The organism is Pseudomonas sp. S3E12 (genome assembly GCF_001702295.1).
GTDB lineage: Bacteria > Pseudomonadota > Gammaproteobacteria > Pseudomonadales > Pseudomonadaceae > Aquipseudomonas > Aquipseudomonas marginalis.
Genome location: NZ_MBDT01000030.1, coordinates 57672 through 113471, shown reverse-complemented (window position 1 = coordinate 113471; position 55800 = coordinate 57672). Strand labels below are relative to the sequence as shown.

The following is a 55800-nucleotide window of genomic DNA, read 5'->3' as shown; positions in this document are numbered from 1 at the left end:
CGCTCAAAGGTCGTATCAGCCATGGGTTCGGCACGGTGATGGACATCACGCCGACCATTCTCGACCTGGCCGGCGTGCGCCATCCGGGCAAACAATGGCGTGGCAAGCCGGTGTCGCCGCTGCGGGGCAAGTCGTGGCTGGGCTTCCTCTCCGGCGAGACCGCCCAGGTGCACGACGACAACACCGTAACCGGCTGGGAACTGTTCGGCCGCCGCGCGATTCGCCAGGGCCAGTGGAAAGCCGTGTACATTCCCGGCCCCGTGGGCCCGGCGACCTGGCAGCTGTATGACCTGGGCCAGGACCCTGGCGAAATCCACGACCTGGCCTTGAGTCATCCGGACAAACTCGCCACGTTGATCGGCCACTGGCAACAGTACGTCGACGAAACCGGCGTGGTGCTCAGCGCGTCGCCGTTTCAGCCGGATTGAGCCGGGCCTGGGGCGACGAGATGGGCTCAAGCCGATTGGCCCGCGCAAACGTGCCGAAATCATTGAAACGCACGCCCATCTCGGCCATGACCTTATGCGCCACCTTGGCCGTCATCTGGCGGATGTAGAACGGCTCCTTCACCACAAAATGGTGAATCCCGTGGGTGCTGCCGAAGTTGAAGCAGAACGCCTGCAACGGCCACAGCCACCACGGGTTCAGCACTTGGGTTTGCTGGATCACATTGCCCGGTTCCACATCGCCGTAGTAGTGCATGTTGGAGCTGACAAAGTGCAGGCAAAAGGTGCGCAACACATTGGGGCCGATGATCACCACGGCGGCGATGTCGATCACCTGCATCATCTGCAAGGTGCCGGTGGACCAGTCGATCGGCGTGCCCAGCAGGCTGGCGATGCCGTTGGCGGCATGGAAGCCGAGGAAGAGGTACCACGCGCCCCAATGCAGCAGCGCCAGGGGCGCGTAGACCAGCAGCGAGCGCTTGAGGATCTTGAGTTTGTGGCCCCAGGTCTTGGCGCGCAGCATGCGGATAAACGCCGACATCACGTTATCGCCCACCATCAGCAACCGCGCCAGGCCCCAGGGCTCGCCGTTGGTGATCGCGCGCTCCTCCATATCGGTCTCGGTGCCGGAGACCTTGTGGTGATTGAGGTGCAGGTGGCGACGGATCCACGGGTTGATGGTGCTCGGCCGCGCCAGCCACACCAGGCCCATCATCAGGTTGTGGGGCACGCGCTGTTTGCGAAAGTACATGCTGTGGATCAGGTCGTGTTCCAGCTCGTGGGTCAGTGAGGCGAGGAACGCATTGAGCAGCAGGCAGGCCCACCAGGCCATGTGTCCGCTGATATAGAGCGCCGCCGAGCCGATCATGCCGAGCAAGGCAAAGGCGAGGATGCCCGCGCCCAGGGCGTCCTGATGCTGCAGCCACGGGTGCCGGCGACGCAAGCGCACGCCTTCGGCGAGCACCACCTCACGGATATGCGCCGAACGCTGTTGCGCGTTCATCTGCTGGGGACTTGCAGAAGTACCGTCCATGCTCCCATCCTCTTATTCATTGATGGTTACATCCTGCACCAGGGCTTCTTGCAGGACGCTAGCCCCACACGCCAACCTGTTGACCGCAAGCGCCAATCGCCATGACCGAACCGACTTCCCTCGCCAGCTGGACCCGCGCCCTGCGTAAGCAGCTCGATGCCCTGGGCCTCGACAGCGCCGCGCTGTGCGCCCAGGCCGGGCTCGATCCGCAGCAGATGGACGACCCCAACGCGCGTTACCCGCTGTCGGCCACCACGCGCTTGTGGGCACTGGCGGTGGAGGCCAGCGGCGATCCGGCCATCGGGTTGCGGGTGTCGCGGTTTGTCAGCCCGACCACCTTTCATGCGCTGGGTTATGCGTTGGTGGCGAGCGGCAGCCTGCGCGAGGTGTTCGAGCGCATCGTGCGTTATCACCAGGTGGTCAGCGATGCCCTGACCCTCGAACTCAGCGGCGATGGCGAGCGCTACCGCTTTCGCCTGCTGCAACCGCCAGGCAGGCCGGCGCCGGCGCTGGAGGCCATCGATGCGTTTGCCGCGATCTATGTGCGCACGTGCCGCAACCGCCTGGGCCGCGACTATGCGCCGCTGGCGGTTTACCTGCGACGCCCGCAACCCGCCGACCCCAAGCCCTGGCACACGGTGTTCCGCGCACCGGTGTTTTTCGGCGCCGAGGAAGACCGCCTCGAATTCGCCGCCAGCGATTTCGACAGCCACCTGGACGACGCCAACCCGGAACTGGCCGAACATAACGAAACCGTGCTCAAACGCACCCTGGCGCAACTGCAACCGCTGACCTGGGAACGCAAGGTGCGCGCGGCCATCGAGGCACAACTGCCCGATGGCGAGCCGAGTGCCGAGCGGATTGCCCAGGCACTGCACTTGAGTTTGCGCAGTTTGCAGCGGCATCTGGCGGATGAGGGGTGTCGGTTTGATGCGTTGCTCAATGAGTGCCGGGAGAATCTGGCGTTGTTGCACCTGCGGGATCCGCAGTGCTCATTGGCGGAGATCAGTCATCTGCTCGGGTTTGCGGATACCAGCAGCTTTAATCGCGCGTTCAAGCGCTGGACGGGGATGACGCCGGGGCAGTTTCGGGATGGGTTGCGGTAGGGGGATGTGTGGTGACGGTGATGGCCTCATCGGGAGCAAGCCCCCTCCCACATTTGAAATGCGTTCTCCTGTGGGAGGGGGCTTGCTCCCGATGGCAATCTTTCAGGCACTACAGTAGTGACGGGATCAATCAGCGACCCCGATCGCGCCGCAACAGTTTCCTGACCCGCATCACCAGCCCCTTGGCCTCAAACGGCTTGAGCAGGTAATCATCCTCATGCAACTCCAGACCGCGCAGGCGATCTTCAATCCCGCCCGGCGTGGTCAGGAACAACACCGGCGTCTCACCCTTCTGCCGGATCGCCTGCTGCAGCTTCCAGGCATTCAGGCCAGGCAACATCACATCGAGGATCACCAGGTCGTATTCGGCGCTTTCGACAAAGCGCTGCGCCGCCATGCCATTGGCCGCGACTTCCACGGTGTAGCCGGCCTCGTTCAAGCCCCGGGCCATCCGCTGTGCCTCTTCGGATTCATGTTCCACTAACAGCACACGCATAACACACCTCGATTAATCAGGTTTGCAGGCTAACACCCTCAGGTGTGCGCCGCCTCTCGTAGCCGCTGTGCATCGAGGATTTCGATCTCGCCGTAGCCCAGGCGCACGATGCCTTGGGCTTGCAGGTCCTTGAGCAAGGCATTGGTGGTCTGGCGCGACAGGCTCAACATCGCCGCCAGGTCTTCCTGGGGCAGTTGCAGCACGCGTTTTGAAGGCGCCATGTCGCCGTAGCCCTCAACGATCATCAACAGCCGGTGGGCCAGGCGCACCGAAGCGGGCATCAGGCTGAGCTGTTCGAGGCCGATAAAACTCAGGCGCAGCTTCTGGCTCATCAGCAGCGCCAGGTCGCGCCAGTAGCAAGGGGATTCATCGAGGATCTTCAGCAGCGCCTGCTGCGGCACCTGCACCAGCGTGCACGCCCCCGTGGCGCAGGCGTCGTGGGTGCGCGGCAAGCCGTCGAACAGGCAGATCTCGCCGAACCAGTAGGGCGCCCCCACCAGGCTCAACAGCGCTTCCTTGCCATGCTCATTCACCGCACTGACACGCAGGGTGCCCTCGAGCACCGCATACAAGCCGCAGGGCGGGTCGCCGCGCTTGAACAGGTACTGTCCCGCCGTCAGCTGCCGCAGCCGCGCATGGGCCAGCAGACTATGCTGGAAAGGTACGGGCAGGTGACTGAACCAGTGACCGACGGCCAACCGGGCGTGCCATTGCGTCGCATCCATGAGAACTCCGAAGATTGTCGCCCAACTGACAGTTAGTCCCAGGCTGACAGGGCATGATCAAACATCCTACAGGAGGAACAACAATGAAAAGCCTCGTCGATCATCTCAGTCAATACGCCGCCTACCACCGCGATCCACGCAATATCGCCAGCCACTTCATTGGCATCCCGCTGATTGTGGTCGCCGTGGCTGTGCTGTTGTCACGCCCCGAATGGGCCGTGGGTGGGCTGTGGATTTCACCCGCCGTGATGGTCGCGCTGTTTTCCGCGTGGTTTTACCTGCGGCTTGAACTGGCCCTGGGCGTGCTGATGACGGTGTTGATGGGCTTGTCGGTATGGGCCGGGCATGCGTTGGCGGCGCTGAGCACGATGGTGTGGCTCAGCAGCGGGGTGGGAATGTTTGTGGTGGGCTGGGTGATTCAGTTTGTCGGGCATTACTACGAAGGCAGGAAGCCGGCGTTTGTGGATGATGTGTCGGGGCTGATTGTGGGGCCGTTGTTTGTGGTGGCGGAGGTGGCGTTTTTGCTGGGGCTGCGCAAGGGTTTGAAGCAGCAGATCGAAGAGCGCTCGGGACCGGTGGTTCGCCGCGATCTGAAGCCGAGACAGGTCTGAATGTGGGAGGGGGCTTGCTCCCGATGGCGGTGTTTCAGTCAGCTTATCTGCTGCTGACCCACTGCTATCGGGGGCAAGCCCCCTCCCACATTTGGTCCCAGTTTCAGAGTTGGAATTGCGGTGAACTCAGGCTTTTTGCCAGACCTTGGGTTTGAAGAACAGGGTCTCGCCACGGGCCAGGCCGGTCAGGCTGTCGTGGTCCTTCACCACTTCGGCTTCGATCAGCTCGCTCTGGCCTTCGACCTTCAAGGTCACCCGCGTGGTCGCGCCCAATGGACGAATATCACGCACTTCGGCCGCGTGATGATCTTCCAGTTCGTGGCGCGACAGCGACACTTCATGGGGGCGGAACAGCACGTGCTTGTCTTCACCAAGGTGCAGGCGGTTGGAGTCGCCGAGGAAGTGGTAGACGAAATCGCTGGCCGGGTTTTCGTAGACGTCGCCCGGTGAGCCGATCTGCTCGATCACGCCTTTGTTCATCACCACGATGCGGTCGGCGACTTCCATGGCCTCTTCCTGGTCGTGGGTCACGAACACCGAGGTCAGGTTGATGTCTTCGTGCAGGCGCGCCAGCCAGCGGCGCAGTTCCTTACGCACCTTGGCGTCAAGGGCGCCGAAGGGTTCATCCAGCAGCAGCACTTTCGGCTCGACCGCCAACGCGCGGGCCAGGGCGATACGCTGGCGCTGGCCACCGGAGAGTTGTTCCGGGTAACGGTCGGCCAGCCAGTCCAGCTGCACCATGTTCAGCAGTTCGTGAACCTTGGCCGCAATCTGGCTTTCGTTCGGGCGCTGGTTCTTCGGCTTCATGCGCAGGCCGAAGGCGACGTTGTCGAACACGGTCATGTGGCGGAACAGCGCGTAGTGCTGGAACACAAAACCGACGTTGCGATCACGCACGTCGTGGCCGGAGACGTCTTCACCGTGGAACACGATGCTGCCGTCGTCCGGGGTTTCCAGGCCGGCGATGATGCGCAGCAAGGTGGTCTTGCCGCAGCCGGAAGGCCCAAGCAAGGCCACCAGCTCGCCACTCTGGATATCCAGGTTGATGCTGTCCAGGGCCTTGAAGGCGTTGAAGTTCTTGCTGACATTACGGACTTCGATCGACATGACTTATTCCTCAGCCGCACTGGCGCGCAGGCGATTAATACGGTTCTCGCTCCACTGCTTGAGCAGCAGGATGAAGAGCGCCAGGATCAGCAGCAGACTCGCCACCGCAAACGCGGCAACGTGGTTGTATTCGTTGTAGAGAATCTCGACGTGCAGCGGCAAGGTGTTGGTCACGCCGCGAATATGGCCGGACACCACCGACACCGCGCCGAACTCCCCCATGGCCCGCGCGGTACACAGCACCACGCCGTAGATCAGGCCCCATTTGATATTCGGCACGGTGACATGCCAGAACATCTGCCAGCCATTGGCGCCCAGCAGGCGCGCGGCCTCTTCTTCCTGGGTGCCCTGCTCCTGCATCAGCGGGATCAGTTCGCGGGCGACGAACGGCACGGTGACGAAGATGGTCGCCAGCACGATGCCGGGCAAGGCGAACACGATCTGGATGTCATGCGCCTGCAACCAAGGGCCAAACAGGCCCTGGGCGCCGAACATCAGCACGTAGACCAGGCCGGCGATCACCGGGGAGACCGAGAACGGCAGGTCGATCAGCGTCACCAGGATGCTCTTGCCACGGAACGAGTACTTGCTCACGCACCAGGCCGCGCTGACGCCGAATACCAGGTTGAGCGGCACCGAAATCAGCACGGCGATCACCGTGAGTTTCAGTGCGGACAACGCGTCCGGTTCAAGGATTGCGGTGAAAAACGCACCGAGGCCGTTCTTCAAGCCCTGGGACACCACGATAAACAGCGGCAGCAGCAGGAACAGGAAGAACACCAGCCAGCCCAGGCTGATCAGGATGCGCCGGGAAACAGCGCTGCCACGGCGGGCTGCGTTGGCCGAGGATGCCGCGGAAATAGACGATTGGGACATGTTCCGCGCCTCCTTATGGACGTTCGATGCGCCGCTGCAACAAGTTGATCAGCAGCAGCAGGACAAAGGAAACCACCAGCATCAGTACGCCAATGGAGGTGGCGCCGCGATAGTCGTACTGGTCGAGCTTGACCATGATCAGCAACGGCAGGATCTCGGTTTTCATCGGCATGTTGCCGGCGATGAAAATCACCGAGCCGTACTCACCGACACCACGGGCAAACGCCAGGGCGAAGCCGGTCAGCCAGGCGGGCAGCAGCGCGGGGACGAGGATGTAGCGGAACACCTGCAACGGCTTGGCGCCCAGGCAGGCGGCGGCTTCTTCGATTTCCCGGGGGATATCGGCGAGTACCGGCTGCACCGTGCGCACCACGAACGGCAGGGTCACGAAGGTCAGCGCCAGGGTGATGCCCAAGGGGCTGTAGGCGATCTTGAAGCCCAGGTCGGCGGCGAACTGGCCCACCAGGCCGGTCGGCGTGTACAGCGCAGTCAGGGCAATACCGGCCACGGCGGTGGGCAGGGCGAACGGCAGGTCGATCATCGCATCGATGATCTTGCGGCCGGGGAAGGTGTAGCGCACCAGCACCCAGGCCAGCAGCGTGCCGATCACGCCATTGATCAGGGCGGCGTACAGCGCGGTGCTGAAGCTCAGTTTCAACGCCGCCAGCACACGGGGTGCGGAGATGATGTTCCAGAACTGATCCCAGGTGAGTTGAGCGGCGTGTACGAACATCGCCGCGAGGGGGATGAGTACGATCAGGCTGAGGTACACCACGGTGTAGCCCAGCGTCAGCCCGAAGCCGGGTATGACGGGGGAAATACGACGCGACATAAGAGTCCTTGGTTAAAGGTAGAAACCACTGTAGGAGCGAGCTTGCTCGCGAAGACCTCAAGGGCACCGCGCTCATTCAGAATGCCCGCGTCATCGTTGACGATCTTCGCGAGCAAGCTCGCTCCTACCGGTACTTTGGCTTACTGCGCCGTGTAGATCTGGTCGAACACGCCACCGTCGTTAAAGAATTTCGGCTGGGCAGTTTTCCAGCCGCCGAAGTCTTTGTCGATAGTCACCAGGTCCAGTTTCGGGAACTGCTGGGCGTATTTGGCGGCAACTTTTGCATCCCGTGGGCGGTAGAAGTTCTTCGCCGCGATCTCCTGGCCAGCCGGGCTGTACAGGTGCTTGAGGTATTCAGTGGCGATCTCGGTGTTGCCCTTTTTCTCGGCGTTCTTGTCGACCACGGCCACCGGCGGCTCCGCAAGGATCGACAGGGACGGCACGACGATGTCGAACTTGTCGGCGCCGCCGTCTTCTTTCAGGGCCAGGAACGCTTCGTTTTCCCAGGCCAGCAACACGTCGCCCTGACCGTTGTTGACGAAGGTAATGGTCGAGCCGCGCGCGCCGGTGTCGAGGATCGGCACGTGCTTGAACAGCTCCTTGACGTATTCCTGGGCCTTGGCTTCGCTGCCACCGGATTTCAGGCCGTAGGCCCAGGCGGCAAGGAAGTTCCAGCGCGCGCCGCCGGAGGTTTTCGGGTTGGGCGTGATCACCGACACGTCTTTCTTGATCAGGTCGCCCCAATCCTTGATGCCTTTAGGGTTGCCCTTGCGCACCAGGAACACGATGGTCGAGGTGTAGGGGGTGCTGGCGTCCGGCAGGCGGGTCTGCCAGTTTTCCGGCAGGGTCTTGCCCAGCTTGGCGATTTCGTCGATGTCACCGGCCAGGGCCAGGGTCACCACGTCGGCGCGCAGGCCGTCGATCACCGCCCGGCCTTGCTTGCCCGAACCACCGTGGGATTGCTGGATCTTGACGGTGTCGCCGGGGTGGGACTGTTTCCAGAAGTTGGTGAACTCAGCGTTGTAGTCCTGGTACAGCTCACGGGTAGGGTCGTACGAGACGTTGAGCAACTCGTAGTCCTTGGCAACGGCGGAACCGGCAAACACGGCGCTGGCCAGGGCGGCCAGGGCATAACGGCGAATCGACGACATAGAAGCTCCTGAAAATTCTGGGTGTTGGCTTTTTCTTATAGTGACGGGGTCTATCGCCGTTATTGCTTAGCTCGGTTTGTTACCCGGGTTCTGCAAACGGAATTTTTCCTTGCGTTCGATCTGTACCACTTGAGCGTTGTGCACAGTGATTTCCACCGCGCCAAACCGCAGATCGCGCAAGGCGCTCTGGATCTCGCGCAAAATGGCTGCTTCGTCCTGGCCGTCGACGCTACGTAGAGATGCGCTCATGGTCTCGCTCCTGAAATGAATAGTGCCTCGCAGTGGCGGCACTGCTTGCGGCGTAGGGCGATAGTAGATAAGCGCGGATATTCTTAAAAATACTATTTAAGAATGTTTATATAACCAGAAAGAATTTTCTGGCAGGACGTGGGGTTGCACGCGGGTTTTGCGACCGAGCGCTGAAATAACGCCTTGTGAATATCCAAATGTGGGAGGGAGCAAGCCCACTCCCACATTTGAATGCATTTCAAGCCTGGATGGCGGGGGCGCAGTCCCAGTCAATGGCCTGCGCCGGCATCGGCCGCCCAAACCAGTACCCCTGGCCCATATCGCAGTGCTGCTCCAACAAGAACCGCGCCTGCTCCACCTGTTCGATCCCCTCGGCATGCACCTGCATGCCCATGCTTTTCGCCAGGGCGATCACCACCCGCACGATGGCGGCATCGTCTTCGTCCCACGGCAGCCCGGCGACAAAGCCCTGGTCGATCTTGAGTTTCTGCACCGGCAGGCGCTTGAGGCGCAGCAGGGAGGAATAGCCGGTGCCGAAGTCATCGATGGCCAGGCGCAAGCCCAGTTCGCGCAGGCGGTGCAGTTGTTCCAGGGCCACTTCGGGGTCGTCCATCACCGCGCTTTCAGTGACTTCCAACTCCAGGAAGGCCGGATCCAGGCCGGTAGCGTGCAGCACCTGGGCGACTTGATCGTAGAGTTCGCGCCGAGCAAACAGGCGGCTGGATACATTGATTGCAATAAAGCTCAGCGGCGCGCCGTCGGCCAGCCATCGGCACATCTGTCGGCAGGCCTGGTCCATCACCCATCCATCGATCTCGGCAATCAACCCGGTGCGTTCGGCAATGGGGATGAAATCACCCGGCGGCACCAGGCCACGCTCGGGGTGTTGCCAGCGCACCAGTGCTTCGACGCCGATCAGGCGGCTGGTGTGCAAGTCGTGCACCGGCTGGTAGTAGACGCGCAGTTCCTGTTGTTCGAGGGCGCGGCGCAGTTCGCTGGCGATTTCCACCCGGTTCTGCGCGTGGGCGGTGAGTTCTTCGGTGTACAACGCGTAGCCTTCGCGGCCCACGCTTTTGGCCTTGAAGAGCGCGGAATCGGCGTTGCGCAACAATTGCTCGGCGCTCAGGGCATCATTGGGGAACAGGCTGATGCCGATGCTGGCGCTGATAAACAGCTGATGGCCGTCAAAGATGAACGGCTGCTTCATCACATCCAGCATGCGCTGCGCCAAAGCCGCCGCCTGCACCACCTGTGAGCAGTTTTCCGCGAGCACCGCGAACTCATCCCCGCCCAGGCGCGCCAGGGTCACGCCAGGGCCGAACAGCGCCTTGAGCCGCTCGCCCACCAGTTTGAGCAACTGGTCGCCCACATTATGGCCAAGGCTGTCGTTGATGATCTTGAAGTGATCCAGGTCCAGCAACAGCAGGGCGCAGCCGCGCTTGTGGAGTTGCGCCGAGGCCAGCGCCTGCTCGGCGCGGTCGGTGAACAGCAGGCGGTTGGGCAGGTCGGTCAGCGGGTCGTGGTGGGCCAGGTGGGCCAGTTCGTGCTCGGAATCCTTGATGGCGCTGATGTCGGAAAACACCGCGACGTAATGGCTGATATGGCCCAGGTCATCGCGAATCACGCGAATGGTTTGCCACTGTGGATAAATCTCACCGCTTTTGCGCCGATTCCAGATTTCACCGCTCCATTCACCGGTGTGTTCCAGGGTCTGGAACATCTGTTGATAGAAATTCGACGAATGGCGACCGGACTTGAACAGGCTCGGCTGCCGGCCCATGACGTCATCGCGCTGGTAGCCGGTGATTTCCATGAAGGCCCGGTTCACATGCACGATCAGGCCCTTGGCGTCGGTGACCAACACCCCTTCGCGGGTGCAATCGAACACGGCAGCAGCCTGGCGCAGGCGCTCGCGGTTCTCTTTCAAGGGTTGCTGCTGGTCGGCCTGGGCAGATCGGGCACAGATCAGGTAGATCAACCAGGCACTGAGCGCCACCCACACGTAACCGCGCACCTGCAACCACCGGTGCAGGTCGGTCGGATTATCGAGAAACTCGATCAATATCCGATGAGTGAGGCCTATCCAGACGCTCGAAGCCAGCAGGTATACCAGCCCAGCACGCAGGGCTCCTCGGTATGAAAACAGCATATGCCCAGTAATCCTTACTAAAAGCCCAGAATCGTCCTACAAAGAATGGGGATTATAGGATATGTAACATCTCGTAAGTCTTATCTGAAAGGGCCGCTGGTTTTCTCTGTAGGCTTAGTGATAATGCGTGTGCTGTTCTTTTCTTTATCTGAGGGCCATACAGCCTATGTGGTACAACGGTTTTCTTGACTTGTCGGCCTGGCAACTGGTGGCAGTCACCCTGTTGATGACCCACGTGACCATCGTTGGGGTCACGGTCTATCTGCACCGCTATTCAGCCCATCGCTCCCTGGAGCTCAATGCCGGCCTGAAACACTTCTTCCGCTTCTGGCTGTGGCTGACCACGGCGCAGAACACCCGCGAGTGGACCGCCATCCACCGCAAGCACCACGCCAAGTGCGAAACCGTCGACGACCCGCACAGCCCGGTGATCAAGGGCCTGTCCACCGTATTGCGCAAAGGCGCCGAGCTGTACCGTGCCGAGGCCGAAAACCCCGAGACCCTGCGCATCTACGGCAAGAACTGCCCGGACGACTGGATCGAGCGCAAGATCTACACTCCTTACCCGCTGCTGGGTGTGGCGATCATGGGCGTGATCGACCTGCTGCTGTTCGGCGCCATCGGCATCACCATCTGGGCAATCCAGATGATGTGGATTCCGTTCTGGGCCGCCGGCGTGATCAACGGCCTGGGCCATGCCGTGGGCTATCGCAACTTCGAATGCCGTGACGCCGCCACCAACCTGGTGCCGTGGGGCATCATCGTCGGCGGCGAAGAGCTGCACAACAATCACCACACCTACCCCAACTCGGCCAAGCTGTCGGTGAAGAAGTGGGAATTCGACCTGGGCTGGGCATGGATCAAGGTGTTCAGCTTCCTGCGCCTGGCCAAGGTGCAGCGCGTGGCACCGATTGCCCACCGCGTGGAAGGCAAGGGCCACCTGGACATGGACACCGCCATGGCGATCCTCAACAACCGCTTCCAGATCATGGCCCAGTACCGCAAGTTGGTGATCGGCCCGTTGGTCAAGCAGGAACTGGAAAAAGTCGATCACTCGGTGCGCCACCAGTTCCACCGCGCCAAACGCCTGCTGTCGCGGGAAACCAGCCTGCTGGACGACCGCCACCACCTGCGGATCCAGAGCATGCTGGAACACAGCCAGGCGCTGAAAGTGATCTACGAAAAACGCCTGGCGCTGCAGCAGATCTGGCTCAAGACCAGCTCCAACGGCCACGATATGCTCGCCGCCATCAAGGAATGGGTGCACGAGGCCGAGGCCAGCGGTATCCAGTCCCTGCGGGATTTTGCCCACCAATTGAAGACCTATTCGCTGCGTCCTGCGGCGGTCTGACAGTCGCGTGGGAGGGCTTGCCCTCCCACCCATCAGCTTTTTGGCGCCATTTCTCGGACACCGCCAATCGAGCCTGTTGACGGAACTTCACTGCAATTCGCCTCTCTCAATGAACACTTCGCCATCATGGTGGCCCCTTGTAGTGACCGCTGCTCGATCTTGCGGCGCGCCCAGAGAGAGTTGTGCCGATGGTTCTCGAAAAGCCCTTCACCGCCGACAGCCCTACCGCTGACCCTCCGCGTCCGGCCGCGGCAGCAACCCTGCTGGCACTGGTACATGCCCAGGGCGAAGTCGAGCGACTGAGTGAGCGCGAACAATTGCTCAGTTCTCTGCTGGTCAGCGTAAACGCCGTGCTGTGGGCCATCGATTGGCAAACCCGCCGCGTGCTCTATGTCAGCCCGGCATACGAGCGGATTTTTGGACGTTCCGCCGGCCTGCTGCTGGCCGACCACCGCGAATGGCGCAACAGCATTCACCCCGAAGACCTCGACTACGCCGAACACAGCCTGGCGCGCGTGCTGGAGCAGGGTGCCGTGGAAGACCGCGAGTACCGCATCATCACCGCCGACGGGCAGATCCGCTGGCTGAGCGACAAGTGCTACATCAACCAGCAGGTCGAGCCCGGCGAGCCGGTGATCGTCGTCGGCATGGCCGAAGACATCACGGAAAAAAAACAGCTGGAACTGGAGCTGCACCGTCTCGCCACCACCGACGTGCTGACCCAGAGCAGCAACCGCCGACACTTCTTCGAATGCGCCAACCAGGCCTTTGACAGCGCCTGCGCCCAAGGCGCGCCGCTGGCCTTCCTGCTGCTGGACATCGATGACTTCAAGGACGTCAACGACACCTACGGCCACCTGGAGGGCGACCAGGTGCTGCGGCGTATCGCCGAGAGCGGTCGCGGGGTACTGCGCCGTGGCGACCTGTTCGGGCGCATTGGCGGCGAAGAGTTCGCCGCCGTGCTGCCAGGTTGCGCGCCGGAGATGGCGCTGCAGGTGGCCGAGCGCCTGGGCAAGGAGATTCAGGCGCTGAGCTTCAGCTATGAGGGCCAGGCGTTCAGCGTGACCATCAGCCAGGGCCTGGCCAGCCTGACCGAGGAAGACTCCACCCTGGACAGCCTGTTCGCCCGCGCCGATGCCGCCATGTATGAGGCCAAGCGCCTGGGCAAGAATCGCGTGATCGCGGGCTGAATGCCGATCACTGTGGGAGGGGGCTTGCCCCAATGCCGGTCAGTTAAGGGACAGAACGGGCAACCCGTCATCTGTGGCGAGCGGGCTTGTCGAATCGTCGCACCGCCCGCGTTGGGCTGCGCAGCAGCCCCAGAACCAAGCGCGGAGGAGTGCCTGATACACCGCATTCGTCTTTATTAGGGGCGCTTCGCACCCCAGCGCGGGACAAGCCCGCTCACCACAAGAATGCGGTTGCCTGAAATTGTTTATGCAAGACTCAAGATTTTAGAGCGAAATTTTTTACCCTTTAAAATCAGTAAGTTATTTTAAATTTGATAAGAGCTGGCTTGCTTCTGGCACAAAAAAACCCGCCGAAGCGGGTTTTTCTTATCGATCAGGCCAACTGCCGCTTACAGCTCGGAGAAGCACTCTTCGATGATCGCCAAGCCTTTGTCCAACTGCTCGTCCGGCGAGGTCAGCGGCACCAGCACGCGCAATACGTTGCCGTAGGTGCCGCAGGACAGCAGGATCAGCCCCTTGTCACGCGCCTTGGCCACCACGGCGGCAACGGCTGCGGCGTTTGGCTTGTGGCTGTCGCCGTCTTCGAACAACTCGACCGCGATCATCGCGCCCAGGGCACGCACGTCACCGATCACCGGGTACTTGGCTTGAATCGCCTTGAGGCCAGTCACCAGGCGCTCGCCGACAGCCTTGCAGCGGTCCAGCAGGTGCTCTTCCTCAAACACGTCCATCACCGCCAGCGCAGCGGCGCAAGCGATCGGGCTACCGGCGTAGGTGCCGCCCAGGCCACCAGGAGCAATGGCGTCCATGTATTCGGCCTTGCCGCACACACCGGCCAGCGGGAAGCCGCCAGCGATGGATTTGGCGAAGGTGGTCAGGTCGGCGGCAACGCCCATCTGTTCCATGGCGAAGAAGGTACCGGTACGGCCGGCACCGGTTTGCACTTCGTCGGCGATCAGCAGGATGCCGTGCTTGTCGCACAGCTCGCGCAGGCGCTTCATGAACGGCTTCGGCGCGACGTAGAAACCGCCTTCGCCTTGGACCGGCTCGATGATGATGGCGGCAATATCACACGGCTCGGCATCGTTCTTGAAGATGCGTTCGATGCTGGCGATGGAGTCATCGTCGCTGACACCGTGCAGTTCGTTCGGGTACAGCGCGCGGAACACGCCGCCTGGCATCAGGCCCATGCCGGCCGAGTAAGGCACGACTTTACCGGTGAGACCCAGGGTCATCATGGTGCGGCCGTGGTAGGCGCCGGTGAAAGCGATCACACCGGCACGGCCAGTCGCGGCACGGGCGATTTTCACGGCGTTTTCAACGGCTTCGGAACCGGTGGTGACCAACAGGGTTTTCTTGGCGAAATCGCCGGGGACCTTGGCGTTCACTTTTTCGCACACTTCGACGTACGGCTCGTAGGCCAGTACCTGGAAGCACGTGTGGGTCAGCTTGTTCAGCTGTTCGGTCACGGCGGCGATGATTTTCGGGTGCACGTGGCCGGTGTTCAGCACGGCGATACCGCCGGCGAAGTCGATGAACTCGCGACCTTCAACGTCAGTCACGGTGGCATTCTTCGCGGATTCGGCGAAGATCGGGTGAATCTGGCCAACACCGCGCGGTACAGCGGCTTCGCGGCGTTTCATCAGGGAAGCGTTGGTCTTGCTCATAAAGTCCTCATTCGCCACTCATCGGGTGGCGTTGCTCAAGGAATACGTGGCGGGGAGGCAACTACGGCAGCATGCGATGATCGACTGCCACAGCTTTCCCGGCCACTACGAATATCGGTGTGAAACACGCAAAGGGTCAGCGCTCTCGTGCCCTTTGCGTTTGCTGCAATCTCTTACGGGGCTTAGATGCCCAGGCAGAGGTATTTGATTTCCAGGTAATCCTCGATCCCGTACTTGGAGCCTTCACGGCCCAGGCCCGAAGCCTTGATGCCGCCGAACGGCGCCACTTCGTTGGAGATCAACCCGGTGTTGACCCCGACCATGCCGTATTCCAGGGCTTCGGCCACACGGAACACACGGCCCAGGTCGCGGGCGTAGAAGTAGGAAGCCAGGCCGAACTCGGTGTCGTTGGACATCGCGATCACTTCGGCTTCGTCTTTGAAGCGGAACAGCGGCGCCAGCGGGCCGAAGGTTTCTTCCTTGGCAACGGCGGCGTTTTTCGGCACGTCGACCAGGATGGTCGGTTCAAAGAAGTTGCCTTCCATGACCTTGCCACCGGCCAGCAGCTTGGCGCCTTTGCTCAGGGCGTCGGCGATGTGTTCCTGGACCTTGGCCACGGCTTTTTCGTCGATCAGCGGGCCAGTGGTGGTGCCTTCTTCCAGACCGTTGCCGATCTTCAATTTGGCCACCGCGACTTTCAGTTTTTCCGCAAACGCGTCGTACACCGAATCCTGGATGTACAGGCGGTTGGCGCAGACGCAGGTCTGGCCGTTGTTGCGGTACTTGGAGATGATCGCGCCTTCGACGGCCTTATCCAGGTCCGCGTCGTCGAACACGATAAACGGCGCGTTGCCGCCCAGCTCCAGGGAAACTTTCTTGATGTCCTTGGCGCATTCGGCCATCAACTGGCGACCGATTTCGGTGGAGCCGGTGAAGGACAATTTACGCACGATCGGGTTGCTGGTCAGCTCGCCGCCGATGTCGCCGGCACTGCCGGTGACCACGCTCAGCACGCCTTTCGGGATACCGGCACGGTGCGCCAGCTCCACCAGGGCCAGGGCCGAGAACGGGGTTTGCGAAGCCGGCTTGATCACCATGGTGCAACCGGCGGCCAGGGCCGGGCCGGCTTTACGGGTGATCATCGCGGCCGGGAAGTTCCACGGGGTGATGGCGGCGGTCACGCCGATAGGCTGTTTGATCACGATCAGGCGCTTGTCGGGCTGGTGGCCGGGAATCACGTCGCCATAGATGCGCTTGGCTTCTTCGGCGAACCACTCGATAAAGGACGCGGCGTAGACAATTTCGCCCTTGGCTTCGGCCAATGGCTTGCCTTGTTCCAGGGTCATCAGGCGACCGAGATCGTCCTGGTTTTCGATCAGCAGCTCGAACCAACGGCGCAGCTTGTTGGCGCGCTCCTTGGCGGTCAGCGCACGCCAGGCCGGCAGCGCCTTGTCGGCGGCTTCGATAGCACGGCGGGTTTCCGCGGCGCCCATCTTTGGCACGGTGCCGATAATCTCGCCCGTGGCAGGGTTGTTGACCTTGATGGTCTGACCGTTGTCCGCATCCACCCAAGCGCCATCGATAAAGGCCTGCTGGCGGAACAACTGGGAATCTTTGAGCTGCATGTCGGCTTTCCTTAACAGCACCGCGCGCACGCGGAGCGAATTAGAGTTGTTGAAAGGCGCCTTGTGGGCTGCCGTCAGGGAAATCAGCCCCCGCGCGCGCGATCAGTGAATAGCGCACGAGAGACAGAGCGTTTGAAATCTCAAACGAATCCTAGGATCAATGGGGGTACAGGGCAATAGTCTGTTCGAAAAAAAGAACGAAAACGGCGCATTTGCCGGATTTTTCTGATCAGCGTGATTCGAGCCCGTTCCGCCGTGTTGACCAACGGCGCCCGGCGCAGGGCCTCTGCGCGGCAAATGCCTACGTTTGAACGGCCAAAGACCGGCATGGACGCCCAAGGTCGACATGGGTATGATGTCGCCCGCACAAGCATCCGTAGCTCAGCTGGATAGAGTACTGCCCTCCGAAGGCAGGGGTCGTGGGTTCGAATCCCGCCGGGTGCACCACATACTAGTTTCTGGCTGTCTCAGACAGTCTACGAAACACCCCAAGAAGCCCGCCCTGTGCGGGCTTTCTTGTTCCTGACTGTTCACCTCTGTCTACCCCTATATCTTCCCACCGTGTATCCCACTATGTATCCTTGGATAAAAATAGAACTCGGGGGATACAGTCCCATGAAGCGCTCTGAAATCAAGCGTCGTCCATTGTCAGACACGGTTTTAGCGGGGCTGGAGCCTGACACCAAGGAATACCGGGAGCAGGACGGCAACGGTCTGTATTTCCGCGTGAAACCCGACGGTCAAAAGTCCTGGCAGCTACGCTATAAAACTCCAGCCGGCAAATGGAGCTGGCTAGGCTTGGGGGGCTATCCCGAGGTAAGCGGTTCACTAGCACGTCAGAAGGCTTCTTCGCTTCGCAGTGACGCAGCCGACGGCAAAAACCCCATCGCGACGAGACAGGCTCGCCGGGCTGCTGAGCTAGCGGCTAGTAACAATACGTTCGAGTCACTTGCACGCGAGTGGTACACCTCTCGACTCACCTCCTGGGATCCCGGCACCGCTAAACGGATTTTGGGAGCGTTAGAGCTCCACGTATTCCCCATCTTCGGCAATCGCCCATACACAGGCATTCTGTCGATGGAGTGGATGGTGCTGCTACGCGGAATGGAACAAAAAGGCATTCTTGAGCAGTTGAGTCGGGTCAGAGCCTACTGCAAGGAGATTTATGACCTGGCTCGTGTAACAGGTCGCGCAATAAACAACCCCCTTGAAGGGGTGCACAAATTTTTATCTACAGGCAAGGTCGAGAATTTCGCCCACGTCAGCATTGAAGAGTTGCCCGCGCTCCTTCGCGCCATTCGCTCATACCCTCATGCCAAAGATGTACAGTTGGGTCTACGCCTACTAGCCCTAATAGCCGTACGCCCCAGTGAGTTGCGAGAAGCCAGATGGAAGGAGTTCGACTTAGATAAAAAACTTTGGACGATCCCAGTGGAACGCAAAGGCCGTAAGAAAGGCCTCGAGCACTTAGTACCACTCAGCCGTCAGACCGTTGAAGCCCTTAAGGAGCTGCACATACTGACCGGCGCTTACCCGCTACTTTTTCCTGGCAGAAGCGACCGCACCAAACCTCGAAGCGATACGGTATTTCTAATGGCTCTACGCCGACTCGGCTATCAAGGTCGACAGACAGGCCACGGGTTCCGGCATATCGCTAGCACCGTTCTGAATGAACATGGGTTTGATGCTGACCATATTGAAGCCCAGCTAAGTCATAAAACGCCAGGTGTGCGCGGGGTCTACAACAAGGCCCAGTACCTAATTCAGCGAACAAAAATGATGCAGTGGTATGCCGATTACCTTGATCGATTGGAGAAAGGTAACGTGATCGAAGGGAATTTTGGCAGGGTCGAATAATGATGCGTTTCCGTACCCCCTCAAAAAACGGTGTTCCAGGTGTTCCAGAAATGCTGAAAGCCACGTATTTCGTGGCCTTCAGCGGTGGAACACCTTTTTATTTTAGCTGGAACACCTGGTGTTCCACACAAAAAAGGTGTTCCAGGAACAAACCCGAAAATATTGGCCTCTTAACAAGCTACGTACTTAGAAAACAGCACAGCAGCGGAAGAACGACGCAGCGCCATCTATCTCCTGTCGGCAGTTGTTCAGAAGGGAACACGGAGCACTGTTTGTGGCGCAGGTTTGATTTTCAGACCATGGGCGCGGGGAATTCTAAATGAGGGATGCTCGATTTCTTGCGCTGTTTCGCATTGAAGGTCTGGTTCGCGCTATCGAGGCCTACTGGGGGTTTCTTTTCAATGATGACACTCGCTGGGGCGCTGACCGGTTAAAGCAAGAAGTCATGTTCGGACAAGATGGCGGTGCTCCCGGAATCTCAGTGATTAATGGCCTCTTGTCCGTTTTAGCGGGGCAAAACAAAGCCCGTTCGCCACTTGAATCACTCCGGATCACTTCAGCACATTCCGCCATCCTACTGGCTGAAAAGTCCTTGACTGAACCTCTGAGCAAGGCTGAGCTTAATGAACTGGGCTGGCTATTGACTAAGCTGGTCGCGCTAGACACAAAGCCAATCAAGGCGGCGCTCCTATCCCTGCAAGTCAAAGGTGGCGTTAAGTCGGGAGAATCCAGAAGAGCCGGAAACTCTGAGCGCGATGCCGCAATATGCCGTGCGGGTGAGCGCCTGAAGTCTGAGGGGCGCGGCGTTCGTGAACTATCAGGAATTATTGCTGATACAGAAACTGGTGCTGGACTGAGCAAGAAGCAAATCCGGGCTCTTCTAAGAGCCGGCAACGTGATTCCGGCTCCGCGTAAAAAAAAGCGGCAGTGAACAAGCGCACTTCCCATTGAGTAAATAGATTCGCTCCTGTCGATCACGGATACGCAGGAGATTGATATGTACGCAAACGCCGCTCCATCAGAATCGCTAAACACCGCTGCTCCCACCCAGGCGCGGACAAACGTCACCCACGGCCCGCATGAGTTTTTGACTGGCGGGCAAGTCGCTTACGCACTGCGCATCTGCCCCGAAACCCTTGCGGAATGGCGCCGCAAGGGTAGACCTCTCAACTGGACGAACGTCGACGGCAGGCCCAAATACCGAAGGTCCGAGGTATTGCGCTGGTTGTACCGTTGCAGCAAAAACATCGGAGATTTAGAACCGCTCGTAAGTGTTCCTCATGGTTTTTTGTCTGAAGGACAAGTCGGTTACGCGCTGCGCATAGGCTACGAAACTCTTGCGGATTGGCGCCGCCGGGGTAAGCCGCTCACATCGACAGGGATCGCAGGACAATACCGCTATCGCCTTGTCGAGGTGGTTCAGTGGATATTCCAATCCCGGAATGAAATTCTTTCTTTGGAAGCCACTACATTTGGGCCAGAAGGGGACGATCATGACTGACCGGACCCCACTCCCCTTTCAACTTGATCCAGCCACTACGCTTATCCGTATAGGTGAAGTCTCAGCCATCGTCGGTCTTGCCAGATCCACGATTTACAAGCTGATGTGCCAGCCGGAAAGCGGCTTTCCTCTCCCCGTCAAACTCAGCGAAAGCAACGCCCGTGGAGCGCCGGTAGCCTGGGTTTTAAGCGAAGTTCAGAACTGGGTCCGAGCACGCATTGCGCTACGCGCCAAGGAGGCCGCATGAGAGCGTCTGTAGCCCAAAAGGCGGCGTTACATCCATTCTCCCTACTCCGGCAAATCGGCCTATCTCCGGCGACCATGCAACGCCTCATCCGGTATCGAAATAAGCACGAAAGCCTGGGCCGGGCTGTCGTCGTCATGACCTGGCCTGACGGCACTTGGGGCGTACTCGCTATGCACACCGAGAAGTTCAGCCTCGTCGCTATCGACAGTGACCAAAAAGCAGCGGCCTATGAGGATGCTCGCTCGATGAATGAGGGCGGTTATCTACCGCTGCTTAACCTGCGCTGGGAATTTCATGCTTGAAATGAAAACGCCCCCGGCTGCAACCGGGGGCGTTGGAGGTAAATCTAGATGCCCAATCAATGTATTTCGCCCCCAGCAAATCTGCAAGATTCGCTTGTGGTTGCACGTCGGAAAACTGAGCGCTATGCTCTGGCCGTCGCTGCAAATTCAGCGACCGGGTTTAGCGGCCCGAGTTTAAGAAGGCGCACAGGCGCCACCATTTCGATTGCAGGCGCTTTTTTTGTGCCCGCACTCCTGCGTTATGGCGGCTGTGCACGGGAGACCTTCGGGTCTGCCGGGTTCCTTCTTACCCGGTCCGCTAACCCGTGCATAGCTGCCACCCATATTCGTTTAGCGGCGATTCGTGGCAGCTTCTACTTAAGAAGGAGCTCCACCATGCACGCCCTCAATCCGTCCAAAATCCGTGCTGCTGCCCACCGGGCAATGGCTCGCGCCGCTCTACACGCAAACTCCAGCCTCCGTTCTCGCCTCGCCCGTTACAACTCTCACATGGAAAAAGCACGCGCCCTGGAAGCCACAGGGGGTGTGAAATGAAATCTAAATGCCTTGCTCTGCCAGAAGAGCTTTTGACCGTCTCCGGCGACGTCGAAGCAGGCATACAGATCGATGCGATCAGCTGCGCCATCATTCGCGCCGACTCGGTCTTGGCCTTGCTTGAGGAACACTTCATAGAGGGCAGACCGCCGCTCCCATCAGCGATAGTGGCGGGCACCCTTTGGGATGTACGCGGCGCACTGGCTCTCATAAAAACACTGGCCGAACACGGCCATGATTCCACTCGCAAAATGCCTCGTGATGGAGGTGCCCTATGACCTCGCCAGCCGAACACAAAACACCGGGCCATACACAGTTCACCAAGGTGAACAAAGAAGGTCGGATGCTGTTTCGCGTCAACCCAGGCATATCAATCGATGAGGCTTTAGAGGTCGCATCACACCTGCAATTTTTCGCCAATCAATTCGCGTTCGACGCCGCCATGACCGATAACTGCGAGCGGCTAAGTTGGGCGTCTTATTACCTGGGCGAAATGGCGAAAGCACTCATTGATGACGTCACGGACGGGCTATTTCTTGCGAGGCCCGACCAATGACCGAGCGCCCCGCTAAAACAGGCAAACGCCCCAGCTTCGCCCAGGTGAAAGCCGCCTCCCTTAAGGCTATTGACCGAGTATTGGCTCATTGGCTACCCAACGGGAAACGCGAAGACGGTGGCAAGGAGTATTCAGCGCCGAATCCAACTCGCGCCGACAAGCACGCCGGATCGTTCAAGGTGAATTTAGCCAAGGGCACCTGGGCGGATTTTGCCACCGGCGACAAGGGCGGCGACCTGATTGATTTGGTCCGTTATTTGGATGGTGGAACAGAGGTCGAAGCGTGCAACAAACTCGCCGAGTTTTTGGGTGTAACCAACGACTCAAATAGCGTCTCAACAGCTGCGAAATCGGCGCCAAGCAAAACACCGGATTGGGTGGCGATCCGCCCCATTCCTGATGAGGCCATGGCGAAAATTTTGGTCAAGCATCGCCAGCATGGAACGCCCTCAAAGGTTTGGATTTATCGAGACGCCGACGCCCTGCCGTTGATGGTGCTCTATCGCTTTGACCTGCCTCCAGATGACAGCGGCAATCCGCGTAAGGTGTTTGCACCTCTGACCTGGTGCAAAGGCAAAAATGGTGTCCTCCAATGGCGCTGGCAAGGTCTGCCGGAACCGCGTCCGCTGTTGCACCTCGATCACCTCAAGCAACGCGCCGAGGCGCCAGTCGTCGTTACTGAGGGGGAGAAATCTGCCGACGCCGCCGCAATGCTCCTGCCAGGGTACGTCGCCACCTGCTGGCTCAACGGAACAAACTCTTGGCGCAAGTCTGACTTTAGTCCTTTGATTGGGCGCGATGTGCTGCTGTGGCCTGATAACGATGCGCCAGGGCTCAAGTGCATGGACGAGCTGGCAGAGCACCTGCGAACGCTGGGAGCGGCCTCTGTGCGCGTTCTGGCGCTCGCGGTGTTCAGTCAGCGACCCGGCCTCAATGGAGAGGCACCGACCTTTGCCAAGGGCGGTGTGTGGGCGGACGGCGATGATGCTGCCGATGCTCAGGCAAAGGGTTGGACACCCGCCCACTTTGCCAAGCTGGAGCACACCGGAGAGCTTTTCTCTCTGCCGCTCACGGCGCCCGGCGACAAACCGTCCAAAGCCAAGGAGACCACGAGCAAACAACCTGCTAGGAAATCCAAAACAAATACGCTGCCAGGTGGCTTTCGGCTCACATCCGAAGGCGTGTTTTATGCCGGTGATGATGGTGAAGCTAGGCCAGTGTGTTCTCGCCTGGAAATCCTTGCCCGCACCCGAGACGAAAAGGGCCATAACTGGGGCTTACTGGTTGAACTGGACGATCCCGACGGAGAAAGAAAACGCTGGAACATCCCCGCTCGTAACATGGCCGGAGACTTCGGCAAAGAGGTATTAGGTCCGCTGGTGGATATGGGCTTGCGGTTGGCGGGAAATCGCTCAGGGCGTAACGCTCGCAACGATTTGCAGGGCTACCTGCAAAGCTACGACAGTGACAAACGCGCCCGAGTGGTTAACCGACTTGGTTGGCATGACGATGCCTATCTGCTTCCAGAGCGACAGATTGGTGCCAGCAAAGAGCAACTGCATTTCTACGATGCGGGCGCTCAACTTCCGCCCATCAGTCAGGCCGGAACACTCGAACAATGGCAGCGGCATATCGGTTACCTGTGCATTGGCAACCACCGTCTGACATTCGTCGTGAGTACCGCTTTCGCGGGGCCATTACTGCACATGCTGGGTCATGAGTCGGGAGGCTTTCACCTTTACGGTGACAGCTCCGGCGGGAAGACCACACATTTGCAGGTAGCCGCATCGGTCTACGGGAGTCCGCGTTGCGTGCGCTCCTGGCGCTCGACTGATAATGCCCTGGAGTCCATCGCAGCCGCGCACTCAGACGGCTTATTGGTTCTCGATGAAATCGGGATGTGCGATCCGCGCATCATTGGCGAAACGGTTTACATGCTGGGCAATGGCGCCGGTAAAGCACGCGCTAATGATCGAGGCCAGGCCGGTCGTAACGTTCAGGAATGGCGTTTGTTGTTTCTCTCGACCGGAGAAAAGACGTTGGCGCAACACATGGCAGAGGCCAACAAGGATCTTAAAGCGGGCATGGAAGTACGCATGCTCGCAGTGCCGGCCGATGCCAGCAAAGGGCTTGGAATGTTCGACGTCCTCAATGGCTTTGAGGATGCGGCTGCGCTTTCAGACGCTCTAAAAGCACGGGTGACCAAGTACTACGGCTCCCCGTTAACTGCCTTCCTGTCCGCCCTATGTGAACCCGGAAAGATGCTGGGGTGGTCGACCATTTTGCGCCACACCATTGAGCGGTTTGTCTCGACTTCACTACCCGAGTTAGCAAGCGGACAGGCCCAACGTGCGGCCACTCGGTTTGGATTGGTCGCCGCTGCGGGGGAGTTGGCCACCGCCTTGGGGATAACAGGTTGGCCTGAGGGTGGAGCGACCACGGCAGCAAAGGTTTGTCTCAATGCCTGGCTGAATGAGCGAGGCGGCGCCGGAAACTTCGAAAGTGACGCCATCGTCGCGCGCCTTCGCCAAGTGATAGAGCGTTTTGGAGAGAGCCGTTTCACTCGCTGGGAGTCCGCCGCCGCCAAGATCGACGAGCACGGCCCTCGCACCATTGACCGGCTGGGATTTCGCAAGACGCTGGAGCACGGGTTGGGCGATGCATTGCACACCACGACCACTTACTACGTATTGCCAGAGGCTTGGCGTACTGAAGTCTTCAAAGGCATGAATCTGAATGCCGTTAACAAAGAGCTATTGAACCGCGCCATTTTAGAACCTGGCAGCGATGGCAAAGCCGCTCAATCGGTAAGGCTGCCGGGCATGCCTAAAGCCCGCGCCTACGTTTTTAACTCATCCGCACTCATGGCGGATGACAGCGGACACTCCATCGAGGCCGCATAAATTAGCTATCCATTTCGGCCTGCCTTTTCGGCAAGCCTTTCGCAGCACCATATGTAAATGGAGATACCCCCATGTTTAAAAGAAACACGCTTTCAACCCCTGAAATCAAAGCGGCTCAAACCAAACACGCAGCTCACCAAAAAACGCTCCAAGAAATGGAAAGGACCAAGGAACAGCTAACCCACAAATTAAAGTCCCTGGTCGCTGAGGACGCTATGGACAAGGAAGCCAAAGCATCTGCGCATGACAAAGCGCTCAAAGCCTACAGTGCGGCCATTGCTGCTGGCGATACAGCTGCTGAAGCCGAAGCAGACACAGCTCTGCAATCAATCCTTGGCGAGTCGGACAGAAGCCGTGGCAAGCACCTGGCTCGAACTGCTGCCATCGCTAAACTTGAACAGGAAGTCACTGAGATCGACCAACGACTTGAACAGGGTAACCAAGCGTTGGAGACTTCACACAAGGAGCTCTTGAGAGCAATTCTGTACAAACGAGCGGAGCAAATAAGAAGCAGCGCTAATGAGTTGGTGGCAGTAGCCAAACAGTATCAGCAGGTCGCGCATCTCATGGGGCTGCAAGGCTCTTTGCAGGACATTCGGATTCCCTTACCTCCCACTCACCGGGAGGACCGGTTTGACTACGTCGGCCCTCATACAATCAGGACAGGCCCAACGAGACCGACAGTTGAGGAACTGCTGTTGGACTGAATTGACACACCATCAACGTGGAACACCTTTTTCCCCTGGAACACGTGGTGTTCCAGCTCAAATAAAAAGGTGTTCCGCCCTGAAAGCCACGTACTCCGTGGCTTTCAGCTTTAGTGGAACACCTGGAACACCTGGAACACCGTTTTTTGAGGGGTATTGGTTTTTAACCTCCGTCACCCCGTCTCATTCGGCGCCGTCAGCGAGATTCTGTACGAAAAGTCCGTATGGTTAGAATCGCGCCATGATTGGCTGGAGGCCCGCATGTCAAAGCGTTACGAACTCTCCGATGCATCTTGGGAATTGATCAAGGATCTGGTTTCTCCCGAGCAGAGGATGGGTCGACATCGAACACGCCTTTACGCGCTGCTTACAGCCGATCAGACTCTTCCTCCGACACCAAATACTCAACAAAATCCAAGTAGGAACCCCATACTTCAGGTGCTGTCATCAATGCTTCTTTACCAATGCGGTTAACATCAATCGCATCACACCAGAGCACCTGCCCCAACTGGGAGTTGCAGTCCATCACGATTAGACCTTCAGCAGGCTCCCCCAACACAAGATAATTTGAAGAAAGTGGGCCACTGCTTCTCAAGCGCTTCGTTTCAACAAGAACATTAGTTGGAGATTCCCAACCGATCTGGTGCAGCGGTAAAACATAAATACCACTTCCGTCAAAAAACTCCCCCACCAATTTGAAGCTACTGGGAAGTGATACTTTCAACTCATGCTCCAGCTTTTCAATAAAATCCGGGGCCACTGCGCGAATACCATTCAACGACTCAAATCGACTCCTTACCATCTCTAAGCTTGACATTCCAACCTCGCTGTTTTTTTACACGCCACTGCCAATATTCTCTAGGTTTTGTACGAAAAGTATTGCCGTATACAACGTGGGCAGCAGCGGGGTTTGCCACGCACATGCCAGACCGAATCTACTACATCTATCCTCACACAAATCACTCCTGACGCAACCTTGCCGACCGTTGAGGAGCGGCTCTCGGACTGAATCAACAGACTATCAACGTGGAACACCTTTTGCCGCTGGAACACCTAGTGTTCCAGCTCAAATAAAAAGGTGTTCCACTCTGCAAGCCCCGTAACTCGTGGCTTTCAGCCTTAGTGGAACACCTGGAACACCTGGAACACCGTTTTTTGAGGGGTATCGGTTTTTAACCCCCCATCACCCCATCGCATTGCGCGCCTTCAGCGAGCATCAGAGGGTCGCCACACGACTGCCGCCCCCCTCCTCCAAGCGTCTAGACAGCAGGCAAAACAACGCCTTTCCGCGCTGCTCATGGGTCCTTTGGGAGGTTATTTGGATTGGGGTAATTCGAACCCTGATGTTTTTACAGATTCAAGTGCCTATAGGGGGTTCCGTCTCCGGTTGATTAGGTAGCTCAGTAGGTGACCAATACAGCGTACCCAACCCTCACCAAATCTCATTGATGCTGCTGAGGTGTCACGGAGAGAAGCGGCCCCCTGTGACCGCCACCATTGCCCGCTGTAGGTGAACCAGGTAGAGGGTGCGGGGTGAGAAAGCATCTACCCTCCCCAAATCCGGTGTTCCATGTGTTCCAGGTGTTCCGAAAACGCTGAAAGCCACAGGATGCGTAGCTTCCAGGGGTGGAACACCAGATAAAAATAGGCGGAACACTTGGTGTTCCAAGCACAAAAGGTGTTCCTGCAAAAAAGGAACACGAAAATCCACATGGGAGTCTTAAAATCGTCCTAATTTTACTCAGCGATAATACTGTACTCATCGCTGACTGTTACGTCTCAGCAAGGCAAGCGACCGACGAAGAGCTATAATTCGAATGTATCTACGACACCAGTGCCGATTTTGTAAGCATGTAAAAATCACCCATCAAGTTTTATGCGACCAGCGATAGTTTCAACCAGTTTTTTGGCCGTTACTGGTTTATCATGCAGCCTTGTCCAAATTGTTATAACTGTTAAGAAACCTGCAATTCCAGATGCAGATATAAATATAATTCTCCAAGTGCTGGCAGCAAAAATAAAATCATTGAAACTACTTGCGGCTAGCGATGCCAGCAAAGTAAGGAATATACCCAAATAGGTAACCCAATCTCTCGACTTTGCCAGACCTTGGTGGTAGTCCTTTATGATTCTATATAATTTATCTTCGGTTATGCTTATAACATGTGTATCCGTATTCTGTGATATTCCACTATAGTTAATTCCAGTTGAATCAGGAATAATAACTTTTGGAGCAATAGAGTCACCCACCCGATAGTTATCCATGCTGCTCACTCCTATACCACATCACGCCACCAAAGTTGTAATGTGAGGTGATTGGTCCCTCCAATATTGGTATTTACCATTAGCATCTCGACCACACCCGCGTTGTTGACTTTAGCAAGTTCGTAAGGAGTATTTAACGCCGTCCCTAGAGAATTACTCCAATTAACGAGCGTCATCACAGAACGGCCATTCTCAGCCGTGAAGGTAACGTTTTGTGTTCCTGCGTTCTGCTGAAAATTAATTGTCAAAGGAAGTGTAGTTAAAGATCCACCATATTCTGCCCCAAGCTCAATATCAATTTCGCACCTCATTGCACCTGGGATAATAAGGTTATAGGTCGAAATCAGGCGCTTACCGTTCAATCGGATTTTCTGTGTCATAAGTCACTACGCAATTTGGTTAATATCGCTGATCTAGTAGCATGGCCTTATCCGAAAGTACAGCGTAACGCTACGTGCGTGACGCATCTGAATGGCTACTCATGGCCGGCTCTGTTAAAAACAGCAGGCTATGGTTTCCACGGCAGAAAAGTACGCGTATGAGCTTGAAATCTACATTTTGAGCAGAAAGTTAGCGCTTCGATTTCGCACAGCGGCGTGCAAGGAAGGTGTTTTCAGCGGACAATATTCTGGCAGCCTGGAAAAAACGACCTCTTCAAAAAAGTAGGCTCCTAGCAGGCGTGCATAGCGGGCAGTTCGCGGTCAGAACCTAAAAGCTGGCGACCACCCGCCGCTGGCGGATTGGCTGGTGGGTTGCTATACCATAGGAGCAATAATTGCTAGGTTGGGGCTAACGTGCATCAGGCGCGTTAGGGAGCTACAACGATCTACCTTTGGGAACAGACTGCACAGGCATTGCGGCAACGATGATCAGAATGATGGGTACAGGTAACAACTGATGTACGACAGGCGATGTGTTTTCCCGAGCCGAAGGGGTATCATTACGCCACTGTTTCCCTTACATCACGGACGAATCGGACAGAATGGCGTTGAAATTGGCGTTTGAAACGGAGGACCTCCGAGACCTTTGCGCTAGCGAAGTGATTGCCATTCAGGAGTTGTCACCTGTGGTGGCGCAGAGCCTATTCAGAAGACTCGCGGACATCCGTGCCGCGTCGAATATCCTTTACCTCCCCGTCGGCAAGCCCGCCGAACTTGACGCCGCTCCCCCTGGCCTGGTGGTCGTTAGGCTCCATCAGAATCATCATCTTTTATTCAGTGCCGCTCATCAACAAATTCCAATACTGTCCTCTGGTAATGTAAACTGGAGCTCAGTAACTTCTGTAAAACTGTTGAAGATTGGAAAAGACAATGATGAATAACTCTATGTTTCAGCCAACCTGGGTTTCACCTCCCGGCGAAACAATTCTAGACATTCTCTCTGATCGAGAGATTAGTCCGGAATCCTTGGCACGAAACATAGGTTACGATTTAAATTGTATCAAAGACCTCTTTGATGGAAGTCATGAAATAGGTGAGCATTTAGCTCATAAGCTAGCTGACGCTATTGGTCCTGACGCTGAGTTTTGGCTAACACGAGAACAACAATATCGCGAAGATGTTTCTCGAATTTATAGAAAAACTAGCAAAGCGGAAGAAAACTGGCTTGCTGATCTTCCAATCAAAAGCATGCAGACTTTTGGATGGATTTCAAACTCGGACAGCAAGTCTAAAAAAGTTATTGATTGCCTTGATTATTTTGGAATATCTGACATTAGCGCATGGAAAGATGTCAGCGCCGAATTTACCAGGGAAACGCGCTTCAGAACGAGCCAGACGTTTGATCAGGAAGTCGGTGCTACGGCGGCGTGGGTACGATTTGGAGAAAATAAGGCTTCAAAAATCTCATGCGAGCCTTGGGATAAAGATAAACTTCTGAGCAATATTGAAGCAATCAGAGCTCTCACGCATATTTCCGAACCTTCACTATTTATTCCTGATCTTCAAGCCATCTTAAACAATTCCGGCGTTGCATTAGTTATCTCTAAAACTCCAGAGGGCTGCCCTGCGAGCGGAATGGCTAAATTTATTTCAGAAGACAAAGCACTCATTATGCTGAGTTTTCGCTACCTATCTGATGATCATTTTTGGTTTTCATTGTTTCACGAAATTGGTCACTTGGTCCTTCATGGACGTAAGAACACATTTGTGGAAGGCGAAGGCTTTGAATGCACTAAAGAAGAAAAAGAAGCCAATAACTTTGCAGCTCTCACACTTATTCCCAAGGGCTTTCGAGAGAGCATGAAAGCTCATGCCACTGACTACAGAAGTATCTTAAAGTTCTCCAAGTCGATCGGCATTGCGCCCGGCATAGTGGTGGGGCAAATGCAGCATGAAGGGATACTAAAGTCAGGGCATATGAATAAGTTGAAGGTTCGATATTCCTGGTCTGCTATCTGATTAGCCTCTAAATCGCACGAACCTGCCTGGGGATTTTTGCCAGTTACATAGTGCGTCCTCGATAACCTGCATACCGACTCCTAGGATGGTGTCCATATGCCTTATCTTTTGCTCCAACACTACAGCAGATAAGTTAGCTTTGGTTGTACCGCCAAAGAGCAAGCGAGCCCCTTTGAGCGGGCCAGTTGCCTCCGCCATGTAGGTTGAATCTGCCACTATGGTGGAAATCCCCACCTTCCCAATCATGGTGAGGTAATCAAACTTTCCGGTTCGACCAAACCGCTTTACGACTCCCATGGATCTATAAAGCTTGCCGAACGCAGCTCTGGGATCACCACCAGATTGCGTTAGCGCGTTAGTGAACAGACCCGTATGGGAGCCGTGCTCCATTACCCAATTCACATAACTCTCAATGATCTCTCCTGTTGAGTTGCGCTTAGCCGGATCGAGAGACTCATATTTGCGATGATTCCCGAATTTTCGACCACCGCTCCTGAGCACTGCTTGATTGCGGGCAATCCATTCACTCATAGCCACGGGATTGGTGCTGACCAAGGGCCATGTCCAATTGTGCGAAGCGCCGAGAGCACCGTAAACATCTTTTGTTAACAGCCAGCCTGTTCGACTAGCCTTACCAAAATGCGTAGCCAAGAAAACCAACCAACTTGCCTCCTCTAAATCTCCGGCTTGTGCCTTCAAAACTGAAGCGCGGATGGGATCGAAGTAGTCGCTGCTGGGGTTAACACGATTGGGACTGATAGGCCTAGAGGCAATAGCTGCCACGTAGTCGACTCGCCGAATGCTCTCTACTAGCTGTTCCAGAAGCGCAGCTTTGTTTTCTACCGCTGCGGCCCCAGGAAGCAGTAAGCCACCTTTCACAACTTGATTGAGCTTCGCGTTCAATGACTGTTTGATGGTTTTTCTCGACTGTATCAATTTACGATCTCCTTGGCCTTTTTCGAGATCCATTCTTGAATGGATGTACGTACTGAAGAGGTCACGCCATAACTGCTTTGGATGTTGTGATTGTAGCCTAGTATGTGTACATCTCTTCCGATCTCGATATCCGCTATTTGCGAAATTTTTCCTTCATAGCTGAACCCACTAATATGTTTTCCGTTCTTTCGTGGTAAGCACCAAGCCTCCATGGGCTCTTTTTTGAACGAAACACCGCTAGCCCGTTCAAAATTATCCACCACGGTCTTTCCGTTCAACACCAGTATCTTTATGGGAGAATACTTTAACACCTGACCTAAAAAACTAGCGGATATGACAAGTAAAGATTCGCGCTGCCAAGTCTTTAAAAAGGCCCATTTCATTCCTGTTGCATAAGGTATAAGGTCTAAATGACAGGCATGAAACAGCGAACTGTAGAAGGAATCATTGGTTCCGCTTAAAAGCAGGTCCAAGGGTTTGAACCAAGCATCGTAAGGATTTCTGAAAAAATACTCTGTGCAAGAAGTATGTATGGACTGAAGCTGTGCGAGCGTTAGGTCATTCCAGCTATCTAATTGGAGAGACGCCAGCGTGTGAAACCGTCTAGCTGACTCTTCAAGTTCTATTCCTTCAGACGATACGAACTCCCTGTCACTGGGGTTCAAACCGACTGTTGCTATGGTTGCTTTGCAGGGGTCTCCAAAGTAAGGGATTGGGGCAGCCCATTTGATAACGTCCAACGTGTGCAAAAACTGTTCAGAGATGAGGGTGATCATTTTCTGTAAAATTGCCAGTTGGGCATCAGAAATTGCGTCGATACTATTGGAAGCCTGCAATTTACGCTCCATTTCCTTGAGATGACTTAATTTTTCGCACGGCTAGACTTCTGAGCTCATCATTCTTTATTGACCGCTCAATGCCTACCAATTGTGCAAAACTCTTGGACTTCACAAGATTGAAAACCTCAAGAAGAAGTGAGATATCTCTCCAATAATCATCAGAATGCACGTCGGAATTTATTTTATTTGATCGCCTCAGTTCTCTCTCATGCTTAAGCAACCGCAGGACATTACTAGTCTGATCACCAATGGGCATAGGAGGCATATAGACTTTTTCCTGCCACCCCTCATTCTGGAAGCGTTCAACTTTTTCTAAGTCATTTATGTAGAGATGTAAACTAGTCACATAATGCCCATACTCTCCAATGGGCATTCCTAATTTTCGTGCGACCAACTCTTGAAGCATTGTGAAAGCAAAAATATCGTGAGGAAGCCCCTTAAAAGCATCATTAGATCGCATTGATGTATAGAGACTGAGTTTGCCGTCTCTGACTAAAAACTGAAGCGTACAAGTGCATGGAACATCTTTGTGAGGTGCTTTCAGATCTGAACTGGAAAACAGCTGCACGACTGCTTTCCGGGTAGAGTTTCGCTCTTGTAGATCCTCGATAACTGCTGAAATTTGACCGTTAGCACCGAATAGCTTCGGTCCATACGCACCGAAGATCGTTTTGCCGTCATCTGAATACTTGTGGTAATCCTGAATGTAATATTGGATATGGTCCAACTGGTTCGAGCCAGAAAGATACCAGAGAAGCTCGCCCAAGCAGCTGAAGATCGTTCCTTTGCCTTCAGTACGGCTTAATCTCCCCAAAGGATTAGTTAACTTTAGCAACACACCAGATAACTCTTTGGTTTTGCCTTTGGTGGGATCAGCCTCTGTCCCATTATCAAGAATTTCTTTAAATACCTTCTTTAAAAGGTCATCAACAGTATCGCGTTCTATAAACACTAGCAGCTCCTGTTGGAAATTCGTGTTTAGAACAGAAGATTCAGCTGCGGTGCGGCAGTCGCCTTAAGCGTCTGATACTCCACCTTTAATTTTTTTGCGCACTCTATTATTTGCTTTCTAGTTCCTGGCACCGCTCCAAGCTGAATAGCTTTCGTGCGAACTGCCAATTTAATATCGTAGTGCGGATAGGATGCGGAGCTTTGAAACCACTTGCGCCGAAGACCTATTTGTGAGGCGAAGCTGTGAAGCTCATCTAATGTATCGGCGACTAAATGGCACCACTCGCTGCCTGCCCATTTCACTTTAACGTTATCAACGTAGATGGTCATGAATCGGGCATCCAGCAAGAGAACACGGTCATTTTTTTTGGAGGGGAGATGCGCATATTTCCGTCCGTGGCAAGAGGTAGCGGTTGGACTGTAGCATGGCCATGTAGTGGGCGGAATAGTCCAAAGGGTTAAAGCTTGAGCGCCAACCGAAACCCACACCGACGGCAAAAAATAGGGGGAAATGCAGTGAAAAGGTCTAAAAACTGAATCGCCCTGAATTATCTAGACTTTCGATTAACCGGTTTTGGCCAATAACCTCCGTGCATCACGGTAGGAATCCAACCTTGAAGGAGTCTTCAGGCTCAAATAGACATTAAATCCATTAGCAAATTTATTAGAGCCCGTCATCATCAAAAATTGGCTTTCGTACACCGTGATTGGATCACCGTTTGGCTAGTAAAACTCCCCGTGTATCCCCCCATGTATCCCTAAACTTTATTAGCTTAGTAATCTACATATAAATCAAAGGCCTGCGACATGAATTCAAATGACGCCGGTCCATATAGCAGTCTCGGGCTGTCTCAGACAGTCTACGAAACACTCCAACAAGCCCGCCCCGTGCGGGCTTTCTTGTTTCTGACGATCCGCGAATCCCCCCTCTCGCGCCTTTTAATCACACGCCTTAACCTCCTCATAAATACAACCCCAAGCTCAGCAACCCCCACCAGCCAAAATCCCCCCAGAAACAGTCTGGCATCCAACCAGAACCCTGACATACGATACCCCCCCTCACCCCCGGAGACTCACGGATGAGCACCACCGCCCCCCAATCGCTCTCCCTCTCATTGCGCTCTTACTCAGGTCAGGTCGAGCTTCACCAGCACGACTTCCATCAAATCGTGCTCCCTCAATCCGGGTCGATGGAGATTGAGGTCGACGGGCGAGGTGGCAAGGTCGATGCGAGTCAGGGGGTGGTGATTTCTGCTGGGGCCCGGCATACGTTCCTGGCCAATACCCATAACCGTTTCCTGGTGCTGGACGTCTCGACCGAGCGTGGCGAAGCGCAGAAGGGCACGGTTGCTTCCCTTGACCCACTCAACGACAAGCGCTTTTTTGCGGTCAGGCCCGATATACGACATTTACTCGATTACGCCAGCAGCAACGGGCCCCGGTTGGTCGGGTCGCTCGCGATGGCCGAGTCCTGGAGTCGGTTGTTGTTGTGTTCGTTATTGCAGCCCGAGGTTGCGCGGAGCGATCCCGGCCAGTTCATTCTTGCTCGTGCGTTGGCCTACATTGAGCAGCACCTGGGCACCGCCCTGACGGTGCATGATATTGCGCGTTATGCGGGCACGAGTGAGCGGCGTTTGTATGTGCTGTTTGGGCAGCACCTGAACACGACGCCGTTCTCGCATATCGCGAACTTGCGCCTGAATCTGGCCATTGACCTGCTGCGCCAAACGTCTTTGTCGATTATTGATATTGCGCATCGCGCCGGGTACGCCGACCAGAGTGCGTTAACCCATGCCCTGAAGAAAGCCCGCCATCTGACGCCGGCCGTGGTGCGTAAACAAGGGCGCGCCCCCTGAAAAAACAGCAGTCCCGAACAATTCTTCGGCGGGCCTGATCAATACTCGCTCTCTCGACCTTTCTATTGTTCCCGCTTGAGGATTATCCGCAGACGGGGCTTGCATGAGCACTTCCAACCCATCCATCACCCTTGCCAAGGGCGCCGCCAGTGCGACGCTGATCGGGGTGATTGCCGTGTTTTTGTGGGCGTGCCTGGCGCTTCTGACCACCTTGACCGCCGGGATCCCGGCCTTTCAGTTGCTGGCTTCGAGCTTCGCGGTCGCGTTCGTGGCCAGCCTGTGCGTGCTGGGGCTGCGTGGCGCTGCTGGGTTCAGCAGCTGGCGCCAGCCCTGGCCTGTGTGGGCCACGGGTTTTGCCGGGATCTTTGTCTATCACGCGTTGTATTTCTTTGCCCTGAAGGCCGCGCCTGCGGCTGAAGCCAGCCTGATTGCCTACCTGTGGCCGCTGCTGATCGTGCTGCTGTCGAGCCTTGCCACCGGCGAGTCGCTGCGCAAGCGCCAGCTGCTGGGCGCCTTGCTCGGCCTGGCGGGGACGGCCTTCATCATGCAGCTGCGGGCCCGGAGTGACAGTGCGTCGATGCCGGTGATCGGTTACGCCGCCGCCTTTGCGTGCGCCTGGGTCTGGGCGATGTATTCGGTGTTCAACCGGCAGTTCAGCCATGTTCCGAGCAGCATCATCGGGGGTATTTGCGGGCTGGTGGCAGTGGCCGGCGGGCTCTGTCACCTGGCTTTCGAAACCACGGTGCGGCCTGAGCCGGGCCAGTGGGCCGCAATCGTTGCCCTGGGGCTGGGCCCGGTGGGCCTGGCTTTTTTCGCCTGGGACCACGCGACCAAGCACGGAAACCTATCGATGCTGGGCGCCCTGTCTTACCTGGCGCCGCTGTTCTCCACGCTGCTGCTGATTGCCGTGGGGCAAAGCGATGCCAAGCCGATCTTGATGATTCCCGCGGTGTTGATCATTACGGGGGCGGTCATCGCCACTTCACGCTCACGCACGACCTCACGGTGATCTCGACGGGCCGAGTTTTTCAGTCGCGCCCATACGCCCCCCACTTCCTTTCTCTGTCTTGCTTGGGGAGTCGGGAGCGGGGCAAAGACTGCGGCGGTCAGCGTGCGCGTCAGACCCTGGCAGGCGACACGATAATCTTCACATTGTGTTCCTTGTTTTTAACCAGCTCCTCAAAGCCCTGCCCCACGATCTGCTCTAACTGAATGCGCCCCGTCACCAGTGGCGAGATGTCCAGCCGCCCATCCGCGATAAACGCGATCACGTCGGCGAACTCCCCGTTGTAGGCCAGCGCGCCGAGTACCTGTTTTTCCGTGGCCACCAGCTCGAAGAAGTTGAATTCACTGGGTTCTTCGAAGATGCCCACCAGTACGCACTTGCCGGCCTTGCGGATCAGGTCGATGGCGAGTTTGGCCGTGTGTTTGTTGCCGATGCATTCGAAACTGACGTCCGCGCCGAGCCCGCCGGTGAGGCGGCGGACCTCGGCCAGGGCGTCGCATTCATTCGGATCGAGCACATGGGTCGCGCCCACTTCCCGGGCCTTGGTCTTGCGCGCGCCGGACATTTCCAGCGCGATCACCTGCGCCGCGCCCGCCGCCTTGGCGCACATGATGGTGCACAGGCCGATGGTGCCGGCGCCGACCACCACGACGTTTTGCCCGAGCAGGCTTCCGGCTTTTTTCACCGCGTGCATGCCGACGGCCAGAGGCTCGATCAGCGCCCCGGCTTCAGCGGGGAAGTTCGCCGGTAGCTTGTACAGCAGGTTGGCGGGCACGTTGACCAGTTCGGCGAAGGCGCCGTTGTTCATCAGGCCGGTGAAGGCCAGGTTCTCGCAAATGTTGTAGAGCCCGTGGGTGCAGTAGTAGCAGGTGCCGCAATGCTGGCAGGCGTCGGCCGCCACCGGCTCGCCGACGCTGAAGCCCTGTACGCCGGCACCGAGTTCGACGATCTCGCCACAAAACTCATGACCGAGAATGCACTGGCCCTTGATCCCGGTCAGCGGGTGCGGGGCGTCGACCGGAATGAACACCGGGCCGGCCACGTACTCATGCAGATCGGAGCCGCAAATGCCGCACCATTGCACGCGGATCTGCACCCAACCGGCAGGCGGCGAAACGGGCAGCGGCACGTCTTCGACGCGGATGTCGTTACGACCGTGCCAGACAGCGGCACGCATGCTGCGTTGCGAGTTGCTCGAAAGGCTCATAGCGAAGTCTCCTTGAAACGGTTGGCACTGGCGCGCCGGGTGGGTTGCCAGTGGCCAGAGCAAGGCCGGTGCCAGCTGTGCAAAAACGCCTGGACGCCCCTCTCCTAGAGCCGCCGAATGCAAACCTCAGGGTGGCCGGCATTGAGGTCAAACGAGACGCGCCATGCCAGATCGCACACGGTAGCGACGAAACCGTGAGACGTTGCGTCTCACTTCAAGCGTTGATGCCAGGGGCGTGCCTGATCCACCTCAGTCGTCTTCAATAGGGGCGCTTCGCACCCCAGCGCGGGGCAAGCCCGCTCACCACAACAAGCCCGCTCATCACAGCAAGCCCGCTCACCACAAGTAGGGTGTTCGCCCTTAACTGACGAACCGGCGCCAACCAAGGGTGCTCAAGCGGCCCAAGCCACCTGTATGACGTTTTGTCAGCCGATCTGTATCTAACGCACGCCCTGCTCCCGCCCTACCATCAGGCGCATCCAACCTGCGCAACGACGCGCTCAACCTACAGGAGTTAACCCATGCCCGAACTGTCGAGCCTGCTGGCGTATGGTCTGATTTCCCTTGGCATGGTGCTGACGCCCGGCCCGAACATGATCTACCTGATTTCGCGCTCGATCTGCCAGGGGCCGCTGGCCGGATTGATTTCACTGGGCGGCGTGGCGCTGGGTTTCGTCGTGTATATGCTGTGCGCGGCGCTGGGGATTACCGCGTTGCTGATGGCGGTGCCGTATGCGTATGACGCACTCCGGCTCGGCGGTGCGCTTTACCTGTTGTACCTGGCCTGGCAAGCGGTCAAGCCCGGCGGGCGCTCGGCGTTTCATGTGCGCGACTTGCCCAGGGACGGCCCACGCAAGCTGTTCATGATGGGCTTTGTGACCAACCTGTTGAATCCGAAAGTCGCGGTGATGTATCTGTCATTGCTGCCCCAGTTCATCTCCCCCACTGGCCACGGCAGCGTGCTGACACAATCCATCGTTCTGGGTTTTACCCAGATCATGATCAGTGTGAGCGTGAATGCGCTGATCGCCATCATGGCCGGTTCCATCGCGGCCTTCCTGGCGGCCAAGCCGGTTTGGCAGCTGGTGCAGCGCTGGCTGATGGGGACGGTGCTGGCTGGCCTGGCGGTGCGCATGGTTTTTGATGCGCGGCGTTGAAGACGGGCCTTGAGGGCACTGTGGTGAGCGGGCTTGCCCCGCGTTGGGCTGTGCAGCAGCCCCAAAACCAGACGCTGTGCGCTATCGGGTATACCGCATTTGTCTTCATTGGGGGTGCTTCGCACCCCAGCGCGGGGCAAGCCCGCTCACCACAGATTACCAGTGGCCCATTCTTTCTTGGTCAGTGCTTGCGCAGCGCCTCCAGCCGTGCGGGCAGGTCTTCCTCGGGGAATCGCGCGTGCAAGGCCAGCAATTTTTCATCCGCGGCTTTGCTTTCACCCGCTTCACGCAAGCGCACGATCGACTGTAACTCTTGCTCCAGCGACGGCAACGCTGACGGTGCGCGCTTGCTGAGCCTGGCGCTCGATTCATCTGCCAGCGCACCTGCCATCTCAGCCTGAACCGGCGCACGTTCAGCCTTGGGCGCGGCGGCGATGCGCGCCATCGGCGCCGGTGCGGAGAACGCTTGCGGCGCCGGGCGGGCGGTTTCCTCGTGCAGGGCGGAGAAGGTCGCCGTGGAGATTTCGGGTTGCGGCACGGGCGAGCGCGTGACCACGCCGATCATCAGCGCCAAGCCGGCCACGGTGGCGAATGCCATTTGCCAGCGCGGGCGTTGGCAGGCGTGCAGCCAGCGTTGCCACAGGCTCGGTTGCGGTGCCGGGGCTTCGCGGCGGGCGGTGTTGAGGATGAAGGCGTCGAGGGACGCGGGCGGCTCGCCGCTGCTGTGTTGACGGTAATGCTGGATCAGCACGTCGTCGGTGTCGGGCGTGTGTCGGGAGTCGGTCATGCAAGTATCTCCTCGGCCAGCAGGCGGCGCAGTTTCTGCTGGGCGTAACGCAGGCGGCTTTTGACGGTTTCCAGCGGGGCTTGGGTGAGGGCGGCGATTTGCGGCACGTCGAGGTCGCCGTGCAGGCGCAGCAGGAAGACTTCGCGCTGGTCTTCGGGCAAGTCTTGCAGGGCGGCGTCGAGGCGCGCCTGGTCGCGGCTCAGGCTCAGCTGTTGCTCGGGGCCGGCGCTGTCGTCGGCCTGGGCGTGCAATTGCTCATCGTAGCTGTCGTGCAGCGGGTTGTGGATGCCGTGCTTGCGCCAGTGATCGATCAGGCGGTTGCGGGCGATCTGGAACAGCCATGTACGAAAACTCGCCCGGCCTTGTGGCTGGGTGTTGCTGCGGATCAGGCTGAGCCAGGTGTCCTGGTAGATTTCCTCGGCCAGTTCGGCCTTGTTGCTCAGGGACACGAGGAAGCGGTAGAGGCCTTGACGGTGCCGCGCGTACAAGGCTTCGAACGCGGCGGCGTCACCGGCGCGGTAACGGGCCAGCAGCGATTCGTCGCTGGGTGGGTCATCTGGAACAGCCATGCAGGGGGCGAACTCCTTTTATAAATTTAACGCTGTTCAAGTGTGGGAGGGGGCTTGCTCCCGATGGCGGTGTATCAGTAACAGATGTATTGACTGGCCCACTGCCATCGGGGGCAAGCCCCCTCCCACATTTGATCCGTGTCCTGTTCGAGATCAGGGTTTCAGGCTTTGGGCCAGTTCCACCAGTTGCACGAACTCGTTGCGCAGACCAAAGGGGTCATCGCCCCGGGCCGAGCGGGCCAGTGCGGCGGTGTCCTTCAAACTCATGCTGCCAGTGTAGCGGCCATCGCCCTTGAGCTGTTGGGCGAAGGCGGCCACCGCCGCCGAGAAGCGCAGATCGTCGCTGGTCTGGGTGGTTTCGTGGCGGATGGGCCGTTCGATCAAGCGGCTGTCACCGCCCGTGGCGGGCTTGTAGCGCACGCGCAGCATCGCCAGTTCATCGGATTGACCTTCGGCCGCAGGCGCAGTGGCGTAGCGCAATGGCTCCAACCAGCCCTTCTGGCCCTTCGGCACAATTTCATACAGCGCGGTCACGGTATGCCCTGCGCCGATCTCACCGGCATCGACTTTGTCGTTGTTGAAATCCTCACGCTTGAGGGCGCGATTTTCATAGCCCAGCAGCCGATACTCGCTGACCTGTGCCGGGTTGAATTCCACCTGCACTTTCACATCCCGCGCGACCACCGCCAGGGTTGAACTGAGCTGGTCCACCAGCACCTTGCGGGCTTCGCGCAGGTTGTCGATATAGGCGTAATTGCCATCGCCGGCATCCGCCAGTTGCTCCATCAGGTGCTCGTTGTAGTTATCCACACCGAAGCCGAGGGTGGTCAGGGACACCCCGCTTTTACGCTGCTCGACGGCCATTTGCTTGAGGCTGTCGAAGTCGCTGACGCCCACATTGAAGTCACCGTCGGTGGCCAGCAGGATGCGGTTGATGCCCTTGTCGATAAAGCCTTCGCGGGCCATCTGGTAGGCCAGTTCGATGCCGGATGCGCCTGCCGTGGAACCGCCGGCGGTGAGTTGATCGATGGCATTGCGGATCCTGGCCTTGTCGCGCCCCGATGTGGGCTTGAGCACTACGCGGGACTCACCGGCATACACCACCAATGAAACCCGGTCCTGATCACGCAATTGATCCACGAGCAATTTCAGGGTGCTTTGCACCAACGGCAAGCCTTCGCGGCGGTCCATGGAGCCGGACACATCCACCAGGAACACCAGGTTGGCCGGCGCCAGGTCCGCCACGGCGCGGTCGGACGCCTTGAGGCCGATGCGCAGCAATTGGGTATGCGGGTTCCACGGCGTGGCGGCGACTTCGGTGGTCACGCCAAACGGTGAGCCGTCGGTGGGCAAGGCGTAGTTGTAGGGGAAGTAGTTGACCATTTCCTCCAGTCGCACAGCGCCTTCGGGCGGCAGTCTGCCTTGGTTGAGGAAGCGTCTGACGTTGGCGTAGCTGCCTGTGTCGACATCCACACTGAAGGTGGACACCGGCGTCTCGGTCACGCGATGCACCGGGTTGTCCGGCAGGTTGGCGTATTGCTCGCGGGGTTCGCTGCGGTAGTCCATCGCCGCTGATTCCTGCATGCGCATTGGCGCGGGCATTGCCATGCGCTTGACCAACGCGCCCTGGACCGGCGCGCTTTGCAATTCGGCGACGGGCTCAGCCGGTTTGGCCAACTCAGGGGATGAGGACAGCCCACAACCGGCCAACGCCACCACCATGGTGACGGCAAAGCCTTGGGCGGCAGGACGCAGGAAGAGCAGAGGACGGGACATGGGCTGAACCTCGTGAATGAATGATCCGTTCACAAGGTCAGACGCAAGGTGCGGGGTGTTCGGGTTAACTCTTATTCAAATAACACAGACATTCAAATGTGGGAGGGGGCAAGCCCCCTCCCACATTTGAACCGAGGCGATGAACTCAGTCCGTGCCGTACTTCGGGTTGCGCGGGCCGTACAGGATCCCGGCGCGTTGGCCCGGCGACAGCAGGCGTGCACTGGTGATGCCGGCAATCGGGTGCGCCGCATCGGTGGAGCTGTTGATCACTTGCTTGACCGCCGCGGTGATCAGCATGCCCACCAGGCCGCCGCTGTTGTTGTTGCCTTCCTCGCTGGACGCCCGCGCCGAACCGGTCCACAGGGTGGTGCCGGTGCGCAGGTCCACCAGTTTGGCCGAGGCTGTCACGGCGGTGTCGCTGGAGATCAGCATGTACTTGGTGCCGTACTCGCTGACGGTGATGTACAGCGCCGCGTCCGCGCCGAAGATGTCATGCAGCTTGGCCGGTGGCACGCCCTGGATATCGTTGGCGGTGGTCAGGCCGTTCTGGCGGAAGGTTTCGTCCACCAGGGCAATCGGCAGCACGTAGTAGCCGGCTTCGGCCAGCGGGTAGGTCACTTGCGAGACCAGGCTGTACGAGGCCTGCACTTCCGGCGACTCGTTGATCGGCGGCAGTACCAGGATCGACTTGGGCCGCGCCTGCTTGTACGCGGTGTAGTCAATGGTCTTGGGCGCTGCGCAACCGCCGAGCAAAGCCAGGGCCAGCAAGGCGCCGGTGAGTTTCAACAGGCTCATTTGGTGGCCACTCCGGTCTTGGCGTTTTTCAACAGGAAGTCCATGTACGAAGCAGACTCTGGGAACAGCGCCTTCTCGGTGCGGAATTCCTGCACCATCTGGTCATCCTTGCCCATGCTCAGGTACAGCATGCCCAGGTGCGCGTGGTAACCCGGCGGCGCCTTGCGGCCGCTGGCGTTGATCTTTTGCAGATCACGCTCCAGCGCCTCGACCTGCGCTTCCTTGGGCTCGCCCTTGAAGTACTCGTAAACCTGCGGCTGGTAGCTTTCCCATTGATACAGGGGCTGGGGCGCCGTGTGGCACCCGGCGACCGCCGCGATTGCTGTCAGCATCAGCGCCAACTTCACTGCCTTGCTCATCCGTGTACTGCTCCTTGAGGTGCTGTTGATCAGTTGCGCGGGTTCCAGGCGCCGGCGTTGATGCCGTCGACCAGGCGGTTGATGGCTTCGCGCATGGCCAGGTCGAGGACCTTGCCATTGAGGGTGGAGTCGTAGCTGGCGGTGCCGCCGAAGCCGACCACTTCACGGTTGGACAGCGCGTACTCACCGGCGCCCTGGGTGGAATACACCACTTCGGAGGTGCTGATGTTGACGATGTTCAGTGCGACCTTGGCGTAGGCCACTTGGGTCTTGCCACGGCCGAGGATGCCGAACAGCTGGCGGTCGCCGGTCTCTTTGCGGCCGAACTCGGTCACGTCGCCGGTCACGACGTAGTCTGCGCCCTTGAGCTTCTGCGCGGTGCCCTTGATCGCGGCTTCCTGGGAGATTTCGCCCATGTTGTCGCGGTCCAGCACGCTGAAGCGGTTGGTCTGCTGCAGGTGGGTAATCAGGATGGTCTTGGCCTGGCCACCGAGGCGGTCGACGCCGTCGGAGAAGATGCCTCGCATGTAGCTGGAGCGGTTGTCGAACTTGCCCACGGCGATGGGCACGCGCACGCCGGAATAGGCCACGTTGGCGCTGGCGACTTGTTCCACCGGCATGGCGCGGTTGCTCTCCGTGGCGCAACCGGCCACGGTCAGCAGTGCTGCGGCGGTAAGGCCGGACAGCAGGATGTTGGACAGTGTTTTCAAGGAGTGCTCCTAAAATGGGGGAATCGGGTTATAGCAGCTGACGCTAGCAAGACGGAATATCGCGCAGGTCGTCGCGGGTGTAGTCGCTTAGCCCGCGAGTGAAATACCGCTCGACACTGGAAATGCCGCCAAGGCTCTTCCATTGCCGCGCCTGGCCTCGCCAGTTGCTGGGCTCCAGGCTGGGGCGATTCTGGGCGAAGTGCAGCACCTCGGCACCGAGCTGCTGGCGAGCTTTTTCATCCGACATGAGGTGCTTACTCTTGCCCTTCACCTCAACGTTGAAGGTGTCGAGCCAGTCAGTGGCAGCCTTGGGAATGGTGACCGGTGCCGGAGAGATGTAGTACTCCGGCTTGGAGGCGCAGCCCGACAGTAGGCAGACGCAGAGGAATACGGCAAACGCGCGCATGTCTGAATTCATCCCTGAAAAGTATCGTGCTTTAAACAATCGCGGCATTTTACGGAGTTGAGAGCGCTTCTCAAGGTGTTTCGTCGGTTGCCGTGCGGTGGCGCACATTCCCTCAAGTTATGCGGTTACGGGTCGAGACAGTAACTTGGCTTGCTCACTTATAGGGACATTGCGTGCTTAATACTCTGCTTCGGGCTACGGCCCTGATCGCTGCGCTGTCGATGACCGGCTGCGTTTCCTACACCGTTACCGGCCCCATCGCCGCCCCGCTCCACCCGGTCGCTGTCAGCAGCCCGCGCAGTGCGCAAATCGCCGACGTGACGGTGAGCGCCGCCGACGTCAACGAAGCCAACAAGGCCGCCATCAGCAGCTCCTTGACGGCCCAGATCACTCAGTACGTGCGCACCGGGGGTTACTTCAAGCAGGTCACCGAGTATCCGGTGCGCCTGGGCGAGCAGGACGTGACGCTCAGATTCAACATGACCGCCCTCAAGGGACATCGCGCGCCACACCCGGCGTACGTACCCGGCGCGCTGCTGACGCTGACCATCTGGATCTGGGTCAACGGCCCGATCTACGTGGACAGCTTCGAGGTGGCCGGCGACCTGGTGATCGTCGACCGCAACGGCAAGGAACTGGCCAAGGCCAAGGATTCGATCAAATTCGAACACAACGTCGGGCTTTACAGCGGCCAATACTGGGCACCGTCGATGGGCGGCCAACAGCTGACCAAACTGGTCGGGCAACTGCTCGACACCGCCACCGCCAACCTGGCCAAACCGTAATTTCAAGGAGTGATGCATGAAAGGATTGATCAAACACAGCCTGGTACTCGCCGCCGTCCTGCTGACTGGCTGCGTGTCTTACTCGCAGCACGAGTTGCCCGCCGTACAGACCTGGCCACCGACCGCCAACGCGCCGGCGCAAAAGCCCACGGCGTACGTGCACACCACCGCGCAGAACCACGTCAACGGCGGCCCTGGCAACGCTGCTGTCGGCGCCCCGGTGGCGCTGTGGGAAAAGGCCGTGGCCGATTCGTTTCGCCAGTCCAACCGTTTCTCGCGGGTGAGCACTGACAAGGTCGACTCGGATATCTACGTCGATGCCACGCTGCACAACAACGAACAGTTCAGCATGGCCTCGGCGATCATCACCGGCGCGACGTTCTTCATCATCCCGAGCACAGCGAAAAACACCTTCACCCTGGAGACAGTGTTCAAGGACAAGGATGGCAAGGAGCTGGGCCGCGTCAAAAAGAGCGAATCAGTGCGTACCTGGATGCACCTGGTACTGATCGTGGGCATCCCGTTCCAGGCAGACACGCGGGAAGTGGTCGAGGCGCTGACGCGCAGTACGCTGGATGAAGCGGTGCAGCGCAAGTTGCTGTAACCCCGCCCTCTGTAGGAGCGAGCTTGCTCGCGAAAAACCGGAGAACACCGCAGGCACTCAGCATGCCCGCGGTATCGCTGCCGGCCTCAGCTCACTTGATCAAGTCAGGTCGAGTGGTCTTGAGCATCGCTGCGCTCACCGCGCCCTGAACCGAGCAGGTGATCATACCATTGCTGGTCTTGGCCAGGTCACCGGGTGCGGGCTCGACCATCAAGATGCGTTCGGCCGTATCGGTGACCAGCTTGCCCGCGTTGTCATCGCCGCCTTCCGGCACCCAGGCTGATTGCTTGTGCGACCAGATCTGCGCACGCGCGTAGATACCGTTGGCTTTCTCCAACGCCGTACCCGGTACTTTACTCAGTTGTGCGTAAAGCGCGTCGGGCGCCTGCTCGGTGTAGAAACCCCAGTTGATGATGCGCGAACCCATCAGGTCCTGGTCTTCGGCGAAAAAGCCGGTCAAGGTCATACCGTCAAGCGTCAGTGGCGTGTCGAACATCCAGCGCTGGCCCATATCGGATTTTGTGCCGCCGCTGAGCATGATCTTGCCGTTCTCCAGCTTATGGGCAACACGCTCCTTGAGCCCTGGCTGGCTTACCACCGCCAGGGAGTTCTGGTCGCAGGCGAGAAAACTTTGCAGGGCAGGCGCCGCGGCGAAGCTGCTGGTGCAGGTCGCCAGCGCAGTGAGTGAGATAAACAGACGATGCAGTTTCATTGACAGCTTCCTTGGGTCCAAGTAATGGGTGGATGGGAGCGAGTTTGCTTCTGCAGTAACGGGATAAAACGGTTAACACGCATACAGGGCTTTGAGCATCATGCCGTTGGCATCAACTCACGGTGTTTATTGGATGCGATCAGTCGCAGGCTGAACGCCAACCCGTCCTGAGTTAAACCGGGCGGCCCGTCCAGGCCGCCCTGCTCAGGAATTGATAACAATCGTCTTGGCCAACATATCGCCCAAGCGACGACGCAGGCCGAACAGTACAAAAAGACCGTCCAACACACTGAACAGCAGCTTCGGAACATTGCGCAGGAACGACTGGAACAGCGTGCAGTTCGTGGGGTACGGGTAACCCACCACGGCCGTGCGGCACACCCGTTTGCCCAGGCTCTGGCCTTTGGGCAAGGCATCGCAAAACAGGTAGTACCCGAAGGCTGAAAACAGCAGCACATAGTGGAGGCCATCAAACAATGCCGGGCCTCCTGCAGAGCCCAGATAGAAATAGGCATAGTCCAGGTTTCGGTTCAAAAACAGCAGGGAAAGCACCACGGCCATATCGATGAAATAGCCGAGCAGGCGCTTGCCTGGGCTGGCGAGGTTCCAGGTACCGGCGGCCGATACTGATTCGCTCATACAATCATTTATCCAAAAGTCGAAGAGATGTCATCGAGGACGGCACACGTTGTACATGCCCGCTCGTGTCCATACGCGGTGGCTCTAACCTCACGGCGTTTGTGGCGGTTCTGAATGTGAACGGGCGCAGATTTGCTCCCACCCTTTCTCAATCGTGCCCGTGTACTTACCGCACGACGCGCCCTTTAGTTGAGCGTCCATAAAGTCCTGCTCCGGCCCGACCCACAGCAGGCCAACCAGATAGGCCACCCCCGCTGCAAGCACCAGCAACGCCGATGTCCGAGTCAGCATAAATCGCAGCATCGCGGCGGCGGTTCGAGACCGTTCAAACCCATACGCGAACAACAACCCGATGCCACCCCAGACGAAACCCGCCGCGGCCGTGCCCAACCAAGACGAATCACGATCGAGGTAGGCCCAGGCCAGGATGAACGCGATGGCGCTGACGCACATCAGCAGCAGGCACAGCCACTGGGCGATCCGACAGCCGGTACTCGAAAAGCTCATGGAAACGTCGTCCCGATACGCGCTCGTTCATTCGAGAACCAGATGCCGGTGACCTTGCCCACCACATCCTCAACCGCGACCTGCCCCATGAAGCGGCTGTCGTTGCTGACATCACGGTTGTCGCCCAACAGGTACACATGCCCCGGCGCTACCTGGAGTGGCGCCAACTCAAGGGAGTAGTCCTTTTTGACGCGCTCAGCCGGTGCGTGAAACAAACCCAGGTTCTCACCGTTGCGGATCACCTCGCCATGGACGATGGCCAGAGTGTCACCACCGATTCCCGCCACCCGTTTGACCGCCTCGGTGCCGTTCCAGCGATACACCACGATATCCCCCACTTTGGGCACGCCAGCCCGCAGGTCAGACATGATGTAGTCGCCAATCGACAACGTCGGCACCATCGACCCCGATGGAATGTAATAGTTTTTGAAGCCCAGCAACGGCACCCGAAAGACGTCGAGCGTCAGCACCAGGATCAGCACCACGCCGACGTAAAGAGCATGGAAGCGTTTACGCGGCACATTGGGCGGACCGCTGTAGCGACGGGCCAACACGGCGGACACGATGGCAGAGGTCAGTTTGACAATGATGACGAAAGCGAAGAATGCATACAGCCCAAGGGGCGTAGCGACCAACCCCAAGGCGCCCATCAGCGCGACCCCGCCGAGCAACAACGCTGCGACCCGGATACCCCACTGCGTGCGGCCTACATACACCAAACCCCAGCCGGGTATGAGGCAGGCCATCAGGAAGGCCTGGAGGGAGAATTTTGCGGGTTTCATTGATCGTCCTTAATAATGCAAATGCTGGCGCCGCGTATATTACTGCTGGGCTCGCCAATCCACATAACCTTTAATCACCGTTAACTGGCTAAGGATGAAGCTGGAAAAATCCTCATATAAAACTTCCGCATCATTCAATTCAGGATCAATTTCGACAATTGACCAATTATTCGCAGCATCGAATGCATAAAGGACACCGCTCCCGGTGCTGGCAAATACATACATATTACGATAAGCAACCACATCACATCCGGCGACAACTGAATACTTTGTTGGACCATCCTCGATGTAAAGTGCGCTATCCAGCTCACCAAATCCAAACTGTTCAAGGAATTCAAGATAGTCGAGTGGCACACCTACGCGGTCGAGAACCTCAACACCTCTCAAGACTAATTCACGGTTACTTATGCAGCTTCCATAATCACCTTCATACAATGCACTGGACACTATTTCTCTTATAAGAACGCCAACTTCCGACGCGCCTTTCATCGCCACTCCTTGCATCTGAACATTAACCCTTTTTAGATAGATAAACGTCTAACACGCCACCCGCTCCGACCTTATAGATATATTCGACTATGTATTCAACAGCCTGCTCACCTGCCTCGTTGACTGAGGCGGACATTCTTTCTTGCCGACCTGAAACCTTATAAGCCTGATGTGCAAAAAAGCCAATGACCAGAAGTATCAGAATCAAGCTGTCTTGCTCTAAGCTTTCCGTAATGAAATGATGCTCTCCCAAAGGACCATTTTGCATTTCATCCGAGTCTAAATAGTAGGCCAACTGCTCAGGGCTTAAACTTCTATCGGTTAACCATGACCAGCACAACTCAATAGCCTCACTACATTTAGTATAGGTAGCGGGAGCTGACGATAGATTATCTAAAGTTTGATCGAGAATCAAAAGAAAAATAGCCGCTCTTTTAACCCACATTTGCCCCTCTAAAACAGACAGACTTTCCGAGTAACTCATAGAACCCGATCCTTTTTAACTCAAACACAGAAAACAATTAAGCTCACTTCTATCAAACTACCTGACACTTCCACAAAATTGCGTAAGGCCCCTCATCATTCAACAACCCCAATGAGCGAAAATAATAGACCGCTAACGGACCTTCCAAACTCTTATGAACAAAAGCGCCATCAGACATCACACGATAAGAGGCATACTCTCGAATATTACCGGCAGTCTCCAACGCTCGCTTTATTTCAATATAGGTCGCCCCTGCCTCCTCTGGCATCAACTCAAAGGGCGGAGGGCAAACAGCCCCATCATCACTTTCGACGTCTCTGTAATAGGCTCGCTGAAATGCTGCGTCACTGGCCGCCCAGTAAAATGACAATACTTTCAGCTTATCCTGCCCATCCTCTTTAATCGCATCTGCCAAGCAGTACTGAGTGACCGAAATCTTGTACACTCCCTCATCGATGAGTAAAAGTCCTGCTTCGGGCACAGCAAGCGCATCACCCTTTTTAAGCTCGCGTAACAGTGCCCATTCAGTCATCACCAAACACTCCTGTTGCGATTTCCAATTATCTCGATGGGAACATACATGCGACGATTCGTCATACCGCCTCCGACACTCAGAGGAAAGAGGGACCTGACCCTGAGGAATTCCCACCGGATTGTCCCGCTCGAGATTGGCGGATATGGAGCTATTGGTGCGCGATGAAGTACACCGGCAAGCTCTGAGGCTAGAGTTGAAACACGTACTTCTTTTGCTCCTAGCCCCTCGCATCACCCAACCAAAAGTTTTTTTAATCGTTCTCCAGCAGTAGTTATCTCACTGGTGGACAGCGGTGTATAGCTAACAACAATCAGCACACCTCCGGCCAGTTCCGACGCCTCCTCAACGTGCCCCTTGAGACAGCTAATAATCTGTTGAGGACTTTTCCCAAATGCGCGAATGCACAATGCCTCATCAAAATAATTAACCGCATTTATACGAAAAACACCATCTCTCCCGTTAACATCTTTTTTTGTAGCATCGCATGCAGCTACTACTTCCGGCCAGTCGCGTCTAGTAACCGACCAATCATGCAGTGCAGCTCTATAGGCACCAAAAGCATGTACGTATGCAGGGAAAATCCTTTTCAACAAGTCGGAATAATCAACTTTAGCATTCGAAAACTCAACGAATAGAGAGTCATCAAATTGAGCATCATCTTCTAGATATTTCTCACTTCTAAGAGCATATGCAATTCGGCCTTTTATTCCCTTGGGAAGAAACTTATCTAAAGAAACAGCAACAACAAGCTCGCCTTCAATATCGGAAACTTCTACAGCACCGGCCAAGTCCCAGGGCTTGCCTAAGCAGGGCAACTTTTCCAGAAAATTTTGGTGCCGCTTTTCAATAGGCTCTGAAAATTTTGGCCTGTGACGAAATTCAAGCTTATGCGTAGTCATCAGGGTGCCCCTTCAGGCCTTCGAGTTTGCCTTCGACCACCAGCACTTGCAGGTGGCCGCTGGAAAGGTCCTGCTGCGGCAGGTAAGCACGGCTGGCGACGCGGCCCTGGGCAATGTAGCAATCGGTGATGACCTTGAGCAGTTCATTGAGCTGCGTAACGCCCAGGCATTGGCCGATATAGGGTTTAAGCAGGCGGTTACGGTCGGCAGCGGAGAGACTGTCGGCGCCCTTGAGTTCGATGTCCTGGATGGGGAAGCAGCGTGAGTCCGCAGGTTGTGCCGAGGCCTGTGGCTGATTGCTCTTGCCGGGCAGGCCCTGGAGCTCTTCCAGGCGCCGACGCTGCTCTTCGAGAAGCCGGTTCTGGCGGTCGCGGATAAGGTCCTGATCCCCCGGCGTAGGGGCGGCCAAGGCACTGTTGCCGCTCAAATAATCAAGCAGCAAAGTGCATAGCAAATACCGAGTCCGTGGCAATAAAAAAGACATGTTCGGTCCGTCGAAAATCAGGGGCCGCGAAACTAACATCGAACTAGCAGTAACCCAAGAAACAGAGTCAGTTGCATGTCCGCGCCAGCTATTCACGCAACACGTTGATTAATAACAATAAAAAATCATCAAAAAGATACACGACCTGAAACTGAAAATATTATTCCGACAGGCGGCAGCTGTTCTGATAGCGATTCGTCGGAGAACTTATAAGTTGCCATTACTTGGCCATCAAGTTCTTTCCGAGATAAGTTAGTACCGAAAAAAACAGATAAGTTCGCGGGAGTTTTGTGAATTGGATCCCAATAATCGGGATCGGCAGGGTAAGAGTCCCATGTGGGGGGCGGTGCGACGATTCGACTTGCTCCCGATAGGGGGGTGTCAGCCAAGTATTCATTAGCTGATCGACCGCAATCGGGGGCAAGCCCCCTCCCACATTGGATTGTGGTTTACACCACTAGCTGGCGTCTTTGTTCTGAGACGCGCCAGGCACGAGGGTCAAGCCTGGTTTTTCCACGTCGCGGGAGACGTGGGCTTTGACTTCCGACACGCCTCCGTCTTCGTCGTTGTGGATCACCAGCACACCAGGCCGGCGCAGTTGCTCCAGGTCGCCCTCGGCGAGGCTGAAGCTGTCGCTCAGGTTCTGGTCGGTGAGGGCCTTGGCCTCGGCGCGGCGTTGGGCGAACTTGCGCCCCTTGCGTTGCTGGTAGCGTGCCCAGGTGACCAGGATCACCGCGTTGAACAGTGCGATCCACAGGTAGATCTGCAAGGTATTGAGCGCCGCGAAAATCGGCGCCTCGATACGCGGGCCGCCGTGGGTTTCAAGCATCGAAGTGATCCCTCGCGCCAGCAGCCAGACCAGTCCGGCCCAGGCCATCAAGGTCAGGATCACGTCGATGATCCACATCACGGTACTTTGGCGAGTTCTGACCAGTTTCATGCTCACGCCTCCTCTTCAACAGGTTTGATACCGCGATCCGGGCTGACCCAGCGCGCGCGCTTCTGGTGCTGGTTGAACAGCACCTTGGGGAAACTGACCAGGGTGGTGAACAGGCTGACCAGCCAGAACACCATCGGGTACCACACGGTCCAGAACAGGGTTTTCCACAGGTCTTTCTCGTAGCGGCGGTCGATCAGGATGCTCACCGCGAACTGCACCAGGCACACCATCGCCAGCACCAGGCCGGTAAAGGCCGGCGGGACCAGGGAGTCCACCGTGATTGCCGGCGGCAGCACGATGAATTTGCCCAGGCCCCAGAAAATCACCGAGAGCAGGAAGGTGAAGGCCCAACCGGTGGACAGGCAGTATTCGAACAGCAGCGGCCACAGGTAGCGATGGCGCCATTGCCAGATGCCACGGATATTCTTGAACAGCACTTCGGCACCGCCCTGGGCCCAGCGCAGGCGCTGTTTCCACAGGCCGCCGACGGTCTCGGGCATCAGGATCCAGCACAGCGCGCGCGGCTCGTAGAAGATGCTCCAGTGATCGAGCTGCAGCTTCCAACTGACATCGATGTCCTCGGTGATCATGTCGGTGCTCCAGTAGTCGATGCGGTCCAGCGCCTTTTTACGGAACGCCACCACCACACCCGACACTGTGAAGATTCGCCCGAATACGCGCTGGGTGCGCTTGATCAAGCCGATGATCGAGGAGAACTCGCCCACCTGCACGCGGCCGATCAAGGTCGAGCGTGTGCGGATGCGTGGGTTGCCGGTGACGGCGCCCAGGCGCGGGTTGTCGAGCATCGGCGCGACCATGTAGGCCGCCGCGTTTTTATCCAGCAGCGCATCGCCGTCGATGCACACCAGGTATTCGCTGCGCGAGGCCACCGCACCCATGCGCAAGGCCACGGCCTTGCCCTGGTTCTGCGCCAGGTGCAGCACCCGCAGGCGCGGATGCTCCAGTGCCAGGGCATCGAGGACGGCGGCGGTGTTGTCCTTGGAGCCGTCGTTGACCGCGATCACTTCGATGTTCGGGTACAGCTGGCCCAGCGCCGCATGAATGGTGTCGGCGGCGTTATCGCCCTCGTTGTAGCAAGGGATGATGATCGAGATCAGCGGGTTGCCGGCCAGGGTCGGTGCCGGAGTGTCTTCCTCCCAGGGCCAGTGGCGCTCCCAATGCAGCCAGAAGTACAAGCCACCGGCGATCCACAGCGCCGACATGAACAGCGGGTAGAAAAACACGAAGTCCATCAGGAACTGCCCGGTGACCAGGAAGATCAGGCCCAGGGGCACGCCTAATACCAGTGCCAGCACGAATAACGCCAGGATTCTGTCGAACATGGTCAAGGATTCCATTGGTTGGAAAGGGCCGGACGCACAGTCTTCAGGTCCGGGGAATTTTCCAGGAAGTTGTCCGGGTAGTAGCCAAAACTCGTGACCCCCTGGCGCTTGAGCACACCCATCCATTCCGCCATCTGCACAGCGTCGATATCCGGCGCGGCCTTGGTGCGCCAGTCTTTGGCCTGCAGTTCGAATACCGTGCGTTCCATCGCGCCGGGACGCGCCTTGACCGTCGCCACCAGCTTCTCCAGCCAGGCATTGGAGGTCTTGTACTCCTGGCCTTCCATCAGCGGCATGGCCATCGGCGCGGTCCAGTCATAGGTCTGGAGGAAATCATCGAGGTTCTGGGCGAACCAGGCCTCGCTCGCCGGGTTGAGCATCGGCTCGGCGAAGATATTGCGCGCGGTCTGCACCTGCGGCCCACCGATGGCGTGGACCTTGGCGGTCAGCTCTTTGGTGAAGTCGATCAGGTAGCGGCTCTTGAAGCGCGTCCAGCGCTGCATCACCGCCGGGTCGGCGCGCAGGGCCTGGATGCTGCCCGGCAGGCCGTTGGCGGCATAGGCCTTGAGCGCGGCGGGGCTGGCGTCTTCGAAGTCCGAGAGCACTGCGTCGTCGTGGTACAGCACGCCGTCGATGGCATTGTTGCGCGCCAGGTCTTCATAGATCTCGCCAATGATCCTGCGCACCTGCGGGTCGAACGGCGACAGGCGTTTGTATTGGTCAGGGTCGGTGGCGACCTGGCCGGTTTGCGGGTCCCAGCGCGTCACGCGGGGCAGCTTGGGATCGAGGGCAAAACTCAACACCGGCATCCACGCATACACGGCGGCATGGGCACGGGTGTGCAACTGCCAGGAGACGCGGTTGAACAGGTCGGCACGCACCGGCAAGTGACGGTTGGGGAAGTACAGTTCGTGCACCAGGCCATCACCCTTGGGGTCGGCGAAGGCTTGCAGGAACACCGTACCGGCGCCCATGTCCACCACGCGCTGTACCAGTTGGTCGAGGTTGCGCGCCTGCTGGGCCGGGTCCGGGTCGTAGACGTTGTCCAGGTCCACATGCAGCACCCGCAGCGGTGCCGGGGTTTGCACGGCGACGATGCTGTTGGCGAAATGTTCGCCGTCCGGGTCGGAGGCCACCAGGAAGCGGGGGCTGTTCATCAGGTCACTGGAGCTGTCGAGGCCGTCTTCCAGGGTCAGGGCCATCTGGTAGCCCTGCTCGCTGACGATCGCCAGCGAGGTGCCCTTGGCGGCGCCGTACGGCCACACCCATACCCGTGGTTTCTTGCCGGTCACGGTTTGGATCTTGTTGGAGATCGCCGAGACATCCGCCCGCATCCGCGCCTGGAACTGGGCCTGGCTTTCATAGCGGCCCGTGGCCGGGTCATAGCGCAGCGAGGTCGCCGCCGGCTCGAGATTGCCCTGGGGGTTGGCGAGGATCCCGGTGTGGCTGGCATCGGTGTGCGCGGCGATTTCCACCAGGCCGGACTGGGACACTTCGCGGATCTGCTGCCAGGTGAGGAACTCGCCGCGCGGCCGTGGCGAGCCGGCGAAGTCCACCGGTTTGTTCATCGGCGTGTCGATCCAGTAGCCCACCGGCGCCAGCAAGGCCGGCCAGCGATAGGCGCGCAGGATCGGCATCACGCGGGTATAGAAACTCGAATAGCCGTCATCGAAGCTGAGCATGATGGCTTTGGGCGGCAACGCGGGGCCGCCACTGCGGGCAGCCAGGATCTGGTCAACGCTGACCGCCTGGTAGCCGTTCTCCCGCAGCCAGGCCAACTGTTCGATCAATCGCTCGGTGCGTACCGCCACCACGGCCTGGTCAGGGTCACGGTCCGACACGTCATGGTAGGCAATGCCCAGGAAATGGTTTTTCGGCCACGCCGTCTCGTTGGCCGGTGTCGGCCGCTCGGCGGGTGGAGTGAAAGGCGCGGGTTGCTGGGCGCAGGCACTGGCCAGCAATACGCCCAGAACCAACAAGCAACGGCTGAGGAAGGTCATGGTCAGGCTCTTTTAGAAACGGTAAGTGAGGTCGACGAGCAGACGCAGATCGCGTTCGCGATCCCCGTCATAAGGTCGGCTGATCAGGCTCAGGTTGGCGCCGGCGTCCAGCACGTCATTCCAGCGAAAGCGTTGGCCGTAGCCCACCAGACCGATGCCACCGGTGGAATAATCCCGCTGGCTATAGGTACCCGCACCGACCTGGAACTGCTGACTCCACTGGGTCTCGTAGCGGTGATAGAGCACATGGTTGATGTTGAGGACGGGCAGCACGGTGAAATCCGACTTCGGGTTGAAGTACACCGTGTCTTCCTTGCTGTTGCGGCTGGCGCCGACTTCCAGGCCCAGGTCCACTTGCACCTTCGGTGAGCTGTAGAGGCCTTCGCGGCCGCTGAGCAAGGCTTCGAAGCGGTCGTTGCCATCACTGAAATGGGAGGGGCTGAGGGTCAGTTTCCACTCGCGGCTTTCGTTGGCGCGCCAGCGGATAAAGCCGCTGCCACCGTTGGCCGTGACACCGTCATTCAACGCCCGCAGCGGCGTGGTGCTCAGGAGGTAGCCCAGGCTGCCGCCGTATTGCCAGTTGTCGTTGATGTCACGGGCAATCGACACCGCGGCGCCTTGTTTGGAGCCATCGCCGTAGGAGTGGTTGGACACCTCGGCTTCAATGGTCATGTCGCGGGTACGCCGCTCCACGCCCACGACCTGCCAGCGATGCTGGCCCGTGCCTTCGCTGAAATCGGCCTTGGCGTACCCGGCGCCGGCGAATACACGCCAGTCTTCGTCGATGGGCGGCGTGTAGATCCGACTCTCAATGCCCCAATCGCGGCTACCCGCGACGGCACCCGCGTCACTGTCATTGCCGCCGCCAAAGCTTTTGCCGGTGTACGCCTCGACGCGCAGTTCGGCCATGTCATGCACGTCGCGCAGGCGGCTCAAGCGCTGCACCTGGCGATTGTCCGGGTTGCGGGCGAGCACATCATCGGTGAGCACGTCGAGCTGGCGCCACTCCTGCAGGTCCATGGCGGTGTAGGCCTGGCTCACTTCCAGGCCGATATCCCGTGGGGCCTGGGCTTCGGTTTCCTTCAGAATGCCTTCGGCACGCCGTGGCAGTTCGCGGGCGCGGTACATGTCAGCCTGGGCCAGGCGCAGGCCAACGTTGCCCGGGGCTTTCGCCACCAGCGCTTCGAGGCCGGCTTCGCTGCCCGGCAGGTCGCCGCCGTAGACGCCGGCCTGGGCCGACAGTTGCTGGGCGTCCATCCACGCATCGTTGGGGTTGCCGATGGGCAAGCCCTTGAGCTCGACCCGCGGGTTCTGGCTGTTGGCGAGGCTCTTGGCGACCTCGTTGGCGTCCTCGGCT

Annotated in this window: 59 protein-coding genes, 1 tRNA gene and 2 pseudogenes (2 of these 62 running past the window's edge); 23 read left to right on the top strand and 39 right to left on the bottom strand. The window is 57.9% G+C overall.

The window, feature by feature from the left end; translation table 11 throughout:
- Positions 1–428, top strand: the final stretch of a protein-coding gene (locus BB029_RS24070; RefSeq protein WP_065941059.1) for an arylsulfatase. The gene continues 1183 nt to the left of window position 1, outside the view; only the last 428 of its 1611 coding nucleotides appear in the window; the start codon falls outside the window, past its left edge; it ends in the stop codon at positions 426–428.
- On the opposite strand, the gene BB029_RS24065 is transcribed toward BB029_RS24070, so the two are convergent.
- A complete protein-coding gene (locus tag BB029_RS24065; protein WP_065941058.1) occupies positions 400–1479 on the bottom strand; it encodes a fatty acid desaturase in 1080 nt (359 codons plus the stop codon). The genes BB029_RS24070 and BB029_RS24065 overlap by 29 nt on opposite strands.
- A gap of 101 nt (positions 1480–1580) precedes the next feature.
- Here BB029_RS24065 and BB029_RS24060 point away from each other — a divergent pair, with 101 nt between their 5' ends.
- Complete coding sequence (locus BB029_RS24060; protein ID WP_065941057.1) at positions 1581–2585, top strand: AraC family transcriptional regulator; 1005 nt, start codon at positions 1581–1583, stop codon at positions 2583–2585.
- Between the two features lie 130 nt (positions 2586–2715).
- Here BB029_RS24060 and BB029_RS24055 read toward each other — a convergent pair whose 3' ends face one another.
- Both BB029_RS24055 and BB029_RS24050 read right to left on the bottom strand, forming a co-directional pair.
- Complete coding sequence (locus BB029_RS24055) at positions 2716–3081, bottom strand: response regulator (protein ID WP_065926326.1); 366 nt, start codon at positions 3079–3081, stop codon at positions 2716–2718.
- Between the two features lie 38 nt (positions 3082–3119).
- Positions 3120–3806 (bottom strand): Crp/Fnr family transcriptional regulator, encoded by a 687-nt coding sequence (locus BB029_RS24050; RefSeq protein ID WP_065941056.1) that lies wholly within the window; start codon positions 3804–3806, stop codon positions 3120–3122.
- An 83-nt stretch (positions 3807–3889) separates the two neighbouring features.
- Between BB029_RS24050 and BB029_RS24045 the strand changes: the two genes are divergently transcribed.
- A complete protein-coding gene (locus tag BB029_RS24045) occupies positions 3890–4417 on the top strand; it encodes a DUF962 domain-containing protein (RefSeq protein ID WP_065941055.1) in 528 nt (175 codons plus the stop codon).
- A 126-nt stretch (positions 4418–4543) separates the two neighbouring features.
- Here the strand turns inward: BB029_RS24045 and BB029_RS24040 are convergent, their stop codons facing one another.
- The 6 genes from BB029_RS24040 to dibA form a co-directional block, all read right to left on the bottom strand.
- The gene (locus BB029_RS24040) at positions 4544–5524 is read right to left on the bottom strand and encodes a sulfate/molybdate ABC transporter ATP-binding protein (RefSeq protein WP_027607866.1); all 981 of its coding nucleotides are present in this window, start codon (positions 5522–5524) and stop codon (positions 4544–4546) included.
- Between the two features lie 3 nt (positions 5525–5527).
- Positions 5528–6400, bottom strand: a complete 873-nt coding sequence (gene cysW, locus BB029_RS24035) for a sulfate ABC transporter permease subunit CysW (protein WP_027607867.1) — start codon at positions 6398–6400, stop codon at positions 5528–5530.
- 13 nt (positions 6401–6413) lie between these two features.
- Positions 6414–7232, bottom strand: a complete 819-nt coding sequence (gene cysT / locus BB029_RS24030) for a sulfate ABC transporter permease subunit CysT (RefSeq protein WP_027607868.1) — start codon at positions 7230–7232, stop codon at positions 6414–6416.
- A 140-nt stretch (positions 7233–7372) separates the two neighbouring features.
- Positions 7373–8383 (bottom strand): sulfate ABC transporter substrate-binding protein, encoded by a 1011-nt coding sequence (locus tag BB029_RS24025; protein ID WP_027607869.1) that lies wholly within the window; start codon positions 8381–8383, stop codon positions 7373–7375.
- 66 nt (positions 8384–8449) lie between these two features.
- Complete coding sequence (oscA, locus tag BB029_RS24020; RefSeq protein ID WP_003170956.1) at positions 8450–8632, bottom strand: sulfur starvation response protein OscA; 183 nt, start codon at positions 8630–8632, stop codon at positions 8450–8452.
- A gap of 238 nt (positions 8633–8870) precedes the next feature.
- Positions 8871–10781, bottom strand: coding sequence for a phosphodiesterase DibA (gene dibA / locus BB029_RS24015; protein ID WP_065941054.1), 1911 nt, complete (start codon positions 10779–10781; stop codon positions 8871–8873).
- A gap of 166 nt (positions 10782–10947) precedes the next feature.
- On the opposite strand from dibA, the gene desA reads away from it, so the two are divergent.
- Positions 10948–12132 carry a delta-9 fatty acid desaturase DesA gene (desA, locus tag BB029_RS24010; RefSeq protein ID WP_065926320.1) on the top strand — a complete coding sequence of 395 codons (1185 nt, stop codon included), beginning with the start codon at positions 10948–10950 and terminating at the stop codon, positions 12130–12132.
- A 188-nt stretch (positions 12133–12320) separates the two neighbouring features.
- Entirely contained in the window at positions 12321–13322 is a 1002-nt protein-coding gene (locus BB029_RS24005; protein ID WP_065941053.1) for a sensor domain-containing diguanylate cyclase, read from the top strand.
- Between the two features lie 389 nt (positions 13323–13711).
- Here BB029_RS24005 and gabT read toward each other — a convergent pair whose 3' ends face one another.
- Positions 13712–14989 carry a 4-aminobutyrate--2-oxoglutarate transaminase gene (gene gabT / locus BB029_RS24000; protein ID WP_065941052.1) on the bottom strand — a complete coding sequence of 426 codons (1278 nt, stop codon included), beginning with the start codon at positions 14987–14989 and terminating at the stop codon, positions 13712–13714.
- A gap of 182 nt (positions 14990–15171) precedes the next feature.
- A complete protein-coding gene (gabD, locus tag BB029_RS23995; RefSeq protein WP_027607874.1) occupies positions 15172–16614 on the bottom strand; it encodes an NADP-dependent succinate-semialdehyde dehydrogenase in 1443 nt (480 codons plus the stop codon).
- 370 nt (positions 16615–16984) lie between these two features.
- Between gabD and BB029_RS23990 the strand changes: the two genes are divergently transcribed.
- The 11 genes and pseudogenes from BB029_RS23990 to BB029_RS34335 all read left to right on the top strand — a co-directional run.
- Positions 16985–17061: transfer RNA gene (locus BB029_RS23990), tRNA-Arg, on the top strand.
- Positions 17062–17229: 168 nt separating this feature from the next.
- The gene (locus tag BB029_RS23985) at positions 17230–18471 is read left to right on the top strand and encodes a tyrosine-type recombinase/integrase (RefSeq protein ID WP_065941051.1); all 1242 of its coding nucleotides are present in this window, start codon (positions 17230–17232) and stop codon (positions 18469–18471) included.
- Between the two features lie 319 nt (positions 18472–18790).
- Positions 18791–19402 carry a hypothetical protein gene (locus BB029_RS23980; protein WP_065941050.1) on the top strand — a complete coding sequence of 204 codons (612 nt, stop codon included), beginning with the start codon at positions 18791–18793 and terminating at the stop codon, positions 19400–19402.
- A gap of 66 nt (positions 19403–19468) precedes the next feature.
- The gene (locus BB029_RS33065) at positions 19469–19972 is read left to right on the top strand and encodes a helix-turn-helix domain-containing protein (RefSeq protein WP_141696580.1); all 504 of its coding nucleotides are present in this window, start codon (positions 19469–19471) and stop codon (positions 19970–19972) included.
- Positions 19965–20219, top strand: coding sequence for an AlpA family transcriptional regulator (locus BB029_RS23975; protein ID WP_065941142.1), 255 nt, complete (start codon positions 19965–19967; stop codon positions 20217–20219). The genes BB029_RS33065 and BB029_RS23975 overlap by 8 nt, the downstream gene beginning before the upstream one ends.
- Positions 20216–20521, top strand: coding sequence for a hypothetical protein (locus tag BB029_RS23970; protein ID WP_065941049.1), 306 nt, complete (start codon positions 20216–20218; stop codon positions 20519–20521). The genes BB029_RS23975 and BB029_RS23970 overlap by 4 nt, the downstream gene beginning before the upstream one ends.
- A gap of 530 nt (positions 20522–21051) precedes the next feature.
- Positions 21052–21333: a hypothetical protein gene (locus BB029_RS23965; RefSeq protein WP_065941048.1), complete on the top strand. Its 282-nt coding sequence runs from the start codon at positions 21052–21054 to the stop codon at positions 21331–21333.
- Positions 21330–21611, top strand: coding sequence for a DUF3077 domain-containing protein (locus BB029_RS23960; protein ID WP_027606917.1), 282 nt, complete (start codon positions 21330–21332; stop codon positions 21609–21611). The genes BB029_RS23965 and BB029_RS23960 overlap by 4 nt, the downstream gene beginning before the upstream one ends.
- Positions 21608–24514, top strand: a complete 2907-nt coding sequence (locus BB029_RS23955) for a DUF927 domain-containing protein (protein WP_065941047.1) — start codon at positions 21608–21610, stop codon at positions 24512–24514. Before BB029_RS23960 ends, BB029_RS23955 begins: the two co-directional genes overlap by 4 nt.
- A 71-nt stretch (positions 24515–24585) precedes the next feature.
- Positions 24586–25221: a hypothetical protein gene (locus tag BB029_RS23950; RefSeq protein WP_065941046.1), complete on the top strand. Its 636-nt coding sequence runs from the start codon at positions 24586–24588 to the stop codon at positions 25219–25221.
- A 261-nt stretch (positions 25222–25482) separates the two neighbouring features.
- A pseudogene (locus BB029_RS34335) lies at positions 25483–25572 on the top strand (IS5/IS1182 family transposase); the annotation flags it as partial.
- A gap of 16 nt (positions 25573–25588) precedes the next feature.
- Here BB029_RS34335 and BB029_RS23945 read toward each other — a convergent pair.
- The 3 genes from BB029_RS23945 to BB029_RS33055 all read right to left on the bottom strand — a co-directional run bounded on the left by BB029_RS23945 (position 25589) and on the right by BB029_RS33055 (position 27848).
- A complete protein-coding gene (locus BB029_RS23945; RefSeq protein ID WP_256558425.1) occupies positions 25589–25999 on the bottom strand; it encodes a hypothetical protein in 411 nt (136 codons plus the stop codon).
- Between the two features lie 1082 nt (positions 26000–27081).
- Positions 27082–27486: a hypothetical protein gene (locus BB029_RS33060; RefSeq protein WP_141696579.1), complete on the bottom strand. Its 405-nt coding sequence runs from the start codon at positions 27484–27486 to the stop codon at positions 27082–27084.
- 11 nt (positions 27487–27497) lie between these two features.
- Positions 27498–27848: a hypothetical protein gene (locus BB029_RS33055; protein WP_141696578.1), complete on the bottom strand. Its 351-nt coding sequence runs from the start codon at positions 27846–27848 to the stop codon at positions 27498–27500.
- Between the two features lie 620 nt (positions 27849–28468).
- On the opposite strand from BB029_RS33055, the gene BB029_RS33050 reads away from it, so the two are divergent.
- Together BB029_RS33050 and BB029_RS23940 are read left to right on the top strand one after the other, a co-directional pair.
- On the top strand, positions 28469–28807 hold the full coding sequence (locus BB029_RS33050) for a hypothetical protein (protein WP_141696577.1): 339 nt from the start codon (positions 28469–28471) through the stop codon (positions 28805–28807).
- Positions 28800–29885, top strand: coding sequence for an ImmA/IrrE family metallo-endopeptidase (locus BB029_RS23940; RefSeq protein WP_168166836.1), 1086 nt, complete (start codon positions 28800–28802; stop codon positions 29883–29885). Before BB029_RS33050 ends, BB029_RS23940 begins: the two co-directional genes overlap by 8 nt.
- On the opposite strand, the gene BB029_RS23935 is transcribed toward BB029_RS23940, so the two are convergent.
- Genes BB029_RS23935 through BB029_RS23920 form a run of 4 tightly spaced genes read right to left on the bottom strand, consistent with a single transcriptional unit; the run spans position 29886 to position 32941 of the window.
- The gene (locus BB029_RS23935) at positions 29886–30854 is read right to left on the bottom strand and encodes a hypothetical protein (protein WP_065941043.1); all 969 of its coding nucleotides are present in this window, start codon (positions 30852–30854) and stop codon (positions 29886–29888) included. It lies immediately after the preceding gene.
- On the bottom strand, positions 30818–31657 hold the full coding sequence (locus tag BB029_RS23930) for a hypothetical protein (RefSeq protein ID WP_141696576.1): 840 nt from the start codon (positions 31655–31657) through the stop codon (positions 30818–30820). The genes BB029_RS23935 and BB029_RS23930 overlap by 37 nt, the downstream gene beginning before the upstream one ends.
- A 1-nt stretch (position 31658) precedes the next feature.
- On the bottom strand, positions 31659–32612 hold the full coding sequence (locus BB029_RS23925) for a thymidylate synthase (RefSeq protein WP_168166835.1): 954 nt from the start codon (positions 32610–32612) through the stop codon (positions 31659–31661).
- A gap of 26 nt (positions 32613–32638) precedes the next feature.
- Positions 32639–32941 (bottom strand): DUF4031 domain-containing protein, encoded by a 303-nt coding sequence (locus BB029_RS23920; protein ID WP_065941041.1) that lies wholly within the window; start codon positions 32939–32941, stop codon positions 32639–32641.
- Between the two features lie 749 nt (positions 32942–33690).
- Between BB029_RS23920 and BB029_RS23915 the strand changes: the two genes are divergently transcribed.
- Both BB029_RS23915 and BB029_RS23910 read left to right on the top strand, forming a co-directional pair.
- Positions 33691–34467: an AraC family transcriptional regulator gene (locus tag BB029_RS23915; RefSeq protein ID WP_065941040.1), complete on the top strand. Its 777-nt coding sequence runs from the start codon at positions 33691–33693 to the stop codon at positions 34465–34467.
- 103 nt (positions 34468–34570) lie between these two features.
- On the top strand, positions 34571–35476 hold the full coding sequence (locus BB029_RS23910) for a DMT family transporter (protein WP_065941039.1): 906 nt from the start codon (positions 34571–34573) through the stop codon (positions 35474–35476).
- A 109-nt stretch (positions 35477–35585) separates the two neighbouring features.
- Here the strand turns inward: BB029_RS23910 and BB029_RS23905 are convergent, their stop codons facing one another.
- Positions 35586–36650, bottom strand: coding sequence for a 2,3-butanediol dehydrogenase (locus tag BB029_RS23905; protein WP_227451536.1), 1065 nt, complete (start codon positions 36648–36650; stop codon positions 35586–35588).
- Between the two features lie 551 nt (positions 36651–37201).
- On the opposite strand from BB029_RS23905, the gene BB029_RS23900 reads away from it, so the two are divergent.
- Positions 37202–37837, top strand: a complete 636-nt coding sequence (locus BB029_RS23900) for a LysE family translocator (protein ID WP_065941038.1) — start codon at positions 37202–37204, stop codon at positions 37835–37837.
- 181 nt (positions 37838–38018) lie between these two features.
- On the opposite strand, the gene BB029_RS23895 is transcribed toward BB029_RS23900, so the two are convergent.
- The 7 genes from BB029_RS23895 to BB029_RS23865 form a co-directional block, all read right to left on the bottom strand.
- A complete protein-coding gene (locus tag BB029_RS23895) occupies positions 38019–38624 on the bottom strand; it encodes a hypothetical protein (RefSeq protein ID WP_065941037.1) in 606 nt (201 codons plus the stop codon).
- Positions 38621–39193 (bottom strand): RNA polymerase sigma factor, encoded by a 573-nt coding sequence (locus BB029_RS23890; protein WP_065941036.1) that lies wholly within the window; start codon positions 39191–39193, stop codon positions 38621–38623. The genes BB029_RS23895 and BB029_RS23890 overlap by 4 nt, the downstream gene beginning before the upstream one ends.
- 153 nt (positions 39194–39346) lie before the next feature.
- On the bottom strand, positions 39347–40969 hold the full coding sequence (locus BB029_RS23885; protein WP_065941035.1) for a VWA domain-containing protein: 1623 nt from the start codon (positions 40967–40969) through the stop codon (positions 39347–39349).
- Positions 40970–41114: 145 nt separating this feature from the next.
- Complete coding sequence (locus BB029_RS23880; protein ID WP_027608085.1) at positions 41115–41765, bottom strand: DUF799 domain-containing protein; 651 nt, start codon at positions 41763–41765, stop codon at positions 41115–41117.
- Positions 41762–42124 (bottom strand): DUF4810 domain-containing protein, encoded by a 363-nt coding sequence (locus tag BB029_RS23875; protein ID WP_027608086.1) that lies wholly within the window; start codon positions 42122–42124, stop codon positions 41762–41764. Before BB029_RS23875 ends, BB029_RS23880 begins: the two co-directional genes overlap by 4 nt.
- Before the next feature lie 29 nt (positions 42125–42153).
- Positions 42154–42834: a CsgG/HfaB family protein gene (locus BB029_RS23870; protein WP_065941034.1), complete on the bottom strand. Its 681-nt coding sequence runs from the start codon at positions 42832–42834 to the stop codon at positions 42154–42156.
- A 43-nt stretch (positions 42835–42877) separates the two neighbouring features.
- The gene (locus BB029_RS23865; protein WP_065941033.1) at positions 42878–43240 is read right to left on the bottom strand and encodes a hypothetical protein; all 363 of its coding nucleotides are present in this window, start codon (positions 43238–43240) and stop codon (positions 42878–42880) included.
- Positions 43241–43413: 173 nt separating this feature from the next.
- Between BB029_RS23865 and BB029_RS23860 the strand changes: the two genes are divergently transcribed.
- Both BB029_RS23860 and BB029_RS23855 read left to right on the top strand, forming a co-directional pair.
- Positions 43414–44025 carry a hypothetical protein gene (locus BB029_RS23860; protein WP_083236476.1) on the top strand — a complete coding sequence of 204 codons (612 nt, stop codon included), beginning with the start codon at positions 43414–43416 and terminating at the stop codon, positions 44023–44025.
- 16 nt (positions 44026–44041) lie between these two features.
- Positions 44042–44629, top strand: coding sequence for a hypothetical protein (locus tag BB029_RS23855; protein ID WP_065941031.1), 588 nt, complete (start codon positions 44042–44044; stop codon positions 44627–44629).
- Positions 44630–44720: 91 nt separating this feature from the next.
- On the opposite strand, the gene BB029_RS23850 is transcribed toward BB029_RS23855, so the two are convergent.
- The 13 genes and pseudogenes from BB029_RS23850 to pgaA all read right to left on the bottom strand — a co-directional run.
- Positions 44721–45341 carry a hypothetical protein gene (locus BB029_RS23850; RefSeq protein WP_065941030.1) on the bottom strand — a complete coding sequence of 207 codons (621 nt, stop codon included), beginning with the start codon at positions 45339–45341 and terminating at the stop codon, positions 44721–44723.
- 204 nt (positions 45342–45545) lie between these two features.
- Positions 45546–45980 carry an RDD family protein gene (locus BB029_RS23845; RefSeq protein WP_065941029.1) on the bottom strand — a complete coding sequence of 145 codons (435 nt, stop codon included), beginning with the start codon at positions 45978–45980 and terminating at the stop codon, positions 45546–45548.
- A 90-nt stretch (positions 45981–46070) separates the two neighbouring features.
- The gene (locus BB029_RS23840) at positions 46071–46487 is read right to left on the bottom strand and encodes a hypothetical protein (protein ID WP_065941028.1); all 417 of its coding nucleotides are present in this window, start codon (positions 46485–46487) and stop codon (positions 46071–46073) included.
- The gene (gene lepB, locus BB029_RS23835) at positions 46484–47269 is read right to left on the bottom strand and encodes a signal peptidase I (protein WP_065941027.1); all 786 of its coding nucleotides are present in this window, start codon (positions 47267–47269) and stop codon (positions 46484–46486) included. Before lepB ends, BB029_RS23840 begins: the two co-directional genes overlap by 4 nt.
- Before the next feature lie 39 nt (positions 47270–47308).
- Positions 47309–47758 (bottom strand): SMI1/KNR4 family protein, encoded by a 450-nt coding sequence (locus tag BB029_RS23830; RefSeq protein WP_065941026.1) that lies wholly within the window; start codon positions 47756–47758, stop codon positions 47309–47311.
- 22 nt (positions 47759–47780) lie between these two features.
- The gene (locus BB029_RS23825) at positions 47781–48242 is read right to left on the bottom strand and encodes an Imm6 family immunity protein (RefSeq protein ID WP_065941025.1); all 462 of its coding nucleotides are present in this window, start codon (positions 48240–48242) and stop codon (positions 47781–47783) included.
- A 52-nt stretch (positions 48243–48294) separates the two neighbouring features.
- On the bottom strand, positions 48295–48774 hold the full coding sequence (locus tag BB029_RS23820) for a hypothetical protein (RefSeq protein ID WP_065941024.1): 480 nt from the start codon (positions 48772–48774) through the stop codon (positions 48295–48297).
- Positions 48775–49007: 233 nt separating this feature from the next.
- Positions 49008–49676 carry a hypothetical protein gene (locus BB029_RS32515; RefSeq protein ID WP_083236475.1) on the bottom strand — a complete coding sequence of 223 codons (669 nt, stop codon included), beginning with the start codon at positions 49674–49676 and terminating at the stop codon, positions 49008–49010.
- Between the two features lie 7 nt (positions 49677–49683).
- Positions 49684–50160 (bottom strand): annotated as a pseudogene (locus BB029_RS23815) (POTRA domain-containing protein); the annotation flags it as partial.
- Positions 50161–50617: 457 nt separating this feature from the next.
- On the bottom strand, positions 50618–51100 hold the full coding sequence (gene pgaD, locus BB029_RS23810) for a poly-beta-1,6-N-acetyl-D-glucosamine biosynthesis protein PgaD (protein ID WP_065941022.1): 483 nt from the start codon (positions 51098–51100) through the stop codon (positions 50618–50620).
- Between the two features lie 2 nt (positions 51101–51102).
- On the bottom strand, positions 51103–52443 hold the full coding sequence (pgaC, locus tag BB029_RS23805) for a poly-beta-1,6-N-acetyl-D-glucosamine synthase (RefSeq protein ID WP_027608081.1): 1341 nt from the start codon (positions 52441–52443) through the stop codon (positions 51103–51105).
- Between the two features lie 2 nt (positions 52444–52445).
- Positions 52446–54443 (bottom strand): poly-beta-1,6-N-acetyl-D-glucosamine N-deacetylase PgaB, encoded by a 1998-nt coding sequence (gene pgaB / locus BB029_RS23800; protein ID WP_065941021.1) that lies wholly within the window; start codon positions 54441–54443, stop codon positions 52446–52448.
- A 12-nt stretch (positions 54444–54455) separates the two neighbouring features.
- Positions 54456–55800: the 3' portion of a poly-beta-1,6 N-acetyl-D-glucosamine export porin PgaA gene (gene pgaA / locus BB029_RS23795; RefSeq protein ID WP_065941020.1), read on the bottom strand. Its footprint extends 1136 nt past the window's final position; the window shows 1345 of its 2481 coding nt (coding positions 1137–2481); its start codon lies off the right edge, out of view; the stop codon is at positions 54456–54458.

Coding starts and splice junctions, on each gene's coding strand:
- BB029_RS24065 (WP_065941058.1), bottom strand. CDS start 1,479: ATGGACGGTACTTCTGCAAGTCCCCAGCAGATGAACGCGCAACAGCGT.
- BB029_RS24060 (WP_065941057.1), top strand. CDS start 1,581: ATGACCGAACCGACTTCCCTCGCCAGCTGGACCCGCGCCCTGCGTAAG.
- BB029_RS24055 (WP_065926326.1), bottom strand. CDS start 3,081: ATGCGTGTGCTGTTAGTGGAACATGAATCCGAAGAGGCACAGCGGATG.
- BB029_RS24050 (WP_065941056.1), bottom strand. CDS start 3,806: ATGGATGCGACGCAATGGCACGCCCGGTTGGCCGTCGGTCACTGGTTC.
- BB029_RS24045 (WP_065941055.1), top strand. CDS start 3,890: ATGAAAAGCCTCGTCGATCATCTCAGTCAATACGCCGCCTACCACCGC.
- BB029_RS24040 (WP_027607866.1), bottom strand. CDS start 5,524: ATGTCGATCGAAGTCCGTAATGTCAGCAAGAACTTCAACGCCTTCAAG.
- cysW (WP_027607867.1), bottom strand. CDS start 6,400: ATGTCCCAATCGTCTATTTCCGCGGCATCCTCGGCCAACGCAGCCCGC.
- cysT (WP_027607868.1), bottom strand. CDS start 7,232: ATGTCGCGTCGTATTTCCCCCGTCATACCCGGCTTCGGGCTGACGCTG.
- BB029_RS24025 (WP_027607869.1), bottom strand. CDS start 8,383: ATGTCGTCGATTCGCCGTTATGCCCTGGCCGCCCTGGCCAGCGCCGTG.
- oscA (WP_003170956.1), bottom strand. CDS start 8,632: ATGAGCGCATCTCTACGTAGCGTCGACGGCCAGGACGAAGCAGCCATT.
- dibA (WP_065941054.1), bottom strand. CDS start 10,781: ATGCTGTTTTCATACCGAGGAGCCCTGCGTGCTGGGCTGGTATACCTG.
- desA (WP_065926320.1), top strand. CDS start 10,948: ATGTGGTACAACGGTTTTCTTGACTTGTCGGCCTGGCAACTGGTGGCA.
- BB029_RS24005 (WP_065941053.1), top strand. CDS start 12,321: ATGGTTCTCGAAAAGCCCTTCACCGCCGACAGCCCTACCGCTGACCCT.
- gabT (WP_065941052.1), bottom strand. CDS start 14,989: ATGAGCAAGACCAACGCTTCCCTGATGAAACGCCGCGAAGCCGCTGTA.
- gabD (WP_027607874.1), bottom strand. CDS start 16,614: ATGCAGCTCAAAGATTCCCAGTTGTTCCGCCAGCAGGCCTTTATCGAT.
- BB029_RS23985 (WP_065941051.1), top strand. CDS start 17,230: ATGAAGCGCTCTGAAATCAAGCGTCGTCCATTGTCAGACACGGTTTTA.
- BB029_RS23980 (WP_065941050.1), top strand. CDS start 18,791: ATGAGGGATGCTCGATTTCTTGCGCTGTTTCGCATTGAAGGTCTGGTT.
- BB029_RS33065 (WP_141696580.1), top strand. CDS start 19,469: ATGTACGCAAACGCCGCTCCATCAGAATCGCTAAACACCGCTGCTCCC.
- BB029_RS23975 (WP_065941142.1), top strand. CDS start 19,965: ATGACTGACCGGACCCCACTCCCCTTTCAACTTGATCCAGCCACTACG.
- BB029_RS23970 (WP_065941049.1), top strand. CDS start 20,216: ATGAGAGCGTCTGTAGCCCAAAAGGCGGCGTTACATCCATTCTCCCTA.
- BB029_RS23965 (WP_065941048.1), top strand. CDS start 21,052: ATGAAATCTAAATGCCTTGCTCTGCCAGAAGAGCTTTTGACCGTCTCC.
- BB029_RS23960 (WP_027606917.1), top strand. CDS start 21,330: ATGACCTCGCCAGCCGAACACAAAACACCGGGCCATACACAGTTCACC.
- BB029_RS23955 (WP_065941047.1), top strand. CDS start 21,608: ATGACCGAGCGCCCCGCTAAAACAGGCAAACGCCCCAGCTTCGCCCAG.
- BB029_RS23950 (WP_065941046.1), top strand. CDS start 24,586: ATGTTTAAAAGAAACACGCTTTCAACCCCTGAAATCAAAGCGGCTCAA.
- BB029_RS33060 (WP_141696579.1), bottom strand. CDS start 27,486: ATGGATAACTATCGGGTGGGTGACTCTATTGCTCCAAAAGTTATTATT.
- BB029_RS33050 (WP_141696577.1), top strand. CDS start 28,469: ATGGCGTTGAAATTGGCGTTTGAAACGGAGGACCTCCGAGACCTTTGC.
- BB029_RS23940 (WP_168166836.1), top strand. CDS start 28,800: ATGAATAACTCTATGTTTCAGCCAACCTGGGTTTCACCTCCCGGCGAA.
- BB029_RS23935 (WP_065941043.1), bottom strand. CDS start 30,854: ATGGATCTCGAAAAAGGCCAAGGAGATCGTAAATTGATACAGTCGAGA.
- BB029_RS23920 (WP_065941041.1), bottom strand. CDS start 32,941: ATGACCATCTACGTTGATAACGTTAAAGTGAAATGGGCAGGCAGCGAG.
- BB029_RS23915 (WP_065941040.1), top strand. CDS start 33,691: ATGAGCACCACCGCCCCCCAATCGCTCTCCCTCTCATTGCGCTCTTAC.
- BB029_RS23910 (WP_065941039.1), top strand. CDS start 34,571: ATGAGCACTTCCAACCCATCCATCACCCTTGCCAAGGGCGCCGCCAGT.
- BB029_RS23905 (WP_227451536.1), bottom strand. CDS start 36,650: ATGCGTGCCGCTGTCTGGCACGGTCGTAACGACATCCGCGTCGAAGAC.
- BB029_RS23900 (WP_065941038.1), top strand. CDS start 37,202: ATGCCCGAACTGTCGAGCCTGCTGGCGTATGGTCTGATTTCCCTTGGC.
- BB029_RS23895 (WP_065941037.1), bottom strand. CDS start 38,624: ATGACCGACTCCCGACACACGCCCGACACCGACGACGTGCTGATCCAG.
- BB029_RS23890 (WP_065941036.1), bottom strand. CDS start 39,193: ATGGCTGTTCCAGATGACCCACCCAGCGACGAATCGCTGCTGGCCCGT.
- BB029_RS23885 (WP_065941035.1), bottom strand. CDS start 40,969: ATGTCCCGTCCTCTGCTCTTCCTGCGTCCTGCCGCCCAAGGCTTTGCC.
- BB029_RS23880 (WP_027608085.1), bottom strand. CDS start 41,765: ATGAGCCTGTTGAAACTCACCGGCGCCTTGCTGGCCCTGGCTTTGCTC.
- BB029_RS23875 (WP_027608086.1), bottom strand. CDS start 42,124: ATGAGCAAGGCAGTGAAGTTGGCGCTGATGCTGACAGCAATCGCGGCG.
- BB029_RS23865 (WP_065941033.1), bottom strand. CDS start 43,240: ATGCGCGCGTTTGCCGTATTCCTCTGCGTCTGCCTACTGTCGGGCTGC.
- BB029_RS23855 (WP_065941031.1), top strand. CDS start 44,042: ATGAAAGGATTGATCAAACACAGCCTGGTACTCGCCGCCGTCCTGCTG.
- BB029_RS23850 (WP_065941030.1), bottom strand. CDS start 45,341: ATGAAACTGCATCGTCTGTTTATCTCACTCACTGCGCTGGCGACCTGC.
- BB029_RS23845 (WP_065941029.1), bottom strand. CDS start 45,980: ATGAGCGAATCAGTATCGGCCGCCGGTACCTGGAACCTCGCCAGCCCA.
- BB029_RS23840 (WP_065941028.1), bottom strand. CDS start 46,487: ATGAGCTTTTCGAGTACCGGCTGTCGGATCGCCCAGTGGCTGTGCCTG.
- lepB (WP_065941027.1), bottom strand. CDS start 47,269: ATGAAACCCGCAAAATTCTCCCTCCAGGCCTTCCTGATGGCCTGCCTC.
- BB029_RS23830 (WP_065941026.1), bottom strand. CDS start 47,758: ATGAAAGGCGCGTCGGAAGTTGGCGTTCTTATAAGAGAAATAGTGTCC.
- BB029_RS23825 (WP_065941025.1), bottom strand. CDS start 48,242: ATGAGTTACTCGGAAAGTCTGTCTGTTTTAGAGGGGCAAATGTGGGTT.
- BB029_RS23820 (WP_065941024.1), bottom strand. CDS start 48,774: ATGACTGAATGGGCACTGTTACGCGAGCTTAAAAAGGGTGATGCGCTT.
- BB029_RS32515 (WP_083236475.1), bottom strand. CDS start 49,676: ATGACTACGCATAAGCTTGAATTTCGTCACAGGCCAAAATTTTCAGAG.
- pgaD (WP_065941022.1), bottom strand. CDS start 51,100: ATGAAACTGGTCAGAACTCGCCAAAGTACCGTGATGTGGATCATCGAC.
- pgaC (WP_027608081.1), bottom strand. CDS start 52,443: ATGTTCGACAGAATCCTGGCGTTATTCGTGCTGGCACTGGTATTAGGC.
- pgaB (WP_065941021.1), bottom strand. CDS start 54,443: ATGACCTTCCTCAGCCGTTGCTTGTTGGTTCTGGGCGTATTGCTGGCC.